Genomic DNA, 57,671 nt, shown 5'->3' on the forward strand with positions numbered 1-57,671 from the left:
TAAACACATCTGCAAATCTCACATTATCTGACATGTACTTCTTGGTTGCTATATCCTTGTTTCCCATATAACACCTCTTTCCTTTAATATTTCGAGGTGTATACTATTAGTTTTTCTTATTCTTTTTATAGTATACACCGGATGTAAAAAAATTACAATAGCACAATATAAACATCATAAAGTACAAACCACCATTGCGCCTGCTCAAATATTTAATTTGTATTTATCCGTTCTTACTTTGTAGTATTTTATTTACATCTTACATTTATTATAATACATATATTTTGTTGTGTTGTCAAGTTGTTTTTATATTATGTTTTATCTTCAATATATTCTTTTCTATAATAAGTGTCATTTTGTTATCTATAGACATTTTAAACACTTAATTGTCTAAGTTTTTTTGCCACCTCTATGTATTCAGTAATTATCAGCAAACAAAAAATCCATGTACGAGCCATCTCCCACATGGATTTTCTACTTTTTCATTTTCTAATTATTTTTTCCGGCTTCTTTAAGCGCCTCCACATAAAAATCCTTCAACCACTTTGCATTTTCCTTAATGTCAAATCCGGCATTAATTATTGTTTCATATGTATCTTTTTTCTTAAAATTTTTAAGCACATCATCAATCACTTCTGCCCACTTTTCGGGAGCATCCTCTAAGGATACAACTTTAACATTTCCTGTAATATCACATTGTATAGGAACTTTGTCTGAAATTACACATGGTAAGCCTGCTGCCTGTGCCTCCACCATAGTCACCGGCAATCCTTCAAAAAGTGATGGCAGAAGGAACACATCAAAAGCCTGCACCACTTTTTCCACATCTTCCCTTACTCCCAAAAACTTTACTGAGTCTTCCAGACCTAAATCCTTTACTTTATGGCGAATCTGATTTTTTAAAGTATCATCTGCCTCTCCGCCACCTACTAAAAGAAGCACCGTATTCTTATCTCTGTCATGAACAGCTTTAAATATATCAATTAAAAAAGTATGATTCTTCTGCGGAAAGAAACGTCCAACATGACCTATAACCTTTTTACCTGAAATTCCCAGTTCTTCCCGCATACGGTTTTGAGTTTCTTCATTATATCTGTACTGATTTGCGTCAATGGCATTCTTCATTATAATAACATTATTTCTGTTTTTCTTTCCATAAAGCCAGTCCCCCGCCTCAATACCACAGGCAAACATATGAGTATTATAGTATTTAAGCATAAACCTGAAATAATACCTCATAATCAGTTTCAAATCCACTCCCAATGGGCGGTTGTGGGAATGGGAGATTCTTACAGGAACTCCTGCTTTTTTTGCTTCTTTTAACGGAAAATAACTTCTCTCCTCAAGATTTGAATGTACAATTTTATATTCCGGATGTTCTTTTAAAAAGTTATAAACTTCCTTTTTATATTGCCTAAAATATTTCGGATACATAGGGCACATATGATAAATCTTACCACCTAGCTGCTCTATCTCATCCTCGTATGCAGCCCTGTAATCCCTGTTTGTAAGAAAATCAAATTTAATGATATCCCTATCTATATTTCTCATATAATTCATAATCATAGCTTCAGCCCCACCACGGTCCATAACCGTATCAAGCACTAAAACGTGAATTGGTTCCATGTATTTCTGCTCCCTTTTTATCTTTTACTGCAATTTTCAATAACTTCATTCATCCTGCTTTTGTCACAATATATTTTATCCGGCAAGGTACTCATAAAATGCCTCTAAATCCTTAGCTGCATCCGCTATTTCATATCCTCTCTCAATCACTTTTTCTTTCATTAGGATGCTTTCAGCTTCCCGATTTTGACCATCGGCTGTCATGGATAATATTTTTTGTGCCCACTGAGAAGCATCCTCTTCTAATGATTTATACTGGATTTTTTCTGTCATATTTATGTCATAGCCCACGGCATCTGAAACTAAACAGCAAAGTCCCACCGCCTGTGCTTCCACCAATGTCACCGGAAATCCCTCTGTTCTAGAAGGCATCACCAATATATCCATTGCCTGCATTAGCTCATTTATATCTTCCCTTACCCCTAAAAGCTTAACTTTGCCCTTAAGTCCTGACTGCTGCACTTTTCTCTCAATTTCTTCTTTATAGCTAATTTCCTCTTTAGGTTTCCCTCCACCTATTAACATCATTGCGGATTTTTTATTGAGGATATTAACATTTTTAAATATATCAATTAAAAAACTTTGGTTCTTATCATGTGTAAATCTGCCTACATGTCCAATAACCAAAGTATCTCTGCTTATCTTCATTTTTTTTCGTACTTTTTCCCTTACATCTGTTGAATAACTGAACTTATCAGTGTCAACGGCATTCTTCATTAAAACCACAGTATTTTTTGAATGTTTTTCTCCCTTTACGAAACTTTCCATTTCTACCAGGTCTGCATCACTTCCGAAAAGCCATTTTGCCGCTTTTTCACCACATGCCACTTTGTGAGTACAATACTTCTGAAGCTTCCTTCTAAAATACAGCCTCATAATCATTTTCATATTACGACCACACGGAGCCGAATGAGCATGGGCAACTCTTACGGGGATTCCCATTTTCTTTGCAATTTTAAAGGCAAAGTAACTTCTTTCTTCAAGATTTGAATGAATAACATCATATCCCGGATGTTCTTCTAAGAAATTCCTGAATTCCTTTTTATATCTATGGAATTTGCCCGGATATAAAGGGCACATATGATAAATTCTGCCACCTAATTTTTCTATTTCATCCTCATAATCAGCTTTTTGTTCTCTGTTTATGAGAAAATCCATATGAATTTTTTCCCTATTAATATTTCTAAGATAATTCATCATCATGGTTTCAGCCCCGGCTCTATCCATGACAGTTATCAGCACAAGAACATTTATTTTCTTCATTTGCTTCTACTTTCATTATATACTTCTTTATATTTATTACACAGGCACTTGCTGTTAAACTCATTTAATATATCTGAATATGCCTGTTCTATCAGCTTGTCACTGTTTCCCTTTTCTATGTCTTTTAACGCCTCTACAAACTGATCTGTTTCATCGCAAATGTAACCATTATAATCATTCTTTATTACATCACGATTTCCCACTACATTGCTAACCACACAGGCTTTTTTCATATACATTGCCTCTAACAGTGAAATAGGCAACCCTTCATATCTCGAAGCCAGAATAAACGTATCAAACTTTGTGCTTAATTCCATTGCCTCTTTATGTTCCAGCCAGCCTGTAATAACTATGTTGTCAGCCGTCAGCTTATCACGCATATCCCCATCACCTATCCATACAAACTGCATTTCCGGCAATTTTTGTGCAATTTCGTTAAACAATTCCGGCCACTTCTGGTAATTAATCCTTCCTACGGTATAGGCCGTAAAAACATTCTTCTTTATATTAAAATCCTCTAAATTCTGCTCATTAGCATTAATCAAATTAGCATTAAGTTTGTCTATGTTTACTCCATTGCTAATATATGTGGAATTTTTGGTAACTATCCTGCTTTGCTCCCACTCACTTTTTCCACATGCCACTGTAAGGCATTTTCTTTTTCCAAGGATTTTTTCCATAGTTTTATAAATCTGTTGTTTAATCCCTGACTCATTTTCCATTAGGAAACTGTAACCATGAGGGGTGTAAAACATCTTTGCTTTTCCTGTTCCCACAAGCAATCTTCCCAGCGCCCCCGCCTTAGATGAATGAAGATGAATTATATCCGGCTTTTCTTTTTTTACAATCTTTCTTAATTCAATATATGCCTTAATGTCTTTTACCACATTTAAACTTCTGGTAAAGTTCTCAACCTTAATAAGTTTAATACCCTCATTAAAATAGTCCTCATAGTTTTCCGGCGTTTCTTTTCGCATACCAAAAGCAATGGATACATCAAATTCATCGCTCATGCCATTGGCTAATTCCGCTAAATATGTAAATACTCCCCCACCCATAGCCTCAACTAAATGTAAAACTTTTTTCTTTTTATTCATGTATTATCCTCATTTAAAGTCAAAATTTTCAGGTGACTTAATACTATTTTATACTAAAATCTAAATGTTTCCTTAAACCCTTTCATCTGTTTATCCTTGTCACTTAGATTAAGTAGGGTTCCATCTTCCATTTTATACCCTTTAGGTGATGCACTTCCACTATATTCCCCTATTACCTTAGGCCACTTTATGCCTATTTCAGGGTCATTCCATGCAAGACCACCTTCATCTCCCGGATGATAAAAATCCGTTACCTTGTAGCAAAACTCTGCTTCATCTGACAGCACCAGAAATCCATGGGCAAATCCTTCAGGAATATAAAACTGTTTCTTGTTTTCTTCTGACAGTTCCACACCATACCACTTGCCATATGTCTTTGAATCTCTTCTTAAATCCACAGCCACGTCAAAAACCGTTCCCTTTATAACTCTTACTAACTTACCCTGAGGATATTCCTTCTGGTAATGTAATCCTCTTAAAACACCCTTTGTGCTCATAGACTGATTATCCTGAACAAAAACCATGTCAAGTCCGGCTTCCTTCATATCGTTTAAATTGTAGGTTTCCATGAAATATCCTCTGTCATCTCCATGAACTGTAGGCTCTATCACACATAAACCTTCTATATCACATTTCGTTACTTTAATTTGTCCCATTTTCTATCTCCATTTTCTGCTGTAAATATCTTGAAAGTGCATCTTTCCAATCCGGCAGTGGTTCAAAGCCTTGATTCTTAAGCTTTGATTTATCCATTCTGCTGTTAGACGGTCTTTTGGCTTTAGCGGGATACATATCACTTCCTACCGGTAAAACCTCCACCTTACTATACTTATCATTATATTTAGCAGCCTGCTTCATTATTTCCACTGTAAAATCATACCAGCTGATGTAACCACCTTCATTTGTTGCATGATATATGCCATACTTATCGCTTTCTGCCATATCTACTAACAACCTGGACAAATCATAGGTATAAGTAGGGGTTCCTACCTGGTCAGAAACCACCGTCAGCCTGTCATGGGTAAGTCCCAGATTAAGCATTGTGTTAATAAAGTTCTTTCCGTTAATACCAAATACCCATGCAATTCTCACTATAAAGTACTTTTCCATATACTTTTGTACAGCCAGTTCACCTAAATATTTTGAATTTCCGTACACATTAAGAGGATTTCTCTCATCCTCCGGCTGCCACGGAGTCTCTCCCTGACCGTTAAATACATAGTCTGTACTTATGTAAACCATTTTGCAATTAATTTCGTTGCACACCTTGGCAATGTTTTCAGTACCTGTAGCATTTACAGCCATTACCTTTGGTACATTCTCTTCATCTTCCGCAGCGTCCACCGCCGTCCATGCTGCACAGTGAATAACCACATCAGGATTAATTTCCTTTATTATTTTATTAACTGCCACCTCATCAGTGATGTCCATTTCTTCCACGTCTACACCTACTGCCTGATGACCTCTTTTTTTCAGCTCATTCATAAGGTCAAATCCCAGCTGACCTTTTACTCCTGTTACCAGTACCTTCATCTTCTATGCTCTGTCCTTTTCAACATACATCTTTTCAAAATAATTGCGGTAATCTCCGCTTATTATGTTTTCCCACCATTCTCTGTTATTTAAATACCAATCAATGGTCATTCGGATTCCGTCTTCAAATTTTGTCTCCGGAAGCCATCCCAACTCGTTATGTATCTTTGTAGGGTCAATTGCATATCTCATGTCATGTCCCGGTCTGTCTGTAACAAAGGTTATAAGACTTTCCGGTTTTCCTAACTGCTTAATCACTGTTTTTACAACTTCCAGATTGCTCTTTTCATTGTGACCACCTACGTTATATATTTCTCCCTCTCTGCCATATCTCATAACCAGATCAATGGCACTACAGTGATCCTTTACATAAAGCCAGTCCCTGACATTTTCCCCTTTTCCATATACCGGCAATGTTTCATCAGCCAGTGCTCTTGAAATAATAAGAGGAATCAGTTTCTCCGGAAAATGATATGGTCCATAGTTATTGCTACATCTTGTTATTGTAACAGGAAGCCCAAAAGTTCTATGATATGCCATTACCAGCAAATCCGCACCTGCCTTTGACGCTGAATATGGTGATGATGTATGTATAGGAGTATCTTCCGTGAAGAACAAATCCGGTTTGTCTAATGGTAAATCTCCATATACTTCATCAGTTGATACCTGATGATATCTTTTTATCCCGTATTTTCTGCAGGCATCCATTAACACCTGTGTTCCCATTATATTTGTCTTAAGAAAAATTCCCGGATCCTCAATTGAGCGGTCTACGTGAGACTCAGCTGCAAAGTTTACAATAATATCCGGATGCTCCTCCTCAAATAATTTCTCAACACATTCCTTATCTGCAATATCTCCCTTAACAAATCTAAAGTTAGGGTTCTTCATGGCTTCTTCTAATGTTGCAAGATTTCCTGCATATGTAAGCTTGTCAAGACATATTATTCTATCCTCCGGATGCTTCTCCAACTCTAAATATACAAAATTGCTTCCAATAAATCCTGCTCCACCTGTAACTATTATATTCATAATTCTTTTTCCTTATCTTAATTCCTTTAACATTTCTATGTATTTTCCATCAACAACATCTTTAAGGTATCTGCCATACTCATTTTTCTTCATCATTTCATATGCCTGCATAACCTCTTCCCTGGAAATCCAGCCATTTAAATATGCGATTTCCTCAGGGCATCCTATCTTTCTGTGCTGATGTTCTTCCATCGTCTTTACAAAGTTAGTAGCTTCCACCAGACTCTCATGAGTTCCCGTATCCAACCATGTAAATCCCTGTCCTAACAATTCCACATCTAATTCATTATTGTTAAGATACATTGCATTTAAATCTGTTATTTCCAGTTCACCTCTGGCAGAAGGTTTTAATCTCTTAGCATAATCAACCACTTTATTGTCATAAAAATAAAGCCCTGTTACACAATAATTGCTCTTTGGATGTTCCGGCTTTTCTTCAATGGATATAGCCCGTCCATTTTCATCAAATTCCACAATTCCAAATCTTTCCGGATCATCTACATAATAACCGAATACCTTAGCACCGTTTTTTATGGTTGCTGCATCTCTAAGCTTCTCCGTTAGTCCGTGACCTGTAAATATATTATCGCCCAAAATCATGGCAACGCTGTCATCACCGATAAAATCCGCACCTATAATAAACGCCTGTGCCAATCCGTCAGGACTCGGTTGCACTGCATAAGTTAAATCAATGCCAAAGCGGCTTCCGTCCTGCAATAATTCCTTAAATCTCGGTGTGTCTTCCGGCGTGGATATTATCATTATATCTCTAATTCCTGCTGTCATAAGAACTGACAACGGATAATAAATCATCGGTTTGTCATATATAGGTAACAACTGCTTTGATGTTACCATAGTCAGTGGATACAATCTCGTTCCTGAACCACCTGCTAAAATAATTCCCTTCATATCTGACTTCCTTTGTTTTTTAATAATTATTCTATGATATTTTATCATTTATAAAATAGGCTTTCAATAGTCAATTAAAGAGAGTACTTCATACCCTCTTGTTTTTTATTACGCGGTATAATATATAACCTATGTACGTGCCTAAGGTATTCATTATTAAATCCTCTGTCTGAACTACTCCACAACACAAAATCAGTTGCATTGTTTCAATAAACAGACTCATTAAAAACCCCATAAGAACGCATACTTTAACGTTCTTTGCCCTGTTCCACACAAAAGGGAGTAATGTTCCAAGAGGTATAAACGCCAAAGCATTGGCAACGGCATATAAAATTATATACCTGACACCACCTGCGGTGTTAAATGGAATCAGGTCAATTTTACTTATACTTCCTATTTTTCTGGAAAATAAGGTCATATATAAAATAACTGTCATGTATATACACAGTGCAATATACATTTTCTTATTTGTTATCCTTCTGTTTAATACCTTTTCATATACCAGCATTAATACAATCACCAATATGCTAATTGGAATTCCAAATGGGGCAGCTTCTATTAACCTAAAAAGCAATGTTTCTATATGTTCAAAGAATCTTTCTATTATTTCATCCATTATCTGAAAACATCCTCCCTGCCAGTACAGGTATACAGTCTATTAACGCTTCTTTTTTACTATTGATAATATATAATTTAAGCTTTCAAATTTCAAAAGCTTTGCTCCTGCAATGTATATCACAGCACCAACAATTACCTGTATTGGCAACAATGCAAAATCATTTAGATTTATTTTTCCAATAGCATATACAACCATAGCCATAAAAGCTCCCAGCAACATAGATGGCAGCATATCAGCTAACTGTTCTCTGTATTTATACCCCAACAATTTTCTGTTTGGTGTAGCGTTTACAATTGCGCTCAACGGCGAAGTTATCAAATATGCCATTGCCATTGCCAATACTCCAAAAGGCATTGATATTAAAATAGAAATAATTCCAATTGTCTTCTTTATAATTTCCAATTTTAAAAATATATCACTTCTTCCCACAGCTTTTATTGCATTCAAATTAGCTGTATGTATAGGCCAAAATCCATATGTAAAGCAAAATATTTTCAAAAAAGGTACGCACTTCATCCACTTTTCAGTAAGCAAAATTCTAACAACCGGCTCCGCGCATGCCGCCAATCCAAGAACTATCGGCCATATTATAAAACTACTTGTTTTTATGGCACGTCTGGTCATGGCTTTTACCCTGTCTATTTCATCCTGCTTAGAAGAGATCGCCGGAAATAACACGCTATCTATGGCAACGTTTACATTTGTGATTACCAGATATGGTAAATGTTTTCCTTTGTTATAGTATGCCAAATCAGCAGATGAATACACTTTGCCTATTATTACCTGGCGAATATTATTGTACACGGTATCCAACAGTGATGATGCCAATAACTTCCAACCATATGCAAATAATCCCTTTAGCCTTTTAAAAGAGAACTTTAACTTTGGTCTCCACTTTACTGTTATCCATAAAATTATTGTGTCTACTGTTTGGTTGAATATCTGCTGTGCAACTAATGCCCACACTCCAAATCCGGCATATGCCATGGCAATTCCCACAACTGCAGAACCAATTGTTCCTCCCAATGTTGAGAAGAAAAACTTTTTAAACTGCATAGTCCTTGACACATATGCCTGCTGTACATTTTTAACACCGGATATTATTAACGTAAGACTCAGCACTCTTACCACTGCCGTTAATTCCGGATTTTCATAAAATGCCGCTATCCACGGTGCCGCAACAAACATCCCTGCATATAAAACTATACACAGTAACATGTTGAAAAAGAATACCGTTGAGAAATCCGTGTCATCTGCATTCTTTCTTTGTATAAGTGCATTGCCCATTCCGCTATCAACAAATACATTTAAAATATTTGTAAATACCGTTACCAATGCAATAACACCATATGCCTCCGGTGCTAAAAGACGTGCAAGAACAATAGATACAACAAACGCTATGCCCTGCGCTCCACATCTTTCAGCGAATCTCCAAAAGAAATTTTTAGTAATATTCGTTCTACTTGTCATATTATCCATTTAAAATTCCCCTTTATCTATTGTATTTTTCAGTCACACTGTTATAAATATTTCTCCACTTTTCAACCTTAGCAGACATGTCCGAAAAATGTAAAATAAATTTGTTAAATTCTTCCTGATCTGTTATTTCAAAATCAGAAATAAATTCCTGAAAACTTAGATTTTCAATATCATTGCAATCCTGTATAGGTACCCCGTTTTCCCTAAAATACTTATACATTACACTATCTTTTGGCATATATAATTTAACATTTCTGCACACCATTCTATTGATATTTCCCAATCCACACTGACGTTGCGTATCAAAAATTGCAATATCTATTCTTTTCATCAATTCAAAATATTCATCTGCCTTCATAAAATCTTTTAGTGCCATAATCTTGCCCGGAAATAGCTTTTCCGCATATTCTGCAACTTCCGTTGCATATTTGTCATTGTCATTTCCATAACTTAAAGGCAAAAATATCTTTATTTTTTCTTCCGCAAAATGTTTTAGAGAATCGAGAACTTCCTTATGGTTGAGGCTTTCCATAGCATTATGCCCTACCTGTATGTATATTTCCTGCCCCTTCTCTCTGCTATCCCTCAACTGTCTATATGGTGTATAATCCTGCAATTCCTTAGCCACCTTTGCAGAACAATACGGTGCATAAAATACCTTGGTTTTGGATTCCGGATATTCGTTTCTATAATAATCACAATCAGGTGGAAATATTCCCACCATTGCATAAACTTTAGTTCTAAATGTCGTATTTAGGTATTCATGGATGGCCTTATTTATTCCTGTCCACTCTCCTCTCCATGAATATAAATCAAACCCCCACTCTATCCATATTAATTTCTTCATTACACTTCTGTTTAATAAAAATAATCCCTTAGCTTTATCATCTAAAAACAGGGAATGGAGCACTATACAATCATATTTTTTTACTATATTGAGAAGTTTTACCGTAGACTTAACTGAAGAATCCCAAAACATTTCCTTTTGCTCTATAGACAGACTATCATTTAGCATAGTCTCCTGACCTTCTCTCAAATACAGTATTGCATGTCCATCATTGGCAAAATATTTATCATAAAATTCTGATATTGATTTTGTAAACTTCTCTTTTCTCATAATATGAATTGTTCTCATAATAATCTAACCTTTCCTCAAAGATTCTTCTTTATTTTCCTGATATTTCAAACATAAAAATGCAGACATAATACAATTTAAGCCTAAGCAACAGGCACATAACCTGACTTTTTTTTCTCATTCTGCTTAAGTCAACCGTTCTAATTGCATTTTGATAATCATCTTTTTCAAGAATTTTTCTTAATTCTCCGGCTCTCTGGCTTCTCTTTTTGTATTCCTTCTTTCCCAACATCAAATAATTATACTCCATAAGGAATGCCACCAGCAGATAATTCAACTCACAACTATAATCAATATCTTTTATATTCTCAATATGTTTTTTAAATTCATAATAAGTTTTTTCCAATATATCAACTATTTTCACATTTAACCTATTACATATACTAGAGTCATTATCCGTTGTATATATATATCCATAAAAATCATAAGAAAAAGCCATAGGATTTTTATTATAGCAGTCAAACATAAATATTCTATCCTGAGCTTTTTGTATTCCCCTAACAAATCTAAGATTATTATCATCTATGAAACTTTTTTTTATTATTTTTCCCCAACATGCTCCATAGTTATATTCATTGTCCTTCATTTCCAGGATACTTCTGTTTATTTTTTCAATATCGGGAGTAATATCTCTTAAATCTAATGAGCCATCATCTGACTTTTCTTCACCGGCTACCATATATTTAAAGCATAATATATCAGCATTTTTTTCTCTTGCTTTGTTCAATACATCTCCTAAGGATTTCTTTCTGATTTTATCATCCGGGTCAACAAAACATATATATTGCCCTCTTGCAGTTTCAATTCCCACATTTCTTGCTATTGAAACACCTTCATTTTTTTTATGAATAACCTTAATGTTCTTATCCCTGTCCGCATACTCGTCACATACTTTTCCACAGTTATCGGGAGAGCCGTCATCTACAATTATAATTTCCATTTCTGCAATATCTTGTTTAGTTAAACTCTCAATGCATTCCCTAAGCATTTTTTCATTAATTTTATAAACAGGTATAATTACAGATAATTCCATCATTTCTAATCCTCTTTTGCTATTTTTTCATATACTAATTCTGTTTTCTTTCCGCAAAACATTCCTTATTAAGAGACTCTATCTTAGACAATTTATTCATTATTGGCTTTTCCAAAAACCTTTTTCTTAACATATCAATTATCATGCATACAAGAAAAACACAAAAAACTGATAGAACGGCATGTAGCGACAGCCATTTTGAATCATAATATTTACAGTTATCAAAAACCGTTTGCCACAAAAACCTTGTCATTGCCCTTCCCTGGGTGTGAATAAGGAATATTCCAAAGGTAGATGCCGAAACCATATTTACATATTTATTATTACGTATTTTAATATTTTTGAAAGTTAAAAAGAATCCCATTGCACATGTTAGTGCCAGTAATTTGTTGCTATCTACCACCATATAGTACGGCTGTTCAAAACCTGCAATTTTGTAACCAACAAAATCCACACATAAAATACTGGCAAATATCAGCACCAATGAACCCGCCATCAATATCATTCCATATTTTATACTTTGTGTATACTTGTTTGGATAAATTCTTATATATGATGCAATAAAATAAAGCGTGACATACCATCCAATGTAATTCCAGGTGTCATTCATTATGGAAAACGTGGATATAATGGTATATATAAACAACAGTATACCGCATAATTTCAAATGCATTTCTCTCTTTAGTGCTTTTCTCATCCGATTTAAAAATGGAATCAACATATAGAATGCCAAAAAAGACCCCATAAACGAAACATTGACACCATAAATCATATTGAATAAAACTCTTACTATGCGTCTTAAAGATAAAACATCATATCCTGTTATAACAAAAATTATATAAATGACAATAGCATAGAATTTCACTTCCAAATATAGCTTTAACACTTTCTTCCATGTCAGTTTATATTGGCACATAAAATAACTGCTTATTAACACAAATATGTTAATTGCCATTTTTCCTCCAAATCCAAAGAACTGCAGAAATATCATATTCGCTGTTATATTGCTATAATCATATAACTGAACAATCCCTGAATTCACTACATAATGATGCGCAATTATTATTAACATTGCCACTATTCTTAATATTTCTAAGTTAGAGCTTCTTTCCTTCATTAACCGATTCCTTTATTCGTCAACCAACTATTTAATACTTTCGTTCATACAATATACTATTCTAACACAAAATCTGACATTCTCATAGTCAAAGAAAAAGGTTGCCATACTAAGATGACAACCCTTTATATTCTTAATATAATTGCTAAATTACTGTACTGTAAGTGTAGCTACATCTGAAATTACTGTATTTCCACTTCCATCTTTAACGATACATCTATACTGTTTTGTCTTGTATGATGCAGGTATTTTAAATGAAATTGTATTTGTCTTATTTCCTGCGATTGATGTATTTACCCAACTTCCAGATGCGTTAAGTGTCTGCCACTGATATGTAAGGTTTGCACCAACTGCACTTACACTAAACTTAGCTGTTGCTCCAGCCTTTGCTACTAAATCCTTTGGCTGTGATGTTATAGCTAATCCTTCTTTTCCAACTGTTAACTTAGCTGCACTTGATGTAACACTTGCTCCTGTTACATCTGTAACTATTACTCTGTAGTATTTTACCTTGTATGATGCAGGAATTACCAATGAAATTGTATCTGTATTGTGTCCTGAAACCTTAGTATTATTCCATGTTGTTCCATCAGAACTTGTCTGCCACTGATATGTAAGACCTGTTCCTGTTGCTACAACCTTAAATGTTGCCTTATTTCCTGCTCCTGCTGTAACGTTAGCAGGCTGTGATGTTATAGCTAAATTTCTATTACCAACTGTAAGTTTTGCTGCATCAGATGTAACTGACTTACCTGTTGTAGCATCTGTAACTATTACTCTGTAATATTTTACTGTATATGTTGCAGGAATTGTTAATGTGATCTTTGCTGTATTATGACCTGCAACTTTTGTGTTCTTCCATGTTGTTCCGTTAGAACTTGTCTGCCACTGATATGTAATCTTATCGCTTCCTGCTGCAACAACATTAAAGCTTACTTTCTTTCCAACAGGTGCTGTAATGCTCTGTGGCTGTTTTGTAATTGTTAAGCCTTCAACTGTTTCACCAACTGTCAATACTGCAACATCTGATGTAACGCTGTTTCCATACTTATCGCTAACGATACATCTGTACTGCTTTGTCTTGTATGATGCAGGTATTGTAAATGAAATTCTGTTTGTCTTATTTCCTGCAATTGATGTATTAGCCCATACATTTGATGAACTAAATACCTGCCACTGATATGTAAGTCCTTCACCTTCTGCTTTAAGGCTAAATACTGCCTTTTCACCAGCCTTAGCTGTAAGGTTCTGTGGCTGGCTTGTAATCTTTAACTCAACAGGTGCTACTGTTGGCTTCTCTGTTGGAGCCTCTGTAGGAGCTTCTGTTGGCTTCTCTGTTGGAGCCTCTGTTTCAGAAAGTGCTTCCTTCTTAAATAAAACTTTTGCTGTATTGTTACCATACTTAACAATAACTTCGTTTACATCCTGAGTAAGTGCTGATAAGTATACTACTGCACCTGCTCCGTCAATTGATGCTACGTTCTGTGAAACGCCGTTCACTGTTACACTTGTGATTGCTTCAGATACGTTAAGGTAAATACCTAACTCAGATGCCCATCCAGGCTGCTGAATGCTAACCACCTCATTAACTGTCATGTTTGCTTTGTCATAGTAGTAATTATTGTTTGAATTCTGTCCTACCAAAACCCAGTTTGCTCCAACTGTAGTCGGTTCTGTTTCTGTCTCTGGAGCTTCCGTTGTATATAACCACCAGAACGGGTTAGTTATAACGTCTCCGTCGAATTCATATGGATCATTTACGTTTGCCCCCAAAACTGTGATCGCGCCTAATGTTACCACTACCGAGAATAAAATTGCTAAAAATTTCTTCATTATACCTTCTCCTTCCTTTTAACTCGGACATAACCATATGAGTTATATTACCATATTACCAAATTTTTTTAAAGACTTAAATATAAATTTTTCACAAAAAAATATGAGTACCTTGGTAAAAATATAACACCTATGTTTCATATTTTTTTATTTATCAATTTATGTATGCACATTTTATATATTTTTCATTATTTGTTTTAACAATTATTTAGAATAATTTCACAAATCCTGTCTACGTCATCTATTTTCAAATCTGAATATATTGGTAATGTAAGCACCTGTAAAGATACTTTATAAGCCACAGGAGTATCTTTAACATCAAACATTCCCTCATAACATTCATAAGAATTAGTTAAAGGATAGAAATATTTCCTTGCTCCAATTCCATGTTCTGCCAGCAAATCAAATACTTCATCCCTGCTTTTTCCGAATTTATCTTTGTCAAATAAAACCGGAAAATAAGCATAGTTGCTTTTTACTGCGTTTTGACCAAGGTTCAGTTTTATTCCTGCAACTCCATAGAGATTTTTAACATACTGTTCAAAAACCCGTTTTCTCTTCTCTATCTCATGGTCTAGATGCCTTAAATTACAGATTCCCATAGCCGCCGCAAATTCATTCATTTTGGCATTCCCACCTATAAATTCAGTAGTTTCCGGACCTGTAATGCCAAAGTTCTTCCATTCGTTTAATACCTTCTTCATGGATGAATCCTTAAAGCATACCGCGCCGCCTTCTATAGTATTAAATACCTTAGTGGCATGAAAGCTGAACATTGAGGCATCCCCAAATATTGCACTGCTTACCCCGTTTTTTTCCACGCTAAAGGCATGAGCCGCATCATAAATCACCTTAAGATTATGTTTCTTTGCAATCTTTTCAATTTTTTCCGTGTCACAAAGATTTCCGTATACATGAACCGGAACTATTGCACAGGTTCTGTCTGTTATCAATGCTTCTATTTTGTCCGGATCAAGGGTGTAATCATCTTCCTTAATATCGCAAAATACCGGTTTTAACCCCTTGCGCACAATGGCATGGGTAGTTGATGCAAAAGTAAATGGTGTTGTAATTACCTCATTTTTAGGTTCTCCCCAGGCATTCTTTTCTTTTCCTAACTGAAAAGCTTCCAAAATACATTCTAATGCCTGATGACCGTTTACAAACAATGCAATATTCTCTTTTGATATCCCAAGATAATCTGCCAGATCCTTTTCTAACTGCTTGTGCTTTACACCCATATTAGTAAGCCAATGGTTGTCCCACATATCCTTTATTTCATCTGCATATTCCTCAAAAGGCGGCATGGATGATCTTGTCACTAAAATCTTTTTGTCCATTAATTCCTCCCTAATTAGTCTAATTCTACTGAAGCAATTCTCGGTTCAAAGCAACAACATGGTCTTAAACATACCACACGGACTCCGCTGGCACGTTGTGGACCTACCTTCATAAATGTGGCAAGCACTGTGGTGTCCCCTCCCAGACCTAAAGGTCCGGTTCTCTCTTCATTAACCTTTTCAGTAATGTATTTTTCCATAGGACTTTGTCTGTCATATGTGCCATCCACCAAAGCTTCTAACATCATTGAAGCTGCCTCATAGTTAGAACGTCCAACTCCTACTCCCAATGTACATGGGGTACAGCCTAGCTGCTTTGTTGCCTCCTTAGCCCATGACACAATTTCATCTAATACAACATTGGTATCGTGTTTGTGAAAAACCCTGTAAGTTCTGCCTCGTATAGCCGGTCCTCCTCCAAACATTAATATGTTAAGTTTAATTTTATCCTCTTTAATATTTCTAATAAGTATAGGTGCCGCCTCTAACATTCCCGGGTCATCCTCTAACCCCTGGGACTGGTCTATTCTCTGGCTGTCATTGCCTTTTATTGCCATTGGTCGTCCCGGAAGCTTTCTAAGACCATATCTCACGCCTTCTTTAATGGACTCAATCATTTCACCGGTTATGGCTTTACCCGGTCCCACTTCTAAAACCAAATGGGGAATACCTGTATCATCACATAACGGACTTTGATTTTTTTCTGCAACATAGGCATTTTCCAATATTTTTTCCATTGTCCATTTTGCCTGCTCATTAGTTTCCTTAGCTATTGCCTTTTTATATGCTTCTTTTTTATCTCCAAGGAATGTGGAGCCTGCTTTTACCAATGTGTCACATACCTTTGTAACTATTTTTTCGTCATACATATTCAATATGTCTCCTAATAAATACTTTGATTATGAGCTGCTGCTATTATCATAGGATAATCCTTTACCTCTAATTCATAAAACGCCTCCATTCCCAACTCTGGAAATGCAACAAGCTTTTGAGATATGGTATTTTCCCCCAACAATGCTGTCACTGGTGGTATAACGGCATATACCGAATTGTTCCTGTCTAAAGAGTCTATGGTTTTCTTACTAATCTGACCTTTGCCTAGGTGTATCTTTACTCCCGCTTCTGATAATGCAGGTATGCTGCTTTCTATTTCTAATTTATTACTGGATGTAGGGCCCACTCCTGCCAGACTTACCGCAGTATGAAAAATTATGCTTCCCTTTAATTTATTTCTTATATCTTCGGCATCACTACCCTCAAGCATTTTGCATATCTTCGGCAGTACCGCATCACGTCCACAAAAAATTTTGCCCGAAACTAACAGCATATCTCCTGTGTTCAAATTATGAATAGTATCATCTGAAATAGGTGTTTTAACTTTCTTTATCATTGTTCTATTATCTTCTTTCTCTCAAAAACAATCTTATTACAATACCATGCCAGCACCAGCGTAATTATAATAACCATAACCGGCAGGCTGTAGCTAAATACAACACTTCCCTTAATGTTTATCTTTTCACTTAATATGACAAGCATCTTCCACACAAAAGGATGTAATATATATACAAACATTGAGCACTTCTTACCAATTTCCTGCATAACTCCTTTGTGTTTCTCACTGTTATTAATACCATATATGAATATTGCCATTACCTGAACAAATGTAGATATATTAATTCCAAAATCCCGTCCCATAACTGCTCTTTCTAAAAAGCACATTAACGTAGAAGCTACTATAACAGTAATTATAGCCTTATTGCTGAAATTAAATTTGTTTTCTTCCTTATGGATCCATTCCCCCAACATAAATAACGGGAAACCTTCTATTAAGAAATTCCGATACAGAAAATTCGGCATGTCCTTACCCAACATATGCATTCCCTGTGCAAAAAAAATATAGATAGCTATAAATACAATAATGGTGCAATATGCTAATTTATATAAATTCTTTTTTTGGATAATATAATATAGCAGGTAAACATATATTAGTGCAAAAAGAAACCACAATTGTCCAACAATTACTACCGGTCTGTTAAACAAAATCCACAAAACAATGTCCCTTTTACTTACCGGATTAATGTTTTGTCCCAATGCCCATTGTACCAAAGCAAAAATCAGATAGAAAACCGATGCATATATTGTCATTTTTGCTATTCTTTTTACTTTTCTCTTTGAGCTTTCCGTAGACGTATTGTAACTGTAATATCCTGATATCATAAAAAAGAACGGAACGCAAAATCTTGATATTGCCTGTACGGCAGTTCCAAAAACTCCCGGAAATTCACAATGCATAAACACCACAAATATACATGCAATACATTTAAGATAATCAAAACAATAATTGTATTTTTTTTGTGCCATTTACTTTTCCTTTCCAAACAATTCAAAATAGCTTTGCTCGTTTTCTACTACACCATAGGCTTTCGCTCTCATAACAATTTTTTCAGCCCATCTATGATGAGGTCCCACCTCATTCATTCCTTTGCTTCCCTTTAAGACACCGCCTTTTGCTTCTAATATCTGGCAGGCATCTAAATACTCATCCTTCGTTACCGCAAGCATTCCATTGATGTATGGAAGATGTGTAGGATGTATACATGTCTTTCCCATAAATCCATTTGCCTGATCAAGGAGAAGTTCTCTCAAAAGCCCATCCACGGCATTGTTCACCAAAGTCGTCCTTTTAAGCAATGTATCCTGAAGACTTACTTCCGGTAATTCCTTAAACTTCATATCTTTGTTTGCTCTAAAATACTCCCATACCGGTCCTGAAACCGTATAGTCATTAAACCTTGTAAATACATTTAAAATATCCATAAGGCAGTCCCTTACAGTCATGATGTCATATATTGTATAGTCAATTCCTCTTCTAAGGCCAAAGCATGAAGAAAAATCCGTTCCTCCTACACGAACATTTAGTATTAGTTCCTTGTATTCATCCATAATTTTCTTTACAGCCATAAGTTCATCCATTCTGGTTTCCTTAAAAGCCACACGACTGTCTTCAATTATTGGCATTCCGTATATTATTTCTCCAAACTTTTCATTTAAATATTTTAAATGTTCCAGATACTGCTTTCCGTTAATGCTGTTATATTTAGGAAAGTTGAACCCTGCTATAACCTTGATATGCTCCGGCTTTAGCATTGAACTAAAATGCTTGAATTGCTCAACCGAGCGCACTCTGAAAAATATCAAAGGTATATCCTTATATGTAAGTTCACCATTTTCCATTTTTTCACTAATCACATCTAACAGATGTATGGAATTTTCCTCTGCCTGTGGAACCTTTGACTCCTCACATGCATCTTCAAAGCACATCACCATAGTGGTAAGTCCCGGATGTTTCCTGTCTATAATGGCCTGAGCAAAATCCTTTGTTCCCGGCATATACATCGTTGCTCCCAAACAATATTTAAGCATTGAAATATCTGTGTATTTATTAAATTCTTCCGGTTCTTTATAAAATTTAAAATCTTTATTGTATAGCTGATGTCTCATCTAAATTACCTAAAAACAAATCCTTTCTCATTATGCAATTTCCATCAATGTCAATTACATCAATTCTGTCTATGGCAGTTTTGATTTTTTTATACATTTCTTCTTTAGTTATTCCCTTTACAAGAAATGCAGCCACCCTTCCTGCACTTGCCCTGTCACTTCCTATTTCCATTCCTTTTGTCTTATGATAAAACACACCTTCAATAACCCCTTCATTTATAAGTTCGTCAACGCCTGTTAAATGATCAAATATTCCCGGTAACCCATATATAAGATTTACCGAATAGAAGCACCCATCATCTGACAAATATAATTTCACCTTTTTTTCTTCATATGAATCAATTGTGGCACCAATTATATCAAATCCTGTTTTTTGCAAAATTGTATAATAGCTTATACCTCCTCCCACACGTGGTGCAAATTCTATAACATCTATATCATCACCATTTATTAAAAACTGCACATGAAGAGCAGTATTATCTAATCCAAAAGCCTTTGCTATTTTATCAGCTACTACTTCTATTTTCTCATATGCTTTTTTTGAAATATTTGGTGGCGTAACTGTTGCATAACACTTTAGGACTTTTTTCTCCCCTTCAATTACACTCATACGTTGAGATATCATTACAACCCTGGCGTTTCCATTTTCAACAAAACAATAAGCACTTACTTCTATTCCCGTAAAAAATTCTTCTACTATTACGCTTTTTGTCCTGCTAACATTTTTTGCCTCTTCAAAATATACGGATAATTCCTTTATGTCATTCGCCTTTTTTACCCCTGAAGCAGCACATGCATCTGCCGGTTTTACAATTACAGGATATCTTAATTCTAAATTCTCAATGTTTTGATTTTGCTCTAAATATACGTATTTAGTTGTTGGTATTCCTTCCTTTACCATGATTTTTTTCATATAACCCTTATTGGTAATTTTGTGCGCCAAATCATATGTATAAGGTTTTGTGAGGCCCAACTTTTCAGCAACATAACACGCCGTAATATTTGCCTGATCCACACAGGCGCTTATTACAAGGTCTACTTTATTTTCAGCAGCAATTTTTAAAACTGTTTCCTGATCCATTGTGCTTTCCTGTATATGAACATCTGCATATTTCTTAGCAGGTGGATTTTCAAGGTAATCAACTAAAATCACATAATAATTTCTTTTCTGTAACTGTTTTATTAACTCTATATGGGGATTTGTCCCCCCAAGAACAATTGCCTTTTTTTGTTGTATCATAGCTATCTTATACTTCCTTTCGGTGACTGTATTGCCTCAGGATAATATGCATCTATAACTCTCTTAACTAATGACACCTGTTTTGCCCTCTGCTTTGCATCTGCTTCTGAGCTGTCCCAGCTATGTGTTTTTGCCACAGAGCCACCTGTCTTTAAGTAAATAGGTGCTGCAATTCTTATCATTTCAGGCACTTCGTAATGTCTTATAAAGCCTCCTGTTGACTTAGGATTTTCAGTATGAATATCAATAGGTATGTCTATTGCCTGACGCATTGCTGCAAGCATCTGTAACTGGATATCTCTTACAGGGTTAATTGAGTTAGCTCCAATGGATTCAAGTAACTTAGCTGAGCATGGATTTCCGTGTCCTGCATGGGCTGAAATCTTAAAATGGCAATCTGCCGGTATTTCTCCTGCTTTTCTCATTTCATTGAGAAGCCATAAGCATCCTTCATCATATACTAAAAATGAACGGCATCCAAATGCTGCTGCTCTTTTTACATCTTCAACAGCTCTTACAATCTGCTCCTGACCCCGAAGCCTATACCCCATTCTTACACCTTCCGGAGTATTTACGGAAGCGCTTGTATCTGTTGTGGCTCTTGGTCCTATTGCTAAAATCAAATCCGTTCCGTAATCCTTAGCCAGTTTTACCATTTCCATTATTTCATTATCTGTTAACATCATAATGCCCTTTGTCTGGGTTACTCTGTGTAAGCTTATCTGATATTTATCCATTTCATCCAGTAATGCTTCCATTACCTTAGGACTTTGTATTCCCGGTACCTCAAAACGGTACTGTCCTCCATCATGGAATCTTTTCTCAGATGTAGGAAGGTCATAAGCATCCCCTTCCGGCATTCCTATTGACTTCAAAAATTCTCTGGTTTCCTTCATAACTTTTCTCCTATCTTTCCAATTTATTTAAAATAACATTTCCTTTATCTTCTTTGCCACACCACTTCATCATATAGTTAAACTTGTCAATTATTTCCCTGTGGCTCATAGGATTTTCCGGATCACCCTTTGCGTACTTTATCTCTTTGCAAAATCTTTCTCCATTTTTCATGACAACTTCCACTTTAGAAATTCTCTTATTTGATGTCTCTTTTGTATACTCCTCATTCTCAAAAACATTTACCTTATTGGTAAGCTCTAAAATATCACCATTTTGTATATTGTTTTCTTCAAACGCCGTTATATCGCTTTTTCCTAAAATTATTGAACTTGCCACGCTGTAGGGTATACTTAATTTTGCAGAGCTTTTTCCCTGTATTTCTTTGTGATCATGCCCTAAAATTGCCAATTTATATGTATAAACATTTATTTCTTTAATGTCTTTAGTGTTTTTTATTCCATTTCTTAGCCTAAGTGCTGCTTCTATTGCCGTGTGGCAATGTCTGCATGCTGCATACGGTTTTACGTATATTCTCCCTATTTCAAAATAATCGGTTTCTTTAAAGCAATCTAAATTAATATCTTTTCCCAGTAAACGAAAAACCCCTCTTTTGCCTCCAAGTATATCATCGGGACCTGAAATGGAGGCTTTTCCCATTTCTGCTGCCATAAGCCCTGACATAGCTGCATGGCCTAAATTATATGGTTTCAACAGAGAGCTGTTTTCCTGTATTTCCAACGCTCCTGCTGCACCGGTTGCCGCTGCCGATATGGTTGATTTCAGCTGTTCCCTGTTATATCCCATAGCCACAGCCACTGCTACTGCCGCACCTAATGTTCCACATGTTCCCGATGTATGAAAGCCTCTTTTTTTATGTTCCGGCTGCATTGCAATGGAGCATCTTACTGCCATTTCGTATCCCATTATTATTGCCTTTAGGAAATTTTTATAATCTATATTTTCCTTTTGTATCATTGCAACTAAAGGTGAAATAACTGCTGCTCCTAAATGAATCATTCCAAAACGGCTTCCATCATCTAATTCCATGGTGTGGGCATTATATCCATTGAAAAATGCTGCCCTTAACATATCTGTGGATACATCCGTGCCACAAATGTTAATGTCACCGGACGCTCTTTTTTGTCCACATACTTTTTCTATTGTATCTATATTTTCCTTTGCTCCTGCATAAGTCACTCCAAGATAATCAATGAGGCAGTATTTTGACTTTAAATATACCTCATCAGATATGTCGTTATTGGATTTTTTAATGATATAATCCAGCATCAAATCAGTAACGTTCATTTGTAAGCTCCTAAAATATATATCTGCTATTCTCTATTTCCTGTAACTGTCCCTTATCAAACATTTCAATGTTCCTCATTGCATCATGCATCATTTGGTAAAAGCTGTCATATGTAACTCCTCCTATATGAGGTGTTGTTATAACTTTTTTAAGTTGTAGCAGTTCATTATTTTCAACAGGCTCCCTCTCATAGACATCTATTCCTACACCTGCTATTTTCCCGCTTTTTATTCCATTAACAAGAGCAATCTCGTCAATCAATCCGCCCCTTGCGGTATTTATAAGTATAACACCATTTTTCATTTTGTTGACAGCCCTGTTATCAATTATGTGTTTAGTCTCCGTTGTTAACGGGCAGTGAAGTGAAATAATATCCGATTTTTCAATTATCTCTTTAATGGTACAATACGTTATTCCCAATCTTACTTCATCTTCCTCTTTCATTTGCAGAACATCATTATACAAAGCTTTGGCACCGAATACCTTAAGCATTTCTGCCACTTTTCTACCTATTGCCCCCATTCCGATAAGTCCCACTGTTTTCCCACTAAGCTCGTATGTGCAAACTCCCTGTGCCTGTTTTTTCCAAATCCCATTTTTAGTATTTTCATTAATCTCCACTAAATTTCTAAGTGTTGCCAGCATGAGAAGTATCGTATGTTCAGCAACACTTTGAGCATTCACGCCCTTGTTTACATAAAGTGGAATGTTGTTTTTCTTAATATAATCCAAATCTATTGTATCAAGGCCCACTCCGGTCCTCTGTATCATTTTTATATCAACCGCATTTCCAAGCACTTTTCTGTTAATTCTTAATCTTCCGCTGACTAACAAATAATCTGCATATTTAACCTTATCTTCAAGCTCCTGTTGTGAAACGCTTTCTAACATTTCCAGTTCAAATCCGTCAGGCACTACACTTTTTATAATTTCTGCGGGTTTACCGTCATAATGATTTGTAAGTAAAATTTTCAAAGTTTTCTCCTTTAATTAATAAACTCCATTTTTCTTAAATGCTCTTATTTCTGCATTTATCCATCCGATCATTATTCCCCAGGCAATCCACGTCCTGAATCCAAAATTTCCATTTACAATATAACTCATGATCATCATTCCTACCGTTATCATAGCCATTACAATAGTTTCTCTCTTAAGATAATAATTTTTCACCTTAAAAAACGGTATAATATTTGAAATATAAAGCCATATTAGAGAAAATGTGCCTAGCAATCCTCCTTTGATAAGCAACGTATAATACGCATTGTGCAGAAGCGCTATCGACTTACCTCTATGCATATCCTCCGTAAATTCACTTGGAATATATTTGACCTGTATATAAGTCCCAAGGCCTTCCCCTAATATCTTCTGCCATACCGGTGCTTTTTCCCATTGTATTTTTGCCTGCTCTATCTCAAATCCACGCCAGTGCTGAATAGCCTTCATATATCCATCATAATCTTCGTCACTACTTATTTCATTAAAGCTGACAGTCATTTTATCATTAAATTCATCTTGTATGTTTTGTGGCAGAGCCAGATATAGCAGAAAGCTTATTATGACCAATATTGCTACTGATATTGACAGCTTTACCAATCTGCCGGCTCTGTTTTTACCAATAAGTACATTAAAAATCAGCATTGCAACGATCATGGCGAACATAGATACTATCTGTGCTCTTCCCATTGATAATATAACGTTTAATAACATAAGAGCTGCCGCTACCCAATCAATTGTGTTGGTAAAAATCACCCTGTTCATTACAAGTTTGTCTGCTAACAGTATACATAATATAAATGCTACTTCGTATACTTCCCTACTTGATATCTCACGAATTGAATGCATATCTGTTATCTGTGTTATGTTTAAAATTACTCTTCCTACAGAAAATATAGCCATACCCAATCCCGCTATATATAGAGTTTTCTTTACGTCCTTTGTCTTTTTCAAATAATAGCACTGATATCCTATCATAATTATTACCAATGTCTGCGCTACATAGAACACATCTTTTACAATATCTCTTACATCATTGCTAAGTCCCCCGATATATGCAGATATTACTATCATAGCCACAAACAAGAGCATCCCCTTCACCCGCGGCAGGTGAAAAGCAATTTTTCCGTTTTTAAATATCATCGTCATCATCCATATTACATCGAGTATAAATGCAAGCTGATAGTTTTCAGTATAAAATCTCACCATAAATATTATAAGTAACGGCCACATTATATCATTTTTCCATTTAATTCTTATAATCATACTTATTCCTCTTTTTTGTAAATATATATCGCCTCTTATTTGGCACCAATTCGTCTAATATATCTCTAATAACTTTCTTATTTTCTATGAGATAACAATTTACTTAATAGCAGATAATTCATCTTTCCCAACCTATATGTAACTGTGTGTATAATTTTTTTTATTTTTCCAGCTTTAAGATATTTATCCAGATACAGACATCTGCTCTCATATGCCAAATCTAATCTTTTTCCCGTAGATTTAATACTTTTTGATATACTTACTGAATGATGATGTAAAAAATTATGATTATTTAATACATAACTGACATATCCCTTGCTTTTTAGCTTAAATGCCAATATATTTTCTTCACCGTATAGAAAAGTTCCTTCATCAAACATACCTACATCCAAAAAGGTTTCTGCCTTCACGGCAAAAAAAGCCCCGCTTACAACATCAACCCTGCTTTCATTCTGTTGAAAATAATTTCTGTCATAATACACGCCTTTTATTTTTAGTAGTTTCCTGAGCACTATCATGTTTTCCCACAAACAGTCTGCATATGTAGGTAATTTCCATGCGGGACATATTTTAGCCTGTGTGGTAGTAACCATACTTCCTGTTACCACCCCTATTTTAATATTTTTCTGTTCTTTATTTTCAAAAAATCCCAGTATTGAATTAATCGCTTCTGCATCAAACTCCACATCCGGGTTTGAAACAAACACATACTTTGGCGAATATTTGTCCATGGCATATTTAATTCCAAAATTGTTTCCATATGCATATCCACCGTTTTTTTCCGTCTTAATGACATCTGTTTTTTCACTTTCAAATGCACGCAGCTTCTCAAAGGAATTGTCCGTAGAGCAATTATCCACTACAATTAATTTATCGATACTTTCAATATGTACTGCATTATTCAAAAACTTTTCTATTGTATTGTAATCATTATAGTTTAAAACTACTAATACATTTTCTATCATCTGTCAACTCCCGATACCGGCTGCCCGAATATCCTGTCCATTTTCTTTTTGTAACAGTCGTAAGAATAATTTTCATCATACTGTACAATAGCATTTTTCTGCATTTCGAATATTTCATCTGCACTTAATTTGCATATTTCGTCTGCCACCTGATTTATTATACCATGATTATAATTTATTCCAATATTCTTTTCCCTTACCATGTTCCACGTATCACTTTTACAGCAATTAATTAAAGCTAATCCGTTAGACATGTACTCCATACTCTTATAAGATAATGCAATTGCCACATTTTCCTTAAATCCATTGAAGCCGAAATGACATTTTTTCATTACTTCTTCCTTAACAGCATCATCATATATACGTCCCATAAAATTATACTTTATTTTCTTATCCTTTAATTCATTTAAAAGCCATTCTTTTCTCGGACCTTCTCCAATAATAAATAACTCAACATCCTTCTTTTCTTTTATTATGGACAGCATTTTTACCAACCCTTCAAAATCATAGTTTCCTGTTAATGCTCCCAAATAAAGAATATTTAATTTGTCGTTAGGTACAACTTCTGTCCGCTCTACCTTTTTATTGCTCTTACACAAAGGCACTACTTTCTTTTTTTCATCCTCTTTTATCCCCAACAATTCAAAATAATATTTACATGATCCGATAAAACAGTCACATTTTTTCATTGCATAATTTCTCATATGCGACCACCACCAAAATCCTAAAACATTAGCCACTCTTTTAACATTTTTATTAAATGGAATTGTCTCCGGATACAAATCATAAATATCCGATACCAAATATGTATTTTTTAGTTTTTTAGACAAAACATATGCCGTTGAATTAGGTGGTCCCACAACATATACAACATCTGCTGTACGCGTTTTCAACAATTTTACCACGTCAAAAGCAAATTTCACCGCTGAAATCATTCTTGTTAAAGACATATTCTTTTTGTATGGAATAACTTCTATTTCCCTGACGCCCTCAAGATTATATCTAACCTTTTTCTTGGAATTATGGTCATAATTTCCACATAATGCCTCTACATCATATCCCTTTTCCTTAAAATAATTGTAAACTGTATAGCAACGGTCAGTATCCCGTAAATTTAAATAATATGAAACAATTAATACTTTTTTATTCATTTCCTTCACCTTTATCTGTATATACCATTAATTATATCCTGCACATGCCCACTAATTAAAGGTACTTCAAACATATTTAGTACATTATTTTTCATTTTTCCTATCTTTTCCGGATTATTTAAAAGTTCCCTTAATTCTTTTTTTATCATTTCAAGGTCATAATCACATATAATTCCGTTTTTTCCGGGACATACTAAATCCTTTGCCCCAACTTTATCTGTAACCATTACCGGCACTCCGTAACTTAATGCCTCTAAAACCGTAAAGCCATAAGATACATCACGTAATGCTACAACCAAATCTGCCTCATTCATCACCTTATCAAGCTCCTCGTACTTAAATGAAGGCTTATTATTAATATATGGTGCCATATTTTCACCGCCATTATAGACAGTTAGCTGAAAGTTTCTTATTCCTTCCTGATACAACTGATTTAATGCTTCCTTAAGGACATAAAAGCCTTTATATTCCGCAATTGGTCCTAAATAAGATATTTTTACAACATTATTTTCTATTGTTTTTGTGTACTTCTTTTTATTATCTTTAATTTCCCCGTGAGTTATATTACACACGATTCCTTTGTCAACATTTATATAATTTCTAAAAACATCCCTCATGTATGTGCTGTTAAAGTGAATGGTGGATATTTTTTCAAAATACCTGATATATCCTTCTCTTAATTTCCGGTAATTTTCACTATAAATCTTATCCTCTTTTTGTAACTCCTTTAATCCGCTTTCATTTACAAAAATTTTGTTCTTTTTGTATTTTCTTAGAACTCCAAGTATTTTAGTATTTTTTATGTTTCTGTATAACGGACTTTGTAAAAGTTTCATTTTTTTAATAGACAAAGCATTTTCACAGCAGGTATAGCATCCTTTACATTCAAAATTTTTCTCACATATTTCATTATTAAAAAACAGTGTTGTTTTAGGACATATTCCAAAAAAATCATGAGTCGTATAAACGGTTTTTATTTTTAATTTATTTGCTGTTTCTAAGAAGCCAATGTGCATTCCCATTAAAGTATGAATGTGTATTACATCAGGCTTTTCCCTATTTAAAAATTCTTCATATACCTTTGTGTCTACATTTTTTTGAAATCCGTCAAAATCTCTGATTCCGTATATCTGTGGCAAATATTCAGGATTTTCAAGTTCAAAACTTTTTATTCCCTGAAAGGCTTTACCCTGTTTAATTTTTATTGACGAACCATTTAAAACCCGGCCCGGCCAAAGCATTCCCACATCATGTCCCTGCCTTACCTGTTCTGTAGCAATATCTATTGCATATTTTGTCAGTCCACCTCTTGCATATGGTGGGAATCCTAGTGAATAATGTAATATCTTCAATTTAATCCTCTTCTTGCAATAACTTTTTTATTAACTCTATTCTAAACTTTAACTGACCTTTTCTTGTATCTGTGTTTTTGTCATCCCTCTTCAGATAAAAGACTATAATATAAAGCAAATATGATACAAACAGCATGTTAGGTGTATTACAGTAATTATACAGTTTACTCTTGTATTTTTTATACACCCTAAAAGTTTCCTGTATGTTCATATCGTTAAACATTATACTTTTCTGACAAATATAATGAAAAAAATCAAAAAACGGTGTTGCTGTTTTTATACAATATTCAAAGTCAAAGGCATACACCTCTTTATTCTTTATGCATGTATTCTTTGGTGTAAAATCCCCATGGGCGAAACTATAATAAAAATCACTGTTTTTTAAAAAACTTTCTGTTTTTCTTATAGCATACATAATACTGTCTTCTTCACCAAATAAAGTTTCTTCTTTCGCACAATGTTTTAAAAACATAACCGGTTCATACATATCACTGTTTTCAAAACTAATTTTCACTTTAGTTTTTTCGTACATATCAGCAATAAATCTCCAGTGTTTATCCAAAAACCGGTAGCAGCTTCTGTTATCTTCTGCAACATTTTCCTGTATAAAAATATCCCAACTGCCTTTTTTTGCAATTCCAATGCCTGCGGGTATATTTCTCACATTTTTTTCCTTTAAAAATTTCAGGGCAGTTAATTCTTTTTCAAATGAATCTTTAACTGTTTTTTCTTCTGATATTTTCATGTAGAAAAAAGTTTTATCTTTGTTAAATACCTGTATGACAGCCTTGTGGTTTTGAACAGATTCCTTCAGGTTCCCATAATATACGGAACATTCATATTTATCTTTGCAATATTTTTCTATTATGTCTTTGATTCCGTCATTTATCTTAAGGTACTTAGGCGTACACTTGCATATTTTTCTTGCAGGTATCACGTCCCTTAAGACCGGGAAAAAAATCTTTACCAATTTTGCCTTAAAATTAGATGCCTGAAGTATTCCAAAACCGTATTTCATGTTTTTTTCGGGAATAATCCATGTTTTATTTCCATTATCTATTAAATAGTATTTTTCGCCATAAACATCTTCAGAAAATATTTCAGCATATAATTTATTCTGTGCCATTGCAGCTCCTCTAATATTCCAAACAATTATCAAACACAATTTTCAACATTCCATTACTTATTGTATCAACATCATCTTCTGCATTTAGATAATATATTTTTTTGTAATATTTTTTCAACCTTTCATATTCCGCTGACTGTCTGTTAATTTCTTCAATGGTCAATTCCTTTTTTCTATTGTGTATAACCTGTGGTCTTGCCTTTAACACAAATGTAACTTTAGGTTTCGGCGTTAATGCCACAAAAAATCGTCTGACGCAGTATGGAAGGTTAATTTTGCTTCGTTTCGGATCTACAATCAGGTCGTAGCTATATCTGTCAAAAACTGAATATCTGTCATAATGTACATCTCTTCGTACTTTTTTTCTCCATCCGACTATATAATCAAAAGAATAGTAACATATTCTAATAAATGAACCTTTAGGCTTTGCCTGTTCTAATTTTTTCCTTTCCTGTGCATAATCTTCTTCTAAATTCTGTTCCTCTTTTTTCTTTCCGAAAACATCCTTTAAATTAGGAATTATTCCCGGTCTGAAATGATACAGATTGCACTTATTTTCACATATATAATAATAATTTATTTTTTCTATAACTTTATCAATAACTGTGGATTTTCCCGTACCATCCGGTGCAATAACACAAAATGTTCTGGAAAACTTTCTATAGCGAAAAAGTATTCTATGTATTTTTTCCAGCACAAATTCCATTCTGCCTGCTAAAACCTTAACAGGCTTTTTCTTAGTTAAAGAAAATATTATATTTTTGCTTATTTTTCTATATTCCTTAAATAGTACATCGATTCTGTCTTCCTTTATTGCTTTCTCAATATGTCTGCCGTAGCTTCCCCACATCCTGTGTGACATTTCTTCTAAAAAAAATTCTTTCTCATTTCTTATAAGATTAATTATTTTTTTAGAATATTCTTCTTTCAGTTGCAGTTTTTTCTGACCTGTCACCTTCATTATATATAGCCAAAATGTCTCGTATTGGGGTTGCAGCACCGTAAGATTATTGTAGCTTATTGTGTTTTTATATAGTCTGCTAAAATCCTCTAATTCAATCCCCTTTATGCTTAAACCTTCTATTATATCTATGTGTATTGCCGTCTTTTGTTTCAGACTCATTCCATGACAACATATCATTGCCCCTGTCCTAAACTCGTCGTAATATTCCAACCCGGCACCATTCATTATTCGTTTTAACAATGTATGTGCCTGTTTAATTTTTTCCGGCTCAATTACTATATCCACATCTTTTGATTGATTATCAAAAGGCAATCCCTGATAATTTCTCAAAATAAAGTAGCGTATATTGTTGTCATTTAATTTTTTAACATATTCTACCAGTATTTCACCGCACTTTCGGTTCCACATATACTTCTCCTACTTTAATATGTTTCTAATTTTTATTTCTATCTTCCTTGTTGCCTTACTTCCAAAAATTGAAATCAATACTTTTTTTGCCTTTTGTAATAATGGTCTGAAAAAGGATATCCATATTTTGCTGTTGCCACGTTTTTTCTCTCTTGCACTCATCCAACTGTTATCACAATAATGAATAGCTACTGTCTGCTCTGTAGTTCTAAACACCCCTTCTCCTAACTTTTTAGGGTAAAAATATTCCCTTGGATATATGTCTATGCCTGACACCTTTTGTTTCCCCCCACCTAACACAAGTCCCTCTTCCACCATAATTTCAGTAAGAAGTGACACATTTGCCACGGTATCCATAGCTCCATTTTTTGAAAGAAACGGATTATTTTCATAATAATCCAGCATTTTTTTTGCAATTATACTGTGTTTCTTTAGACTTATAACTGCGGTTCCTAAATACTTTCTTCTTTCAAACCCCATAAATTCTTTTCCTGCCTCAATATCACTAAACTTCTTCAAAAATTCTACATCAAGGTCAAGATATATTCCTCCATACTCATATAAAACCTTCATTCTGACATAGTCACTAACAAAAGCATATTTTCCTTTGTCATACGCCTGCGCAGCATAATCACAGCTGTAAATATCAAAATTATCCTCTGTCCACACTATAAATTGGTATCCGGGAAAGAATTTCTTATTATTTTCCAAAAAGTCCACGTACCTTTGTGGCATTTTTTCTTTTCCAAACCAACAAAAATGAACTATTTTACCATTTTCAATCATATGATTCATTCTTTTCATTTCAAAAAGACCAGAATGTAATTCTGGTCTGTTCTATATCCTATTATTTTCTAAACAACTTCTGATATTTTTCAGTTATGTATTCCCAGTTGTAAAAATTATCAATTCGTTTTTTAGCTTTGTTACCTATAGTCTCTATCTCATTTTCACTCATATTATCTGTTTTGTCTATTAAAGCTGCCAAATCCCCGTCATCTAAACTCCAATATTTAGCTCCGTCTTCTGCCACTTCCCTGTTAAATATAACATCAAATAAGAGGTTTACATCTGTAAGACCTAATGCCTCAAGAAGACTTGGATTTGTTCCACCAACAGAATGTCCGTGAATGTATGCAAAGGCATTTTCCCTTATTTTCTTTAATAATGGCTGGTCATAAACCGTGCCTACAAACTTAATTCGCCTGTCCTTATTAAAACCTGTACTTTTCAGGAGTCCATCGTAGAAAACATTATTTTGATAATCCGTTACAATCACCAAATCTTTCTTCGTTTTCGACTTCATAAACTCCCTTATAATTGCCTCAAAGTTGTTTTCCGGCACAAACCGTCCCACAACCACATAGTAGTTTTTAAACTTTACGTTAAACCTTGAAAACCACTCCTTTACCTTGCTGTCATCATCTGCCAAAGTTGACTTAGATGTTTCTGCACCGTAGGCGATAAATGTGGTTTTTGGATTATACTTTTTGTAATCTTCCTTTATGTAATTTTCAATGCCTATGCTGTCGCAAATAAGCAAATCAGCATTTTTAACCATAAGACGCTCTGATATTTTCCAGTATTTTCTAACGGGAGCACTCCATTTGGCACGCTTCCACTCATGTCCATCCGGGTTTACATAAAGTTGTCCTCCAAGTTCATGTATCTCCCTTTTAAACTTTCCAATAAAAGGCCCTATCCTGCATGCAAGCACATAAATAACAGGCTCCTTAAGATTATATTTTTTGATATAGTCAATACTGTATTTTATAGCATCAACATCATAAAATATAGCTTTTTGAGGTCCGCCCATGCGCTGTTTTATATCAAAACAATGTGCACCGTTATACTCATATTCAGTATTATTTTCATCATATTCACTATCATCTAATATCCTTGAAACATGATACTGAATACTCTTATCTTTGGTATATTCCGTTAATTTATCTACGAAGGTTTCAAATCCGCCATATCTGGTAGGAATACCTTTACATCCCACAATAAATATATGTCTTTTGGATGTGTCTGTAAAATTACTATTCATTACAGCTCCCATTCTCTTATTCATAATTTAATATTTTATACTGAACCTCTCCTTGCAATTACTACCACGACTGTTTTTAAAATAATCTTTATGTCAAGTCCGATAGTCCAATTTTTTATATATTCGTTGTCTAACTTAACAACTTCTTCAAAATCCGTAAAATCGCTTCTGCCACTCACCTGCCAAATTCCTGTAAGCCCCGGCTTAGCAGCCAGTCTGCTTTTATGATGTAGCTCATACTTCTCGTACTCATCCATTGTTGGCGGTCTGGTTCCTACTAAACTCATGTCGCCTTTAAGGATACTCCAGAAATTTGGAAACTCATCTAAAGACGAAGCTCTCAAGAAATGACCTAAACCTTTTCTCTTTCCGTCCGGTCCGCTTCCTATAATTCTAGGGTCTGCATCTATTTTAAACATAAGACCACTCATTTTATTTTTATCCATAAGTTCCTTCTTACGTTCTTCAGCATCTGAATACATTGAACGGAATTTGTATATTTTAAACTTTCTGCCGTTCTTTCCAACCCTTTCCTGTCCAAAAAATACAGGACCTTTAGGGTCAGCAATTTTAATTGCCGGTGCGATAAAAATAAACAATATCGCCGTTATGAGACAGCCCACAATGCCGGCACATATATCCAGCGCCCTCTTTAAGAAAATCTCATAAGGCTGCACCGTCTTCATACTTGTTGTTAAAACATTAACTGCATTAATTCTGCCAAAATATACATTAGGAAGTCCCTGTGTAAACATATTCATCTTAACATGCACTGTTACTCCCATTTCCAAAAACTTATTTGTGACCCGCTCGATTTCATCCTGTCTGCCCGGGTCCATACATATAAGTACATCATCTATTACGTTATGACAAACATATTCATATACGTCTTTACCATACGCCACTACCGGTATTCCCATAATTTCACTACACTTTGATTCCGGCTCCACAATGGCTATTCCCACAACATCATAGGTTTTATCATGACCGTCTTTTATAAGATTAACCGAATCCACAGCCATTTCCTCATTGACTAACACCAAAATTTTTACCCTGTTATACTTAGACAGTCCCTCATTATCATTAATAATTTTTTTCAAAATTATATGCACCATATACATAACTATGGTATTAATACAAAAATAGCTTATAAATGTCAATCTCGAATACTGTATACTTAACTGCATAACAAACAAATAGCTGAAAACCACTGCTATCATTTCCAAATTATATATAAATACCTTTTGAAATTCTCCGAAATATCCACGTTTCAAAATTCCTGAGTACCAATTTGAAAAATATGTTATACAAAAATGCAAAACCATTATCATAATCATTATCATTCGATAATCTTTTATTTCGTATACATTTGCAATTCCGTGTCTTAACCAATATGCAAGATTAAATGTTATGTTTAAGCATATCAAATCGGCCAGAATAAAGTCAAAATGCTTTATCCAGCTGCTTTTTTTTATATGCATATATGTACCCTCCCAAGTTTGCCCCAATATCAAGTTATATTTGCTACATTTTTCGACCCAATATCGTTTTTATTTTATCTTATTATCTACTAATTGTAAATATGGAATATTTGTAAACTTTTGTGACTTATGTGTTAAATATGCCCCATGATTATTGATTTTGCCTTTTAGAATTGGTAATTTGTATATTATGAATTGTTATTTGTTCTGAAAGGAGTTTTGTTATGAACTTTAGAAATAAATTTTCCAATTTTATGTATGGCAGATACGGCATTGACCAGTTATCAAGATTTATACTTGGTGTAACATTTGTTCTTTGCATTCTTTCCTTTTTCACAAAAGGTGCAGTAAATTCTGTATTAAGCCTTTTTATATTTGCTTCTATTGTTCTTCTTTACTTTAGAATGTTTTCAAGAAACATATATAAGCGTGCAGCTGAAAACGAAAAGTATTTAAGAATAATTTCTAAAATTAAATTTAATAAAAATTTCAGTAAAGAAGCCAGGGAGCAGAGAAAATATTATAAATTTTTCAAGTGTCCCGGCTGCGGTCAGAAAATCCGTATTCCCAAGGGACACGGCAAAATCGAAATCCGCTGTCCTAAATGTAACAATAAATTTATAAGAAGAAGTTAATATGTTTGGATATGTTGTTGTAAATAAACCGGAATTAAAAATTAAAGAATTTGACATTTACAAAGGTTATTATTGTGGACTGTGCCGGTCATTAAAGAAGCGCTATGGTTTTATGGGACAGCTTACCCTAACCTATGACATGACTTTTTTAAGTATGCTTTTAACGGCACTTTATGAACCGGAAATCTTCGATGAAATGCACAGATGCATTGCACATCCCACAAAAAAGCGCCGCATGATATCTTCTAAATATACAGATTATGTGGCAGATATGAACATTATCTTGTCCTATTACAAGTCTATGGATGACTGGAAGGATGACCGGAATGTTATTAAGCTTTTATTTGCCAAACTAATTAAATTAGGAAAAAATGATTACCTGGAAAAATCCCAGGCTATAGCTTCATTGCTTAACGAGCTCGGTACCCGCGAAAAAAATAATGAGACAGGCATTGATGTTATGGCAGGGATTTTCGGTAAAATTATGGCAATTTTGTTTGTTCCACATAAAGACCGTTGGAGCGATACGCTGTCACGTATGGGATTTTTCCTTGGAAAATTTATTTATATTTTGGATGCCTATGACGATTTAGAAAAGGACATTAAGAAAAATTCCTACAATCCTTTTAAGGAAATTTGCCAAAATCCCGGTTTTGATGATAGAATAAAGCAGATGCTTACTATGATGATGGCTGAATGTTCCAAAGAATTTGAGACCCTGCCTATTCTTGAAAATGCGGAAATACTTCGCAATATTCTCTATGCCGGGGTATGGAACAGATTTAGCACCATCTATAAAGAGAGAACCGGTACAGGCACTGAAAATAAATAATTCGTTTACATGGTTATCCTTTATATAACGTAAGTTTCATTGTGAAAAAGTTTTAAATTTAACAGATTGAGAGATACAAAATGAACGATCCATATAAGGTTCTTGGCATAGACCCAAGTGCCACAGATGATGAAGTTAAAACAGCATATAGAAAGTTAAGCAGAAAATATCACCCGGATGCTAATATTAACAATCCCAACAAGGATAAAGCTGAAGAAATGTTTAAGCTTGTAGGTCAGGCATACGACCAAATTATGAATGAGCGTAAAAACGGATATTCCGGTGGTTCCGGCAGCTACTCCGGTGGTGGATATAACGGTAACCCTTACGGTCAGTATAATGGCAATCCTTTTGGAGGCTTTGGTGGTTTTGGTGGCTTTGATGATTTCGGCGGTTCCTATGGAAGAAATACCGGATACAGTCAGGATGATTCATATTATTCTGCCGCTTCTAATTATATAAACAATGGCAGATTTAACGAGGCATTAAACGTACTTAATAACATAAATGACCGAAATGCCCGTTGGTATTTTCTCAGTGCCATTGCCAATAATGGTGTAGGAAATAATGTTATTGCCCTTGACATGGCAAAGACAGCCCTTCAAATGGAACCAAATAATGCCACATATCAGCGTCTGGTTCAGACTTTGGAAAGTGGTGGTCAGTGGTACAATCAAAGACAATACTCATATGGCAGTAACCCGGATAACATGTTTTGTTGTTCTGATCCATGTACTGCGTTATGTCTTATGAATTTATGTTGCAGATGCTAAATGATATTACGTAATTATGGGGCTGTCGCTCATTCAGTGCGACAGCCCCTATTTATTAAAACATCTTATTTACTCCAATCCATATTTCAACATTTTTTTCGCATCATTCCACCGCTGCTCGTCTGTATTGTCGTTAAGTACCACGCTGACACATTCCTTATCACCCTTTTTCCCAACTGACACAAGACATTTTCCTGCCAATCCGGTACTTCCTGTTTTCAATCCCTGACAATATTCGTAATAGAAACTTCCATTTTTATTTAACAGTGCATTAGTAGAAGTCCATGTTTTACTAAGTGTATCTGAATATGCGGAACTTTTACCACATATATCTGCAATAACTGAATTACTGTATGCCTCAATTGCTATCTTAGATAAATCCGTTGCTGTGGTATATTGATCATCATCGTCGTATCCGTCAGGAGATGTGAAATGGGTATTTTCCAATTCCATGTCCCTTACATTTCTGTTCATTTCCAATACAAAACGCTGTACGCACTGCTGGGAAGTAAAGGTCTTTCCTTCATTGGCAATATTATCCTCAAAAATTTCCTGACCTGCCGCCTTTGCCAAAACATATGCAGCATCATTTCCTGATGAAATTAAAAGTCCCTGCAACAGTTCCTTTACTGTTACCACCTGTCCTCTGGAAAAACCTGCCTTGCTGGAATCAGAAGCAATAAAGGTTATTTCATCCCCTATTGTAACTACATCATTAACGTTCATAATTTGCAAAACCGTAAGTGCCGTCATTAACTTTGTGGTACTTGCCGGGTACATATGCGTATTTTCGTTTTTAGCATAAAGAACATTATTTGATTTTATGTCAACCAATATTGCTGACTGTGCACTAATATTTTCACTAAAGGAACTGCTTTTGGTTTCCTTATAATTAACCGGATGAAGGCTATAATCCGTCCATGGATTTTTTTCTGTAATTACATAATTATCATGTATAAAATCCTGAACCACAACTTCCTTTTGAGCTGCCTCCATTACCGGATTCCCATTTTTCTTTTTTTCCTTACCTGTATTAAATGCATAATTTACAGTGCAAACAATAAGCAAAACTGCCATGGTTGCACTGATTACGCAAGTCAATCGACTTCTCACTTTGCATCCTCCAATGTAAATATATGTTCATTAAAATTAATTTCATCCCAACTTGCTCCTGCCGTAACAGTATTTGCTTTTTTCCACTTTTTATACATATTATCGGCAGCATTGTCGTCAGAGGAATTAACGTTACTTTCAACTCTCTGTTGAATTTTCTGTTTTTCAAAAACCTCTATAAGCCGCTGTCTTTTAATATCAATTTTTTTAACAAGACCACTATCAGATTCTTCAAAAAAATCATTAACAGCTGCTTTTACATTGTCCTCGTCACTGTCAGAAAGCTGGACATCGTATTTTTTTGCCAGAGAACAAAAATATTCCCTGCGGCAAATATCATCCAGTACAATGCTCTTTACTCCCTCCTGCCAGGAAACGCCTTTCTTCATGTCGCTTTTCCAGTCTATATTTTTGTTTTCCGAAATATAGTAAGCCTCATATGTTGCCTGGGCCGTGTAAGCATAGTATCTTACTTCGTCTGTTAAAACTCCAATACCACCTGCATTTATGGCAACTTCACTGTTTGACGACAAATCAACCTGACCTGCGGTAGTTTCCTGATTGCCTTTGTCCTTACTGCAACCTGTCAGCGTCATGGTAAATACCACTGCTAACATTAAAACAACTGCTAATTTTTTCATATAATCTCCATTCTGCACCTTTATGGCGACTTTACTGCTAAACAAGTGTGGACATGGATTCTACCAGTTTTCCTGCCCTTCCAATTACATTGTCATCATCAGGCTTTGGTGAATAAACAAAGTACGGTGTATCACCGGTAACAAACTTAAGTCTGCCTTTGTACTCCCTTACAAGAATCGGTATTCTCTCAACATCTATTTTGGCCTGATTCCACATCATTATTTTCATTTTGTCTTTAGTTCCACTGATTTCCGTAATGTAAACCTTATGAGCCGCTGCCTTAAGCAAAACAACCTGTAACAGATTTTCAACCTGAGACGGTATATCCCCAAACCTGTCAATAAGTTCGTCCTGCATATCCTCGTACTCTTCGTCAGTTTCAATTCCTGCAATTCTCTTATATATATCCATTTTAAGAGTTTCATTCTTAATATAAGATGCAGGAACAAAAGCATCACACATTAAATCAATCTTAGTTTCAAAGTCTTCTTCCGGTGTTTCACCCTTTAATACCTCAATAGCCTGATTTAGCATTTTACAGTACAAATCATATCCCACTGCCTCTAAATGTCCGCTTTGCTGGGCACCTAGAAGATTTCCTGTTCCTCTGATTTCCAAATCTCTCATGGCAATTTTCACCCCGGAACCTAACTCTGTAAAGTCTCTTATGGCACCAAGACGTTTTTCAGCCACTTCCGTAAGCATTTTATTTCTGCTATACATTAAAAATGCATATGCCATACGGTTTGAACGTCCCACACGGCCTCTTAACTGATAAAGCTGTGACAATCCCATACGCTCCGCATCGTGAATAATAATGGTGTTGGCATTTGGAATATCCAGACCCGTTTCAATAATTGTGGTACTTACAAGTACATCAATGTCTCCATTAACAAAGTCATACATAATTTCTTCTAGCTGCCGCTCACTCATTTGTCCGTGGGCAAATGCCACATTGGCATCCGGCACCATATTTTGAACACTTGCCGCCATATCTGCAATATCCTGAACCCGGTTGTGAACAAAATAAACCTGTCCTCCTCTTGCCAGTTCACGGTTAATTGCGTCCCTTGCAATCTCCTCATTATATTCCATTACAAAGGTCTGAATAGGCATTCTGTCCTGAGGAGGTTCCTCCATAACACACATATCTCTTATGCCAATAAGGCTCATATGAAGGGTTCTTGGAATTGGCGTTGCCGTTAATGTAATAACATCAACGTTATTTTTCAGTTCCTTTATCTGTTCCTTATGCTTTACGCCAAATCTCTGCTCCTCGTCAATAATCAAAAGACCCAAATCCTTAAATTTAACATCCTTAGATAAAAGTCTGTGAGTTCCTATTACTATATCCACATATCCCTTTTTTAAATCTCTTATATTCTGGTCTATGTTTGATTTTGTTCTAAATCTTGAAAGCATTTCCACCCTTACCGGGAAATCCTTAAATCTTTGTTTAAATGTTTTATAATGCTGCTGTGCCAGCACTGTTGTTGGCACTAAATACGCCACCTGCTTGTTATCCTGTATTGCCTTAAATGCCGCTCTAATGGCAATTTCCGTTTTTCCAAAGCCAACGTCACCGCATATAAGACGGTCCATGATTTTGGTGCTTTCCATGTCTTTTTTAACTTCATTTATGGCATTTAACTGATCATCCGTTTCCTCAAAAGGAAACATTTCCTCAAATTCCTTTTGCCACTCTGTATCCGGCGAAAATACATATCCCTGACCATTTTGTCTTATAGCATAAAGTTCCACCAGTTCCTTGGCAATTTCTGCAACAGCCTTCTTAACCTTTGACTTTGTTTTGTTCCATTCCTGACCGCCAAGACGGTTAAGCTTTGGCTTCTTTGCCTCGCTGTCGGCATATTTTTGAATCATATCAAGCTGAGTCGCCAATATATATAAATTACTTCCACCTGCATACTCTATCTTTATATAATCCTTTACCACATGGTCTACTTCCACCTTTTCAATTCCCCGGTATATTCCCAGTCCATGGTTTTCGTGTACCACGTAATCCCCTATATTTAAATCAGAAAAGCTGGATATATTACTTCCTGAATATCCATGTTTCTTTCTGCGCTTTTTCTTCCGTTCTCCGAAGATATCCGTATCGGAAATGGCAACAAATTTCACCATGGGATATGTAAATCCCTTTCTAAGCCTTCCGGATATAATCATTACTTCTCCGGGATTTACCTCTCTTGTGTCATCCTTTTCATAAAATGCACTAATTCCAAAATCCCTCAAATCCTCTGCCAAACGCTGTCCCCTTGTAACGGATGTGGTTACCAGCAAGACGCTATATTTCTGCTTTTTGTATCTTTTAAGATCCTCTACAAGCATCTCAAATTTGTTATTATAAGGACTTATGTTTCTTGCATCTACTTCCACAAAATCTTCTGTATCAAATACTGAAACCTTTTGTGCAATGGCAGTAAATACCACCTTTGTATATGAATTTATTTTATCTGTTATTCTCTCTTTGTTCCAAAGTACATCTGTCTGCCCCGGGAGAACGTAGCCCTTCTCCAGCCTGTTAGTCATGCTGTCCTTAAACTCCCCGTTAACTGCATTTAACTGCTCTAACACACGCTTTGGTTCATCAATAAAAAATATAGGGTTATCAAAATATTCCAAAAGACTTGTAAGGCTGTCAGAAAAATAGTTTACATAACTATCTATAGATACTCCAAAAGGATTTATTTCCATATTTGTTATAAACTCTTCCACTGTAGTTTTAAGTCTATGGGCTTCCTCTGTTTTAAACTTCTTTCTAAACTTCTCTACTGTTTTGTTTAATTCTAACTTAATTTTATCAAGTCCTGCCTTTATCTCTTCCTCTGTAAAGAAATATTCTGTGGCAGGATATATCTTTATACTTTCAAGATTCTCTATTGAACGCTGGTTTTCTATTTCAAAACTCTTTATTATGTCAACCTCGTCATCCCAAAAATCTATTCTGTAAGGCACCTCATCTGTTAAGGTATAAATATCAATTATGCTTCCCCTTATAGCAAACTGCCCCGGACTATCCACCTGTTCCACAGCCTCATAACCCATTTTAACCAGTTTCTTTTTAAGGGCATCCTGCTCTATTACGCTACCCTCTGATATTTCCAGATAATTGTCTTTTATTTTATCAAGAGGCTGAATTTTGTCCATAAAGGCATCTGCTGTTACAATTACGGTAAAAGGCTTATCTTCTACTATTTTTTCAATAAATTCCAAACGTTGCTGTAAAATAAGATTTCCGTGAACATCAGCACTGAAAAATATGAAATCCTTAGAAGGATACATTACCGCGTCGTCTGTAAATCCCTTTATATCGTCGTATATTTCCTTTGCTTTTAATGCACTAAAAGTAACGATGACTTTCTGCCTGTAGCCATCGCTTAATCCTGTTATAAAATGTGCAAGCTGGGAGTCACTGCATCCTGTAACCTGACATGTTTTTTTCTGTGACAGACAGTCCCTGACCTGCTCATATTCATTTAATTTTAAAAGAGGATAGTAAAAACTATTCATTCTCTGCTCCTAGTTAAATTTATTCATGGCTTCCTCCACGCCACATATTACCATCACTTCTGCTGCAGACGCTGCATTTCTTATAGCCTCATCTACGACCACTCTATCCTGTTTAGAGAATTTTCCAAGAACGTGCTTAACCAAATCTCCTTCGTTAGCCCCTACTCCCACTTTAATTCTCTTAAACTTATCTGTACCTGCATGGGCAATAATGCTTTTTAGTCCGTTATGACCTCCTGCACTTCCCTTTGCCCTTATTCTGATTTTACCGGTAGGCAGGCTAATATCATCAGATATTACTATTATATCACTTTCCGGGTTTAATTTGTAGAAATCAATTACAGCCCTAACAGATTCTCCACTTAGATTCATATATGTCTGGGGTTTTACTAAAACAACCTTTTCTGCACCAATCTGACCTATACCACACAAAGCTTTATGCCGTTTTGTCTTTACCTCCACTGCCATTTGCCGTGCTAACTCATCAATAACGTCAAATCCTACATTGTGTCTTGTTTTGTCATATTTTTTATCGGGATTTCCCAAACCTATTATTGCGTACATATTAATCTCCTAACTAATCTGATTTATATTATCCCCCTGTATCTGCTGATTATAAACCATAAATTATCATTAATCAACGAATTTACCATGTTCTTACATCCCTTTTATTAACTTATTCTTTTTAATAACTTATTCTTAACAAAGTAATATTTATAAAGGGGATTTTTACATGAATAGTAGTGTTTCAAAAAAAAGAATTAATTCATTTACCGGACTTCGTTTTTATATGATGATTATCATTATGTTATCTCATATGGAATTTTTGTCTTTGCTACACAATGGCTATGTTTATTCACGTTTTTTTCATAACGCTTATGTTGCTGTTAATTTTTTCTTTATATTATCAGGCTTTGGTCTCGCATATTCATATAAATGTAACGAGCATTTACCACAGATAACACTACGTAACTCCATTTCATATGGCATCAAACGCGTAAAAAAAATATATCCTGTTTATTTTATTCTTTTATTTGTATGTTTACCATATTGCCTATATTTAAGTATTTCAGATGGAAATACTATTATTGTTGCATTTTGCAAAACTATATTTAAACTTATTCTGGACATATTTTTAGTTCAATCTTCAACAGGTATTCTCCAATTAAGTACCGGAATTAATTCTGTTGGCTGGTTTTTATCAACTTTGTTTTTATTATATATATGTTGCCCTCTTTTACTAAAACTAAATGAAAAAATAAAAAACAGCTTAAAAGCCGTGTCTCTTTTTTGGGGAATTAATCTTGCCTTAATAATTATTTTTTATTATATATTTGAGGCTATTGAAAGCAGAACCTTTTTTGACTCACTATCATACACTTCTCCTTATCTTCGGATTTTTTACCTTATTTCAGGAATACTTCTCTGTGATATGGTAAAGTTATCAAAAAGAAATTTAAATGCATTTAATACTTTTTCTGAAACTGTTATTGTTTTGTTAAATATCTTATGGTTTGTTTTCAGAAATAGTATAACCATTGATATTCACATAAAATATATAGTAGACTTTTTACTATGTGTTCTTTTAATATACATATTTGCTTTTGAAAGAGGGTATATATCAAAAGCTTTATCTAATTCCTTCCACGTTAAAGCAGGAAATAACACTATGTATTGGTTTCTGATTCATTACCCTATCAGACTGTATGTACATGCAATATTTAGTTTCTTTTCTCCTGCTGCAACCTGGTATATAGGTATAATTGAGGTAACCATAATATTTGTCTTAACATTTCTTGTAACAAATATTATTACAGGGAAAAAGCATTACTCCACGGATACTTCCATGAAATAATGCTTCCCTTTTGATCTTATTCTAAAAAAATTGCTTTTTATGCTTCCTCTGAAATTTCCGGTTCTAACAGTGCTTTCTCATAAGCATCAAGTACTATTTTCTGAATATTGCTGCGGGTATCTGAGTTAATTGGATGGGCAATGTCTCTGTACTCCCCATCTGCTGCCTTTCTACTTGGCATTGCAATGAAAAGTCCCTTGTCTCCCTCAACTACCTTTATGTCATGAACAACAAATTCGTTGTCAATTGTAATTGAAACAACTGCTTTCATTTTGCCCTCTTTTGTCATCTTTCTAACTCTTACGTCTGTTATGTTCATATTTTTACTCCCTTTCTTATTACAAGCTATATCTGAAATTTCTTTCATTGACAATCTTTAATTCATTTTCATCTCCAAGATGCTCTCCCGGATTAATGGTACTGTGACTTTCCACAATGCAATTTTCAATAACCGCGTTATCCCCAATATACACATCATTAAGAATAATGGAATTTTTAATAACGCAGTTATTTCCAACATACGCCTGCTTAAATACAACAGAACCTTCAACCTTTCCATTAATGATACTTCCACTGGAAATCAAACTGTTACTTACATCTGCTCCGGTGTTATATTTTGCCGGTGGCAAATCCTCCACCTTTGAATATATATCCGGATATTGTCTAAAGAAGAAATCCCTTACTTCCGGCTTTAAGAAGTCCATATTTGTATCATAATAATTCTTGACACTTGATATATTCTTCCAATATGTATCTATTTTGTACACATATATCTTCTTTGTACTTTTATTTCTTATTATAATGTCGTTTACGAAATCGTATCTGTCTTCCGCAATGCAATTTTCAATAAGCTGTATAAGAAGTCTTCTTCTTATAACATATATTCCTGTAGATATAAGTCCACCAACTTTATTAAGTGGTTTTTCCTCGAAATCTACCACTCTTCCATTAATATCCGTACTAACAACGCCATATTCCGATACATCTGCCTTGTCTCCTGCATTCTTGCATACGATGGTTAAGTCGGCACCTGTTTCCACATGTTTTTCAAGAACTTTGTTATAGTCCATCTTGTATACCGCATCTGCCGATGCAATAACTACATAAGGTTCATGGCTTTTCTTTAGGAAAGCTATATTCTGTGCAATGGCATCAGCTGTTCCTCTGTACCAGAAACCGTTGTCAGATGTAATGGACGGTGTAAATACAAAGAGACCTCCCTGTTTTCTACCAAAGTCCCACCACTTTGATGAACTTAAATGTTCATTTAATGACCACGCATTATACTGTGTTAATACTGCCACCTTCTGAATATGTGAGTTTGACATATTACTAAGTGCAAAATCAATTGCTCTGTAGCTTCCCGCAATAGGCATTGCTCCTACAGCCCTTTTCCTGGAAAGCTCCTTCATTCTGCTATTATTTCCACCTGCTAAAATTATACCAACTGCTCTCATTAAATCTCACCTGCCTTAACTATATAGTCACCTGATGAAAGCTTTCCGTCAGGGTAATCTGAAAGTTCTGTCTTTCCTGATACTGCTACATTTTTACCTAAAGTAACTCCACTTGGAATTGTGGAATTTTCACCAATTACTGCTAATTCGCAATTGTAAATCTTCTGACTTAACTTGCTGTCAGCATATTCTCCAACACCTATGGAACAATTGTCTCCGATAATGGTGTTTTCAGCTACAATTGCGTTATAAATCTTTGTTCCCTTTCCAATCTTACATCCCTGCATAATAATTGAATCATGAACTTCTGCATCTTCAGCAATATCAACATTTGCACTTATAACTGAATTATGTACATTACCTCTTACTTCACATCCATTACAGATAATGCTTCGCTCTATCTTAGAGTCAGCTGAAACATACTGTGGTGGAAGTGCCTCGCTCTTGGTATATATCTTCCAGAATTCTTCATAAAGATTAAATTCCGGAACTATATCAATAAGTTCCATATTTGCCTGCCAGTAGGATTTAAGAGTTCCTACATCTTTCCAGTATCCTGTATATTCATATGCAAAAATTCTTTTTCCGTTCTCATGAACATATGGAATAACATGCATACCGAAATCACAGTTAGGCTGATCCTTCAGTTTAATAAGTGCATCCCTTAAAACCGGCCAGCTAAATATGTAAATACCCATTGAAGCAAGATTGCTCTTTGGATGTTCCGGTTTCTCCTGAAATTCAGTAATCTTATGATTTTCATCTGTAACTACCACACCAAATCTGCTTGCCTCTTCTATTGGTACCGGCATAGCTGCAATAGTAACATCCGCATTATTTGCCTTGTGGTAATCCAGCATAACTTCATAGTCCATTTTATAAATATGATCCCCTGACAAAATTAAAACATAATCAGGATTATATGTTTCCATATAATTCATATTCTGGAAAATAGCATTAGCCGTACCTGTGTACCATTCCGTGTTCTCACTTTTTTCGTAAGGCGGGAGAACTGTAACACCTCCGATATTGCGGTCGAGATCCCATGGCATACCAATACCAATATGATCATTTAACCTAAGTGGCTGATACTGTGTAAGTACACCTACCGTATCAACGCCCGAATTAATACAGTTGCTTAATGGGAAATCTATAATCTTATATTTTCCACCAAACGCAACTGCCGGTTTTGCAACTTTTGCAGTAAGTACACCAAGACGGCTACCTTGTCCACCTGCTAACAACATTGCAATCATTTCTTTTTTTATCATGTCAACTCACCTCGCTGCTTATATTAAGTAATAAAATTATAGCATTAAATTGCTAATAATAAAAGCATTTTCCCCCTATTTTTTATTTATATTTTCTCTTTTTTTTGCCATTTTTCGTTCTTAGTTGTGCAAAATGTACAATTTTTTTATTGTTCTTTCCTATTTCTTATTTTTTCATTAATCTATTTTGTATTTTTAACAATTTTCTATACTATATTTTGTCTAAAATTGCTATAATAAAGTTATTCCTGATTTTTGTATTTATTATAGAAGATTTACCTTTTAGTTTTGATTAATTTTATGTTAAATCTTTAAAAAGTACTAAAACAAGTGTATAATCATATAAGATTTTATTATGAGATTGGAGAAGAATATGTACAAATTAGATTTTAATACTCCTGCTAAACTACATTTTACCGGAATCGGTGGAATTAGTATGAGTGCATTAGCAGAAATCATGATTTCAAGAGGTTTTACCGTTACAGGTTCAGATTCAAAGGAGTCCGAAATAACAAAGCACCTAGAGTCATTAGGTGCAACTATTTGCTACGGACAAAAATCGCAGAATGTTTCTTCAGATGTTGAAGTTTTAATTTATACAGCTGCCGTTAAACAGGATAATCCTGAATTAGTTGCAGCAAAATCAATGAATATTCCCCTTCTTACAAGGGCGGAATTTTTAGGTCAGATTATGCAGAATTACCATACTGCCATTGGAGTTTCAGGAACTCACGGAAAGACCACTACTACTTCCATGCTTTCCCAGATTATGCTCGAGGCAGATACCGACCCTACCATATTAGTAGGTGGAATTATGCCTGCCATTAAGGGAAATACAAGAATCGGTCATTCTGATAAGCTTATTACTGAAGCATGCGAATATACTAACAGTTTCTTATCCTTTAAGCCAACAGTTGCCATTATTTTAAATGTTGCAGCGGACCATCTGGACTTTTTTAAGGATTTAGACGATATAAGACATAGCTTTAGAGAATATGCCCGTTTAGTCCCTGATGATGGAGCTTTAATTATTAACAGCGACATTGACAATATTGAATATTTTACGGAAGGGCTCAAATGCAGTGTCATTACAGTAGGTTCAGACCCTAATAAAAGTATGTACAGTGCTGCAAATATTACTTTTGATGAATTTGCAAGAGGCTCTTATGACTTAGTTGTAAACGGTGAAATTAAAGACCATATTACATTAAAGGTCACAGGAAAGCACAATATTTATAATTCCTTAGCTTCTATTGCCGCTGCCCACTTTATGGGAATAAGTAATGAAGATATTAAAACAGGACTTATGGCATATGAAGGTACGGACAGACGTTTTCAGCTTAAGGGTAAATTGGGAGATATTACTATTATAGATGATTATGCCCATCATCCTGATGAGATTAGGGCCACCCTTAGCACTGCAAAACACTACCCTCACAATAAATTATGGGTTGTATTCCAGCCACACACATATTCACGTACAAAAGCTCTGTTGCCTGAGTTCGCTGATGCGTTGAAGGAGGCTGATGCAGTAGTTCTGGCTGATATTTATGCTGCAAGGGAGAAAAATACCCTTGGCATAAGTTCAAAAGATGTAATGGATGAGATAAAAAAAGACGGTGGTACCGCTTACTATTTCCCAACTTTTAGTGAAATAGAAAATTTTTTATTAGAAAATTGTGCACACAATGATTTGTTAATAACAATGGGTGCCGGAGACGTAGTAAAAATAGGGGAACATCTTCTTGGAAAATAACTTATTAACATTCCACAAAATTTTGTTGATAACTATTAACAAAATTTTGTGGATTTTTTGTTTACATAAGATTGAATTTTAGCAACCTTGATTTTCCAGAGTTAATGGGAGGTGTGACAGTTTTCGACAAATTATGCCCCCTTTTTATTATCATTATTAACATTATTAACATACCCCGCAATCCCTTTAAAATAGGGCATTTCAGCCAATTTGTGACGTTGATTTTTAGAAATTTTATGCTATACTTCAAAATGTATTTGAGATGCAGACAAAGCTTGATATAGAAAATTATTGTAGGAGAGCACAAAAATGGCTAAGTTGATTTTAGACAGAGGTAACTTTGCGGATTTCACCTCTATTTCGAATGTTTTTTTAGATGAATATATGCCAAAAGCCAATGGGGAATTTATAAAAATCTACCTTCATTTGCTTCGTCTTATGAACAGAAATACTAGCGAAGCTTCTGAAGATGAATTAACACTTTCAAATATTGCTGACAGGTTTAATATGTTAGAGGCTGACGTAAATCGTGCCCTCCATTACTGGGCAGATCAAAGTCTGTTATCACTTTCAACGGACAAGTCCGGAAATATTGCCTGCATCAGATTTGAAGCCTTAAAAAGCAACCGTTATCTTGTAAGTGGTATTTCCACTGAGAATGTATCTGGTGCTATTGAAGTATCTGATATTTCAGATGTAAAACCTGAAATTTTGGCAGCGGTTTCAGGAGACAGCACTCCTATTCCTGTTCCAGAAACATCAGGGATTATCATTCCGGCTAAGAGGAAATATTCTCCAAAGGAAATTGCTTCTTTTTCAAATGATGACAGGTTTGAGCAGCTTACATTTTTGGCACAGACTTATTTAGGATGTACACTTAATCCTGCTGACATTAACAGCATTATTTATATGTTAGACGGACTTAAGCTGGATTCTGATTTTATTATATACATAATGGAAAAGTGCATTTCAGAAGGTCATAAGACTTTTTCATATATTGAAAAGACTGCTATTTCTTATGTTCAAAAGGATATCTATACTATCGAGGAAGCTAAGTTAGATGCAAAAGTAAAAAAGGATATTTACAAAAGAATTTATAAGATTTTTGGACTAACTTATAAGGCTCCTGTAAAAAATGAGGTTTTATATATTTCAAAATGGACAGACAAGTATGGTTTTTCTGATGACATTATTTTAGAGGCATGCAACCGTACCATGGAGCATACTCACTGTGCAAGTTTCAGATACGCAGATGGTATTTTGACAAACTGGTTCAAAAATGATGCTAACTGCTTAGAAGCTATTGAAAAGCTGGACAAGATTCATTCTGAAGAGACAGCTAAGTCATTTAGTGTTGTTTCAAAAGCCCCGGCAAAGAAGGCAGTGAAAGCTAAACGTGCAAAAACTTTTGAACAGCGTACATATGATTACAGTCAGTTAGAAAAGAAGATTGTAGAAAGCCAAAACAAGAAATTTGCCAAGAAGAATATTTAATAAAAGGATTTAAGGAGAGTTTCCCCTATGGGTCTTACAAGAGAACAGTTTGATACTATAAGTAACAACTATAATAACAGACGTTTAGAAAATAAAATAGAAATGGACAGGCGTATTAAGGAGGTTTATGAAAATGTACCTCAAATAGCCGAATATGACAGGGAAATTGCTTCACTGGCTGTTAATGCCACAAGGCTTGCATTGTCCGGTGATGCTTCTGCTAAGGACTCTTTAAGAGAGGATATTCAGGTTATAAGCGAGAAAAAGCGTGCAGCACTTCTTATGAACAGATATCCCGGGGACTATCTGGATGAAATTTTTACCTGTCCTATTTGTAAGGACACCGGATTTGTCCACGGAAAACCTTGTGAATGCCTTAAGTCTGAAATAATAAATCTTATATATTCAAGATCAGAATTAAATGAGATTTTAGCAGTGGAAAATTTTGATAATTTCAATTTTGATTTCTATTCTGATGACATAATTGATGAAGTTTCCGGCATATCTTCCCTGGAAAATATGGAAACTATTGTAGACAGATGTCATTATTTTATAAATAACTTTGACAAACACCCATGTAATCTGCTATTCTATGGCAGGGCGGGTACAGGCAAAACCTTTTTAATTAACTGTATTGCCAAAGAATTAATAGACAAATCTTATTCTGTTATTTATCTTTCAGCAGTTCAGTTTTTTGACCTGCTTGCAGATTATTCTTTCAGAAGAGAGAATAATTCCGTTTACAGACAGATTAGTATAAATGAATTAGAGGGATGTGATTTACTTATAATTGACGATTTAGGTACTGAGATGAGCAATTCCTTTACCGACTCGGCACTGTTTGATTGTCTTAATGAGCGACTTATACATCAGAAATCTACTATTATTTCTACAAACTTTTCTATAGAAGATTTGCAGAATAAATATGAAGAGAGAATTTTTTCCAGGGTTATTGGAAATTATAATTCTTTTAAGATTTTTGGTGATGATATAAGAATAAAGAAAAAGTTTACTATTTAACACATTTACACATGAAGGAGAGTTTTACAAATGGCTATCGAAAAGTTTATCGAATCTATTCCCGTTGGTCCACTTGCCATCGTAGCATTATCAGGAAGTAAGGCATTAGGAGAAACTGTTGATGCTTACATTTCTGATTGGAGAAGTGAAAGAGTCGAAGCAAAAGAATCACCTATTACATTTAAAGGTTATGTTAAGGATTCATACCTGTTAGATGTAAGCACACCAAGATTTGGTACAGGTGAAGCAAAATGTACCTTAAAAGACACAGTTCGTGGTTGCGACCTCTATATTATCGATGATGTTACTAATTACAGCATTGAGTATACTGTTTGTGGTCAAAAGAACCATATGTCTCCTGATGACCACTATGCAGACATTAAGAGAGTTATTGCCGCTGCTGCAGGTAAGGCAAAAAAAATTACTGTTATTATGCCTTTCTTATATGAAAGCAGACAGCACAGACGTACTTCCAGAGAATCTATGGATTGTGCAGTTATGTTACAGGAACTTGTTAATATGGGAGTTGATAATATTCTTACTTTCGATGCCCATGACCCACGAGTTAACAATGCTATTCCTATTCACGGTTTTGAGTCAATTATGCCAACATATCAGTTCATTAAAAATCTTTTAAGAAATGTTGACGATTTGCAGTTAGATTCAGATCATTTAATGGTTATAAGCCCTGATGAAGGTGCTATGGGAAGAGTTGTATACTTCGCCAACGTACTTGGTATTAATATGGGTATGTTCTATAAGCGTCGTGATTATACTACTATTGTAGATGGAAGAAATCCTATTGTAGCTCATGAATATTTAGGCGAATCAGTAGAAGGAAAGGATGTTCTTATTATTGATGATATGATTTCATCCGGTGACAGTATGTTAGATGTTGCAAGCCAGTTAAAAAAACGTAAAGCAAAGAGAGTTTTTGTTGCATCAACCTTTGGTCTCTTTACAAACGGTTTGGAAAAATTTGATAAAGCCTATGAAGATGGTCTTATTTACAGAGTAATGACTACAAACTGCATTTACCAGACTCCTGAACTTTTGTCAAAAGAATGGTACATCAGTGTAGACGTTGCAAAATACACAGCCCTATTTATTGACAGATTAAACCACGATTCTTCAATTAGCGATTTATTAGATCCTGTTGAGCGTATCAACAAACGTGTTAATGAATATGGAAACAGATAGTTAAAGTTTATTTAAAAAGATTGCTACTATTTTGGTAGCAATCTTTTTTTGTCTTTATATCTTATTTTTAAGCCGGCTGCCTCTGGGCAAGCTGTCTTTTTAACTCCTCTATTTCTTTTTCATATCTTTTACGTTCTTTTTCTATCTGACTTTGCTTTTCGTTCAGCTGTTTTTGTTTTTCGTCCAGTTTCTCCTGCATCACCTTACGTTCAGCTTCTCTTCCTCTTACTTCTCCGCTCATTCTTGCATCCTTCATCATATCATCAATCGCCTTACACATATCCTGCTTTTCCTCCTTCTCTTCAATCTTTATGTTAATGTTTGCACATTCCCTTATTACCACCATGGCATCCCTTTCCATGTTTGAGTATACACCATGCTTCTCTTTTAATAAGTAATTCATCTTCTCCTTATCCCCTGATGCCTTCATAAATTCTATTATGTACCTAAAATCCGACATAAACTTTTCGGAGTTGTTAATCTCATGGGGATCTATGAGATTAATCCTGTAATCCGGAATTAATTTTAATATTTCCTTATCATCAATACTTAACATTTCGTGAAGACTTCTTGGACCGTCCCATGGTCTGTCTCCAAAATATACCGTCAGGGTTATTATTCCGGCTATCTTATCTTCTTTCTTAAGCCCTGACAAAAATTCACTGCTACCTCTCAGTTTTCTCTTTCTTCTGTTTTCTTTCGACTTTCTCTCCACCTGGTCGGCGTACCCCATGAAATCATACAGGCCGTTTCTTACCGGCTGGGCATAATGTACATTGGATGCGTTTTCAATTCCCAAAAGCATGTAAACGATATTTCCGCTTTTCTTTATGACACACATCTTTTCCAAGTCCCTTACTCTGTCCCTTGTAATTAACTTTCCATTCTCCCCTTCCATTAATAACAGTTCCTCTGCACTGATTTCCTTTAACATGTCATGTTTTATAATCTGCCTTCCCCCATATATGGCATAGTTAAACACATCTGCAAATCTCACGTTATCTGACATGTACTTTTTGGTTGCTATATCCTTTTTTCTCATATAACACCTCGCTTTCTTTTAATATTTCGAGGTGTATACTATTAGTTTTTCTTAATCTCTTTATAGTATACACCGGATATAAAAAAAATACAATAGCGAGCCGAAAAATCCCACTCTAATCCTCACATCATAGTATTTTGTTTACATCTTGCATTTATTATATTACATATATTTCGTTGTGTTGTCAAGTTATTTTTGTTCATTTTCTTTATTTTATATCAATATATGCATTTTATGTGCCTTTTATTTTATTTTCACAATAACAAAAACCTCCAGCGACTTGTATCACTGAAGGTTTGATTTCTTATTTTATAATTTTATAAAATTGTGATGTATTTTCAACTTATCCGCCATTACTTTTTCTCTGGTATGGCAGGAGAAAATAATAACCTGTTCCATGCTTTCAGCCATAAACTTCATTGTGTTGCCCATACGTTTATTATCATACATAACAAAGGCATCATCTAAAAGAATCGGCTTCTTATCTTTCTCAAAAATAATGTCAGCTGCTGCAAGACGAAGCGCCATATATATCTGCTCCACCGTTCCTTTACTAAGCTTAGATGCAGGAATTAGTGATTTTTTACCATTAATGGAAATGTTTAATCTGTCATCTATAGAAAGATTATCATATTTTCCATTGGTAATCTCCGACATATAAAAGGACGCCTTTTCATTTAACTTCTTTCCAAAGCTGTTTCTAATTTCAGTAGCTATTTTTTCAATATTTGTCTTTGCCTCTTCAATGGCATCAATTTCAAACTTTGCTTTTTTAATAACTTCAAGTCTGTGATTTGATTCATTAATTCTTGCTTCAACTTCAATATCTTTTTCTTTTTTCTGCTCCAAAATCCAGTTAGCCTTGGAAATAGCCTCATTCAATTCCCTCTCCTGCTGCTCTATTTCCTTAAGCTCATCGCTACAATCTTCTGAATTTACTTCCTTTTCCTCTTCTGCCTTTATCAACTCCTGTGTTGCCTCAAGGGCATCTTTTTTGCTGTCAATCTGATGCATACAATAAGTTTCCTCATGCTTTGCCGCATCTAACTTGTCCAGTACCAGCTTAAGCTCTTTCAGGCTTTCAATTTTCTTATTGCGTTTCTTTTTGTTAACAAAAAACTTTACAACAGATAAAATCAGACACACGCCTGCCAGTCCTAAGCAAATCGCAGGCTTCATCCAATATTCCCCTACATATAACAAATCAACATTGCCAACGGTAAAGCCAATTGCTGCCCCAATAAATGCCATGGTAAGAATTATAAACACAATCGGTATATTGCTTCTGTTTACAACCTTATCTGTAAGCATATCCATGGTCTCCCAATTATCAATACCCTTGCTTTTTAATTCATTTTCCAATGACTGCTTATGGGATTTTATCTGCTCTAACATAGAGTTATACTTTTCAAGCTCCGTGGTATATGACAAAACCTCCTGATAAAGATTCTCTTTTCTCTCATTTTGCCTTGCCAGTTCCTCCAGCCTTTTGGCATCCCTTGCAGACAAATCCTTTTTCTTTTCCTGAAGACGTGCCACAGACTCCTTTTTCTGTTCAATAGAGGCAATAATTGTGTGCTGTTCTCTTTCTGACAACTCCAATGTATCCTCGTCATCTCTTATATATCTGCGGATTTCATCCTCTTCTCCAATTTTATTTTCAGAAATAATCTTTCTTTTTTCGGTATTTAACTCCTCAAAAGCCTCTTTTATATTAATTTCCATAGACTTTGTGGAACCAAGATTAGCTGCATAATTTTTCAGTATATTCTCCAGTTCCTTGTCAGTAACGCTGCCTAGCTGGCTTATGCTAATGGTATTGTAATAACAGCTTTCATCCAGTCCCGCAAACAGTTCATCTATTTGTTCCTGAGATAATTCAATACCTAAATCCTCATTTATTACCTTAAAGCTCTTATTTTCCTTACTAAAATTGCGCTCTATACGATAGTTCACTCCATCGCTTTCAATTCCCATGGTTCCCTGATAATTAGAAGGATTGTCCCATGGCTGGTATTTAGAATAGGTATCTTTAGCACTTGCCTTTCCTCTTTGCTTTTCAATTCCAAAAAGCATACCTCTTATAAAGGTGTGAAGAGTGGTTTTCCCTGCCTCATTTTCACCATATATAATATTAAGTCCCGGCTCAAGAGATATATATTTATGATTAAATTTACCAAAATTCGTCAACTGTATATCTTTTATAATCATACCTTACCCTCCATAGCCTGTGATAAAGCTTTTGTGCCATAATAAAGTGCCTTCTGCTGCAACGGATTTAATGGTTCCTTATCTAAATACTGACCAATAAACATTCCAAGAATATTATCCTTATTGTCGGCATACATTTCCTCAAAATCAAAATCCGGAATTGTTTCATCAATAACAGTTACTATATTGCCACAATCCATTACGTCTTTTATGCTTATTTCAAATTCAGGATCCCTGTAACCGTTAAATGTTACACGGTACATGTTATCCTTTCCTCTTTCATTAAAAATGTCGGAAAGTCTGTGTCTGATTTCCATATTTGTAGCATTCGGCGTTACCGTAAAGTCCAAATCAACATACTGTCTTTTAGAAAATGGCACAAATTCAAACTCCAGACCTTTCTTGTCCACTTCTCCGTATATATAGCCACGCTCACCTGTATCATTCACATCAATAGGCTCTAAGGAACCACAATAAGCCATTTTGTACTTTTCATCCATAAACGGCTTGTGAATATGTCCCATTGCCACGTAGTCAAATCCTGACATTGCCACTCTCTTTTTATTAATCGGAATATGCTTTTCATCACCACCATGAGCCACCAGAATATTTATCATATCAGGTCTGTCCACAATAATGTGATCATACATTCCATCTGTTATTTCTGTCTGATGGTAGCTAAGTCCATAGACACATGCGTTAAGTTCCGAGATTTCCACTTTTTGAACATTCTCACTGCCTAGAAAAATAACATTATCACTCCACTTAAAGCCATCGTAAAATGACCCCTTTTTAATGGCATCATGATTTCCGGCACACAGCACTACTTTAGTTTCAGGTATTGTTGAAAAAAGATAGTCCACCTCTTTTAACTCCCTAAGCAATGGCTGTCTGTGAAACAAATCCCCGGCAATAATCAACATATCCACCGGCTGTGCTTTAATTTTCTTTATTAATCTCTCAAAAGTCTGCCAGATTTCATCTCCACGGTTTTTTGCCCACTCTTTTCTGCTCTCCGGCATGGCTCCTAAATGAATATCTCCTGTATGAATAAAACGCATAGTCCCTCCCGAACTTTTTTACTATCTTTTAGTATAACATTAATGGATTTTTCGGTCAATTAATCAGAGAGATATGTTATGGTTTAATGAGAATAAAATATGAGTTTTAATATTTGCATCCATAACAAAGAGGCCATCCACTAATGTGAATGACCTCTTTATTATATAATATTATGTTATTTTTATCCCACTAAATAGTGTACTTAACCCATTTTTGTACATTGCTTACAGAATCCGATTCCTGAATTTCTGAGGTGGACTCCTTTTGCTCTACCTTCTTAAATAAGTATGTGCATAACGATACTGAGTCTTGTAAGATGCAACTACTGTCCTTGTACATTCATAATACCAGCATGGAGCACTTCCGTATAAATAGAAGAATCCTGCCGAATTAGAATTCTGGCTTCCTGTAATTGGCAAATCCTGACCATCCCATACAAACTTGCTTGGTGAACCGAATTTTCCCGGCTTGGTCATAACTAATGTGCTAAAAGCTTCCCCTGACTTTGCATCTGTCAATGTAAGCTTGGAATCATATTCAACCCTAAGTACCGAGCCTAATATTCCCGGATTGTCCTTTATAGACACATTTACAGATACTGTAGAGCCGGGAATGGCATTTTTCCCTTCTACACTAATAATAGCTGTTTTCCCTGTTGCAGCTTTTATGTCAACCACATTCGCCGGAAGCATAGAAAACATCATTGCTATTATCATCAATAATGAAATGAGTTTTTTCTTCATAATTTATCTCCTGTGTTATTTTACATTTATACATCCATTTAAAATCTGTACATCTAATGACATTAAATTATTATCAACTATACTGTCATTTTCTCCATAAGAAATTTCTATTGAATGCTTTCCCTTTGGTGCTCTATCTGAAACGTCAAATGTTAAAATCATTATGTTTCCGTCCTTTATCTGGGAAGAATTAATTTCCGTTCCATCATATATGAATCTACAGCCACTTTCTAATACGCCTCCCGGGGTAAAGCTTAAAACTCCCTTTGTTGCCTCACCTTCCTGAACATCTTTAAGTTTCATAACTGATTCATCATA

51 protein-coding genes (1 of these 51 running past the window's edge) are annotated in these 57,671 nt (G+C 35.0%); 8 read left to right on the forward strand and 43 right to left on the reverse strand.

Annotated features, from left to right (window positions below):
- Positions 1-489: 489 nt before the first annotated feature.
- From H8S00_RS12775 to H8S00_RS12925, 31 genes are all read right to left on the reverse strand, one after another.
- Positions 490-1,626 (reverse strand): glycosyltransferase family 1 protein, encoded by a 1,137-nt coding sequence (locus H8S00_RS12775; protein ID WP_186840673.1) that lies wholly within the window; start codon positions 1,624-1,626, stop codon positions 490-492.
- Between the two features lie 75 nt (positions 1,627-1,701).
- Entirely contained in the window at positions 1,702-2,889 is a 1,188-nt protein-coding gene (locus tag H8S00_RS12780) for a glycosyltransferase (RefSeq protein WP_118589568.1), read from the reverse strand.
- Positions 2,886-3,986 (reverse strand): glycosyltransferase, encoded by a 1,101-nt coding sequence (locus tag H8S00_RS12785; RefSeq protein ID WP_186840674.1) that lies wholly within the window; start codon positions 3,984-3,986, stop codon positions 2,886-2,888. The genes H8S00_RS12780 and H8S00_RS12785 overlap by 4 nt, the downstream gene beginning before the upstream one ends.
- A gap of 53 nt (positions 3,987-4,039) precedes the next feature.
- Positions 4,040-4,642 carry a dTDP-4-dehydrorhamnose 3,5-epimerase gene (gene rfbC / locus H8S00_RS12790; RefSeq protein WP_021952333.1) on the reverse strand — a complete coding sequence of 201 codons (603 nt, stop codon included), beginning with the start codon at positions 4,640-4,642 and terminating at the stop codon, positions 4,040-4,042.
- Positions 4,629-5,519: a dTDP-4-dehydrorhamnose reductase gene (gene rfbD / locus H8S00_RS12795; RefSeq protein WP_021952334.1), complete on the reverse strand. Its 891-nt coding sequence runs from the start codon at positions 5,517-5,519 to the stop codon at positions 4,629-4,631. The genes rfbC and rfbD overlap by 14 nt, the downstream gene beginning before the upstream one ends.
- 3 nt (positions 5,520-5,522) lie before the next feature.
- Positions 5,523-6,551: a dTDP-glucose 4,6-dehydratase gene (gene rfbB / locus H8S00_RS12800; RefSeq protein ID WP_186840675.1), complete on the reverse strand. Its 1,029-nt coding sequence runs from the start codon at positions 6,549-6,551 to the stop codon at positions 5,523-5,525.
- Between the two features lie 12 nt (positions 6,552-6,563).
- The gene (rfbA, locus tag H8S00_RS12805; RefSeq protein ID WP_186840676.1) at positions 6,564-7,460 is read right to left on the reverse strand and encodes a glucose-1-phosphate thymidylyltransferase RfbA; all 897 of its coding nucleotides are present in this window, start codon (positions 7,458-7,460) and stop codon (positions 6,564-6,566) included.
- Between the two features lie 88 nt (positions 7,461-7,548).
- Positions 7,549-8,076 (reverse strand): VanZ family protein, encoded by a 528-nt coding sequence (locus tag H8S00_RS12810; protein WP_186840677.1) that lies wholly within the window; start codon positions 8,074-8,076, stop codon positions 7,549-7,551.
- Positions 8,077-8,118: 42 nt separating this feature from the next.
- Positions 8,119-9,558: a lipopolysaccharide biosynthesis protein gene (locus tag H8S00_RS12815; protein ID WP_118589575.1), complete on the reverse strand. Its 1,440-nt coding sequence runs from the start codon at positions 9,556-9,558 to the stop codon at positions 8,119-8,121.
- 13 nt (positions 9,559-9,571) lie between these two features.
- Positions 9,572-10,693, reverse strand: coding sequence for a TDP-N-acetylfucosamine:lipid II N-acetylfucosaminyltransferase family protein (locus H8S00_RS12820; RefSeq protein WP_186840678.1), 1,122 nt, complete (start codon positions 10,691-10,693; stop codon positions 9,572-9,574).
- 31 nt (positions 10,694-10,724) lie between these two features.
- Entirely contained in the window at positions 10,725-11,729 is a 1,005-nt protein-coding gene (locus tag H8S00_RS12825) for a glycosyltransferase family 2 protein (RefSeq protein ID WP_118589577.1), read from the reverse strand.
- Positions 11,730-11,760: 31 nt separating this feature from the next.
- On the reverse strand, positions 11,761-12,843 hold the full coding sequence (locus H8S00_RS12830; RefSeq protein WP_118589578.1) for an acyltransferase family protein: 1,083 nt from the start codon (positions 12,841-12,843) through the stop codon (positions 11,761-11,763).
- 150 nt (positions 12,844-12,993) lie between these two features.
- Complete coding sequence (locus tag H8S00_RS12835; protein ID WP_118589579.1) at positions 12,994-14,676, reverse strand: PT domain-containing protein; 1,683 nt, start codon at positions 14,674-14,676, stop codon at positions 12,994-12,996.
- Between the two features lie 197 nt (positions 14,677-14,873).
- Entirely contained in the window at positions 14,874-16,016 is a 1,143-nt protein-coding gene (locus H8S00_RS12840; protein ID WP_186840679.1) for a DegT/DnrJ/EryC1/StrS family aminotransferase, read from the reverse strand.
- A gap of 14 nt (positions 16,017-16,030) precedes the next feature.
- Positions 16,031-16,885, reverse strand: a complete 855-nt coding sequence (locus H8S00_RS12845) for a fumarate hydratase (RefSeq protein WP_118589581.1) — start codon at positions 16,883-16,885, stop codon at positions 16,031-16,033.
- A 14-nt stretch (positions 16,886-16,899) separates the two neighbouring features.
- Positions 16,900-17,406, reverse strand: coding sequence for a fumarate hydratase C-terminal domain-containing protein (locus tag H8S00_RS12850; RefSeq protein ID WP_118589582.1), 507 nt, complete (start codon positions 17,404-17,406; stop codon positions 16,900-16,902).
- Positions 17,403-18,377: an acyltransferase gene (locus H8S00_RS12855; protein ID WP_118589583.1), complete on the reverse strand. Its 975-nt coding sequence runs from the start codon at positions 18,375-18,377 to the stop codon at positions 17,403-17,405. Before H8S00_RS12855 ends, H8S00_RS12850 begins: the two co-directional genes overlap by 4 nt.
- The gene (locus tag H8S00_RS12860; protein WP_118589584.1) at positions 18,378-19,517 is read right to left on the reverse strand and encodes an HpcH/HpaI aldolase/citrate lyase family protein; all 1,140 of its coding nucleotides are present in this window, start codon (positions 19,515-19,517) and stop codon (positions 18,378-18,380) included.
- A complete protein-coding gene (locus H8S00_RS12865) occupies positions 19,495-20,757 on the reverse strand; it encodes an ATP-grasp domain-containing protein (RefSeq protein ID WP_186840680.1) in 1,263 nt (420 codons plus the stop codon). Before H8S00_RS12865 ends, H8S00_RS12860 begins: the two co-directional genes overlap by 23 nt.
- Positions 20,758-20,759: 2 nt before the next feature.
- Positions 20,760-21,653 (reverse strand): hypothetical protein, encoded by an 894-nt coding sequence (locus H8S00_RS12870; protein WP_021952346.1) that lies wholly within the window; start codon positions 21,651-21,653, stop codon positions 20,760-20,762.
- 10 nt (positions 21,654-21,663) lie between these two features.
- Complete coding sequence (locus tag H8S00_RS12875) at positions 21,664-22,959, reverse strand: MmgE/PrpD family protein (protein WP_118589586.1); 1,296 nt, start codon at positions 22,957-22,959, stop codon at positions 21,664-21,666.
- Positions 22,960-22,969: 10 nt separating this feature from the next.
- Complete coding sequence (locus H8S00_RS12880) at positions 22,970-23,935, reverse strand: 2-hydroxyacid dehydrogenase (protein WP_186840681.1); 966 nt, start codon at positions 23,933-23,935, stop codon at positions 22,970-22,972.
- 15 nt (positions 23,936-23,950) lie between these two features.
- Positions 23,951-25,219, reverse strand: a complete 1,269-nt coding sequence (locus H8S00_RS12885; protein ID WP_118589588.1) for an O-antigen ligase family protein — start codon at positions 25,217-25,219, stop codon at positions 23,951-23,953.
- A gap of 77 nt (positions 25,220-25,296) precedes the next feature.
- Complete coding sequence (locus H8S00_RS12890) at positions 25,297-26,184, reverse strand: glycosyltransferase (RefSeq protein WP_186840682.1); 888 nt, start codon at positions 26,182-26,184, stop codon at positions 25,297-25,299.
- Complete coding sequence (locus H8S00_RS12895; protein WP_186840683.1) at positions 26,181-27,335, reverse strand: glycosyltransferase; 1,155 nt, start codon at positions 27,333-27,335, stop codon at positions 26,181-26,183. The genes H8S00_RS12890 and H8S00_RS12895 overlap by 4 nt, the downstream gene beginning before the upstream one ends.
- An 11-nt stretch (positions 27,336-27,346) precedes the next feature.
- Positions 27,347-28,687: a glycosyltransferase gene (locus H8S00_RS12900; RefSeq protein WP_186840684.1), complete on the reverse strand. Its 1,341-nt coding sequence runs from the start codon at positions 28,685-28,687 to the stop codon at positions 27,347-27,349.
- 1 nt (position 28,688) lies between these two features.
- Positions 28,689-29,813, reverse strand: coding sequence for a hypothetical protein (locus tag H8S00_RS12905; RefSeq protein ID WP_186840685.1), 1,125 nt, complete (start codon positions 29,811-29,813; stop codon positions 28,689-28,691).
- 10 nt (positions 29,814-29,823) lie between these two features.
- Entirely contained in the window at positions 29,824-31,185 is a 1,362-nt protein-coding gene (locus H8S00_RS12910; RefSeq protein ID WP_186840686.1) for a hypothetical protein, read from the reverse strand.
- Between the two features lie 9 nt (positions 31,186-31,194).
- The gene (locus H8S00_RS12915; RefSeq protein WP_186840687.1) at positions 31,195-31,989 is read right to left on the reverse strand and encodes a glycosyltransferase family 32 protein; all 795 of its coding nucleotides are present in this window, start codon (positions 31,987-31,989) and stop codon (positions 31,195-31,197) included.
- 43 nt (positions 31,990-32,032) lie between these two features.
- Positions 32,033-33,256: a beta 1-4 rhamnosyltransferase Cps2T gene (cps2T, locus tag H8S00_RS12920; protein WP_243169600.1), complete on the reverse strand. Its 1,224-nt coding sequence runs from the start codon at positions 33,254-33,256 to the stop codon at positions 32,033-32,035.
- A gap of 11 nt (positions 33,257-33,267) precedes the next feature.
- Positions 33,268-34,713, reverse strand: a complete 1,446-nt coding sequence (locus tag H8S00_RS12925; RefSeq protein WP_021952360.1) for a sugar transferase — start codon at positions 34,711-34,713, stop codon at positions 33,268-33,270.
- A gap of 224 nt (positions 34,714-34,937) precedes the next feature.
- Between H8S00_RS12925 and H8S00_RS12930 the strand changes: the two genes are divergently transcribed.
- The 3 genes from H8S00_RS12930 (at position 34,938) to H8S00_RS12940 (ending at position 36,953) form a co-directional block, all read left to right on the forward strand.
- Entirely contained in the window at positions 34,938-35,348 is a 411-nt protein-coding gene (locus tag H8S00_RS12930; RefSeq protein ID WP_021952361.1) for a hypothetical protein, read from the forward strand.
- 1 nt (position 35,349) lies between these two features.
- Positions 35,350-36,180 carry a DUF5685 family protein gene (locus H8S00_RS12935; RefSeq protein WP_118589595.1) on the forward strand — a complete coding sequence of 277 codons (831 nt, stop codon included), beginning with the start codon at positions 35,350-35,352 and terminating at the stop codon, positions 36,178-36,180.
- 80 nt (positions 36,181-36,260) lie between these two features.
- Complete coding sequence (locus H8S00_RS12940; protein WP_186840688.1) at positions 36,261-36,953, forward strand: J domain-containing protein; 693 nt, start codon at positions 36,261-36,263, stop codon at positions 36,951-36,953.
- 69 nt (positions 36,954-37,022) lie between these two features.
- Here H8S00_RS12940 and H8S00_RS12945 read toward each other — a convergent pair whose 3' ends face one another.
- From H8S00_RS12945 to pth, 4 genes are read right to left on the reverse strand one after another with little or no spacing between them, the layout of a single operon-like run.
- Positions 37,023-38,066 (reverse strand): D-alanyl-D-alanine carboxypeptidase family protein, encoded by a 1,044-nt coding sequence (locus H8S00_RS12945; RefSeq protein ID WP_186840689.1) that lies wholly within the window; start codon positions 38,064-38,066, stop codon positions 37,023-37,025.
- Entirely contained in the window at positions 38,063-38,707 is a 645-nt protein-coding gene (locus H8S00_RS12950; protein ID WP_186840690.1) for a hypothetical protein, read from the reverse strand. Before H8S00_RS12950 ends, H8S00_RS12945 begins: the two co-directional genes overlap by 4 nt.
- 37 nt (positions 38,708-38,744) lie before the next feature.
- Positions 38,745-42,242 (reverse strand): transcription-repair coupling factor, encoded by a 3,498-nt coding sequence (gene mfd, locus H8S00_RS12955; RefSeq protein WP_186840691.1) that lies wholly within the window; start codon positions 42,240-42,242, stop codon positions 38,745-38,747.
- Between the two features lie 9 nt (positions 42,243-42,251).
- The gene (pth, locus tag H8S00_RS12960; protein WP_021952367.1) at positions 42,252-42,806 is read right to left on the reverse strand and encodes an aminoacyl-tRNA hydrolase; all 555 of its coding nucleotides are present in this window, start codon (positions 42,804-42,806) and stop codon (positions 42,252-42,254) included.
- Between the two features lie 169 nt (positions 42,807-42,975).
- On the opposite strand from pth, the gene H8S00_RS12965 reads away from it, so the two are divergent.
- A complete protein-coding gene (locus tag H8S00_RS12965) occupies positions 42,976-44,097 on the forward strand; it encodes an acyltransferase family protein (RefSeq protein ID WP_186840692.1) in 1,122 nt (373 codons plus the stop codon).
- A 37-nt stretch (positions 44,098-44,134) separates the two neighbouring features.
- On the opposite strand, the gene spoVG is transcribed toward H8S00_RS12965, so the two are convergent.
- The 3 genes from spoVG to H8S00_RS12980 are packed head-to-tail and all read right to left on the reverse strand — an operon-like array spanning position 44,135 to position 46,825.
- Positions 44,135-44,416 carry a septation regulator SpoVG gene (gene spoVG, locus H8S00_RS12970; protein ID WP_021952371.1) on the reverse strand — a complete coding sequence of 94 codons (282 nt, stop codon included), beginning with the start codon at positions 44,414-44,416 and terminating at the stop codon, positions 44,135-44,137.
- A 19-nt stretch (positions 44,417-44,435) separates the two neighbouring features.
- Positions 44,436-45,554: a glucose-1-phosphate adenylyltransferase subunit GlgD gene (glgD, locus tag H8S00_RS12975; protein ID WP_021952372.1), complete on the reverse strand. Its 1,119-nt coding sequence runs from the start codon at positions 45,552-45,554 to the stop codon at positions 44,436-44,438.
- On the reverse strand, positions 45,554-46,825 hold the full coding sequence (locus tag H8S00_RS12980) for a glucose-1-phosphate adenylyltransferase (protein WP_118589602.1): 1,272 nt from the start codon (positions 46,823-46,825) through the stop codon (positions 45,554-45,556). The genes glgD and H8S00_RS12980 overlap by 1 nt, the downstream gene beginning before the upstream one ends.
- Positions 46,826-47,198: 373 nt before the next feature.
- On the opposite strand from H8S00_RS12980, the gene murC reads away from it, so the two are divergent.
- The 4 genes from murC to H8S00_RS13000 all read left to right on the forward strand — a co-directional run bounded on the left by murC (position 47,199) and on the right by H8S00_RS13000 (position 52,295).
- Positions 47,199-48,581, forward strand: a complete 1,383-nt coding sequence (gene murC / locus H8S00_RS12985) for a UDP-N-acetylmuramate--L-alanine ligase (protein WP_186840693.1) — start codon at positions 47,199-47,201, stop codon at positions 48,579-48,581.
- Between the two features lie 309 nt (positions 48,582-48,890).
- Positions 48,891-50,075, forward strand: a complete 1,185-nt coding sequence (locus tag H8S00_RS12990; RefSeq protein WP_186840694.1) for a DnaD domain-containing protein — start codon at positions 48,891-48,893, stop codon at positions 50,073-50,075.
- 27 nt (positions 50,076-50,102) lie between these two features.
- On the forward strand, positions 50,103-51,095 hold the full coding sequence (locus H8S00_RS12995) for an ATP-binding protein (protein ID WP_021952376.1): 993 nt from the start codon (positions 50,103-50,105) through the stop codon (positions 51,093-51,095).
- A 30-nt stretch (positions 51,096-51,125) separates the two neighbouring features.
- Positions 51,126-52,295: a ribose-phosphate pyrophosphokinase gene (locus H8S00_RS13000; RefSeq protein WP_186840695.1), complete on the forward strand. Its 1,170-nt coding sequence runs from the start codon at positions 51,126-51,128 to the stop codon at positions 52,293-52,295.
- A gap of 67 nt (positions 52,296-52,362) precedes the next feature.
- On the opposite strand, the gene H8S00_RS13005 is transcribed toward H8S00_RS13000, so the two are convergent.
- From H8S00_RS13005 to H8S00_RS13025, 5 genes are all read right to left on the reverse strand, one after another.
- Positions 52,363-53,337 carry an Rpn family recombination-promoting nuclease/putative transposase gene (locus H8S00_RS13005; RefSeq protein WP_186840696.1) on the reverse strand — a complete coding sequence of 325 codons (975 nt, stop codon included), beginning with the start codon at positions 53,335-53,337 and terminating at the stop codon, positions 52,363-52,365.
- A 309-nt stretch (positions 53,338-53,646) separates the two neighbouring features.
- On the reverse strand, positions 53,647-55,548 hold the full coding sequence (locus tag H8S00_RS13010) for an ATP-binding protein (protein WP_021952378.1): 1,902 nt from the start codon (positions 55,546-55,548) through the stop codon (positions 53,647-53,649).
- Complete coding sequence (locus tag H8S00_RS13015) at positions 55,545-56,609, reverse strand: metallophosphoesterase family protein (RefSeq protein ID WP_186840697.1); 1,065 nt, start codon at positions 56,607-56,609, stop codon at positions 55,545-55,547. The genes H8S00_RS13010 and H8S00_RS13015 overlap by 4 nt, the downstream gene beginning before the upstream one ends.
- A gap of 270 nt (positions 56,610-56,879) precedes the next feature.
- Positions 56,880-57,353, reverse strand: a complete 474-nt coding sequence (locus H8S00_RS13020; protein WP_186840698.1) for a hypothetical protein — start codon at positions 57,351-57,353, stop codon at positions 56,880-56,882.
- A gap of 15 nt (positions 57,354-57,368) precedes the next feature.
- Positions 57,369-57,671: the end of a cohesin domain-containing protein gene (locus tag H8S00_RS13025; RefSeq protein WP_243169601.1), read on the reverse strand. Its footprint extends 588 nt past the window's final position; only the last 303 of its 891 coding nucleotides appear in the window; its start codon lies off the right edge, out of view; its stop codon occupies positions 57,369-57,371.

The sequence above is a fragment of the Eubacterium segne genome, assembly GCF_014287775.1.
In the GTDB taxonomy this organism is placed as follows: domain Bacteria; phylum Bacillota; class Clostridia; order Lachnospirales; family Lachnospiraceae; genus Eubacterium_G; species Eubacterium_G segne.

Bases quoted from the DNA above. Each gene is read 5' to 3' on its own strand.
- H8S00_RS12780 (WP_118589568.1), bottom strand. From the start codon at position 2,889: ATGAAGAAAATAAATGTTCTTGTGCTGATAACTGTCATGGATAGAGCC.
- glgD (WP_021952372.1), bottom strand. From the start codon at position 45,554: ATGAGAGCAGTTGGTATAATTTTAGCAGGTGGAAATAATAGCAGAATG.
- H8S00_RS12990 (WP_186840694.1), top strand. From the start codon at position 48,891: ATGGCTAAGTTGATTTTAGACAGAGGTAACTTTGCGGATTTCACCTCT.
- H8S00_RS13020 (WP_186840698.1), bottom strand. From the start codon at position 57,353: ATGAAGAAAAAACTCATTTCATTATTGATGATAATAGCAATGATGTTT.
- H8S00_RS12820 (WP_186840678.1), bottom strand. From the start codon at position 10,693: ATGAGAACAATTCATATTATGAGAAAAGAGAAGTTTACAAAATCAATA.
- rfbD (WP_021952334.1), bottom strand. From the start codon at position 5,519: ATGAAGGTACTGGTAACAGGAGTAAAAGGTCAGCTGGGATTTGACCTT.
- H8S00_RS12910 (WP_186840686.1), bottom strand. From the start codon at position 31,185: ATGTGGAACCGAAAGTGCGGTGAAATACTGGTAGAATATGTTAAAAAA.
- rfbC (WP_021952333.1), bottom strand. From the start codon at position 4,642: ATGGGACAAATTAAAGTAACGAAATGTGATATAGAAGGTTTATGTGTG.
- rfbA (WP_186840676.1), bottom strand. From the start codon at position 7,460: ATGAAGGGAATTATTTTAGCAGGTGGTTCAGGAACGAGATTGTATCCA.
- H8S00_RS13005 (WP_186840696.1), bottom strand. From the start codon at position 53,337: ATGAGAAAAAAGGATATAGCAACCAAAAAGTACATGTCAGATAACGTG.
- H8S00_RS12875 (WP_118589586.1), bottom strand. From the start codon at position 22,959: ATGAACGTTACTGATTTGATGCTGGATTATATCATTAAAAAATCCAAT.
- H8S00_RS12925 (WP_021952360.1), bottom strand. From the start codon at position 34,713: ATGCATATAAAAAAAAGCAGCTGGATAAAGCATTTTGACTTTATTCTG.
- H8S00_RS12890 (WP_186840682.1), bottom strand. From the start codon at position 26,184: ATGATAGAAAATGTATTAGTAGTTTTAAACTATAATGATTACAATACA.
- H8S00_RS12855 (WP_118589583.1), bottom strand. From the start codon at position 18,377: ATGGCACAAAAAAAATACAATTATTGTTTTGATTATCTTAAATGTATT.
- mfd (WP_186840691.1), bottom strand. From the start codon at position 42,242: ATGAATAGTTTTTACTATCCTCTTTTAAAATTAAATGAATATGAGCAG.
- H8S00_RS12860 (WP_118589584.1), bottom strand. From the start codon at position 19,517: ATGAGACATCAGCTATACAATAAAGATTTTAAATTTTATAAAGAACCG.
- H8S00_RS12870 (WP_021952346.1), bottom strand. From the start codon at position 21,653: ATGAAGGAAACCAGAGAATTTTTGAAGTCAATAGGAATGCCGGAAGGG.
- H8S00_RS12995 (WP_021952376.1), top strand. From the start codon at position 50,103: ATGGGTCTTACAAGAGAACAGTTTGATACTATAAGTAACAACTATAAT.
- H8S00_RS12785 (WP_186840674.1), bottom strand. From the start codon at position 3,986: ATGAATAAAAAGAAAAAAGTTTTACATTTAGTTGAGGCTATGGGTGGG.
- H8S00_RS12950 (WP_186840690.1), bottom strand. From the start codon at position 38,707: ATGAAAAAATTAGCAGTTGTTTTAATGTTAGCAGTGGTATTTACCATG.
- cps2T (WP_243169600.1), bottom strand. From the start codon at position 33,256: ATGAATAAGAGAATGGGAGCTGTAATGAATAGTAATTTTACAGACACA.
- H8S00_RS12965 (WP_186840692.1), top strand. From the start codon at position 42,976: ATGAATAGTAGTGTTTCAAAAAAAAGAATTAATTCATTTACCGGACTT.
- H8S00_RS12825 (WP_118589577.1), bottom strand. From the start codon at position 11,729: ATGATGGAATTATCTGTAATTATACCTGTTTATAAAATTAATGAAAAA.
- H8S00_RS12895 (WP_186840683.1), bottom strand. From the start codon at position 27,335: ATGAATAAAAAAGTATTAATTGTTTCATATTATTTAAATTTACGGGAT.
- H8S00_RS12830 (WP_118589578.1), bottom strand. From the start codon at position 12,843: ATGAAGGAAAGAAGCTCTAACTTAGAAATATTAAGAATAGTGGCAATG.
- H8S00_RS12885 (WP_118589588.1), bottom strand. From the start codon at position 25,219: ATGATTATAAGAATTAAATGGAAAAATGATATAATGTGGCCGTTACTT.
- H8S00_RS12980 (WP_118589602.1), bottom strand. From the start codon at position 46,825: ATGATAAAAAAAGAAATGATTGCAATGTTGTTAGCAGGTGGACAAGGT.
- H8S00_RS12845 (WP_118589581.1), bottom strand. From the start codon at position 16,885: ATGTATGACGAAAAAATAGTTACAAAGGTATGTGACACATTGGTAAAA.
- H8S00_RS12935 (WP_118589595.1), top strand. From the start codon at position 35,350: ATGTTTGGATATGTTGTTGTAAATAAACCGGAATTAAAAATTAAAGAA.
- H8S00_RS12930 (WP_021952361.1), top strand. From the start codon at position 34,938: ATGAACTTTAGAAATAAATTTTCCAATTTTATGTATGGCAGATACGGC.
- H8S00_RS12915 (WP_186840687.1), bottom strand. From the start codon at position 31,989: ATGAAAAGAATGAATCATATGATTGAAAATGGTAAAATAGTTCATTTT.
- H8S00_RS12940 (WP_186840688.1), top strand. From the start codon at position 36,261: ATGAACGATCCATATAAGGTTCTTGGCATAGACCCAAGTGCCACAGAT.
- H8S00_RS13010 (WP_021952378.1), bottom strand. From the start codon at position 55,548: ATGATTATAAAAGATATACAGTTGACGAATTTTGGTAAATTTAATCAT.
- pth (WP_021952367.1), bottom strand. From the start codon at position 42,806: ATGTACGCAATAATAGGTTTGGGAAATCCCGATAAAAAATATGACAAA.
- H8S00_RS12835 (WP_118589579.1), bottom strand. From the start codon at position 14,676: ATGAAGAAATTTTTAGCAATTTTATTCTCGGTAGTGGTAACATTAGGC.
- H8S00_RS13015 (WP_186840697.1), bottom strand. From the start codon at position 56,609: ATGCGTTTTATTCATACAGGAGATATTCATTTAGGAGCCATGCCGGAG.
- spoVG (WP_021952371.1), bottom strand. From the start codon at position 44,416: ATGAACATAACAGACGTAAGAGTTAGAAAGATGACAAAAGAGGGCAAA.
- H8S00_RS12905 (WP_186840685.1), bottom strand. From the start codon at position 29,813: ATGGCACAGAATAAATTATATGCTGAAATATTTTCTGAAGATGTTTAT.
- H8S00_RS12850 (WP_118589582.1), bottom strand. From the start codon at position 17,406: ATGATAAAGAAAGTTAAAACACCTATTTCAGATGATACTATTCATAAT.
- H8S00_RS12815 (WP_118589575.1), bottom strand. From the start codon at position 9,558: ATGGATAATATGACAAGTAGAACGAATATTACTAAAAATTTCTTTTGG.
- H8S00_RS13000 (WP_186840695.1), top strand. From the start codon at position 51,126: ATGGCTATCGAAAAGTTTATCGAATCTATTCCCGTTGGTCCACTTGCC.
- H8S00_RS12840 (WP_186840679.1), bottom strand. From the start codon at position 16,016: ATGGACAAAAAGATTTTAGTGACAAGATCATCCATGCCGCCTTTTGAG.
- H8S00_RS12775 (WP_186840673.1), bottom strand. From the start codon at position 1,626: ATGGAACCAATTCACGTTTTAGTGCTTGATACGGTTATGGACCGTGGT.
- murC (WP_186840693.1), top strand. From the start codon at position 47,199: ATGTACAAATTAGATTTTAATACTCCTGCTAAACTACATTTTACCGGA.
- rfbB (WP_186840675.1), bottom strand. From the start codon at position 6,551: ATGAATATAATAGTTACAGGTGGAGCAGGATTTATTGGAAGCAATTTT.
- H8S00_RS12810 (WP_186840677.1), bottom strand. From the start codon at position 8,076: ATGGATGAAATAATAGAAAGATTCTTTGAACATATAGAAACATTGCTT.
- H8S00_RS12865 (WP_186840680.1), bottom strand. From the start codon at position 20,757: ATGATACAACAAAAAAAGGCAATTGTTCTTGGGGGGACAAATCCCCAT.